Raw genomic sequence first — 56,842 nt, 5'->3', positions numbered from 1 at the left:
TGCAGACGCTGGACCAGAACCTTCAGGACCTGGTACAGAAGGGACTGGTCAGCCGCGTCGACGCCCGCTCCAAGGCTGCCAACAAGGAACTGTTCCGCTAAGAGGTCCGCCGCGGCGCTGGTCGCGAGGGAGGGGTCGCAATCATGGATCTGCAAGAGCTGCTCAGGCTGGTGGTGGAGAAGAAGGCGTCCGACCTGTTCATCACCGCGGGGATGCCGCCCAGCATCAAGGTCAACGGCAAGATCAGGGCGGTATCGCAGGACCCCTTCTCGCCGGAGGATGCGCGGGAAATGGTCTACAGCGCCATGACGCCCACCCAGCGGGAGGCGTTCGACCAGACTCACGAATGCAACTTTGCCATCAGCGCCTCGGGGCTGGGGCGCTTCCGGGTATCGGCCTTCTATCAGCGCAACCATGCCGGCATGGTGCTGCGCCGCATCGAGACCCGCATTCCCACCATCGAGTCCCTGCACCTGCCGCCCATCATCAAGAACCTGGCCATGACCAAGCGTGGTCTGGTGATCTTTGTCGGTGCCACCGGCACCGGCAAGTCCACCTCGCTGGCCAGCATGATCGGCTATCGCAACCAGAACGGGGAGGGGCATATCGTCACGCTGGAGGATCCCATCGAGTTCATCCACCAGCATGGCAGTTGCATCATCACCCAGCGCGAGGTGGGGCTGGATACCGAGTCCTACGAGGTCGGTCTCAAGAACACCCTGCGCCAGGCGCCGGACGTCATCCTGATCGGCGAGATCCGTACCCGTGAGACCATGGACTATGCCATCGCCTTTGCCGAGACCGGCCACCTGTGCCTGTCCACCCTGCATGCCAACAATGCCAACCAGGCGCTGGACCGCATCATCAACTTCTTCCCGGAGGACCGGCGCAGTCAGTTGCTGATGGACCTGTCGCTGAACCTCAAGGCCATCGTCGCCCAGCAGCTGATACCGACGAGGGATGGCCGTGGCCGGCGTGCGGCGGTGGAGGTACTGATCAACACCCCGCTGGCCGCCGAGTACATCCGCAACGGCGAGATTCACAAGCTCAAGGATCTGATGCGGCGTTCCAACCAGCAGGGCATGAAGACCTTCGACCAGGCCCTGTACGAGCTGTACAAGGCCGGCGAGATCAGCCACGAGGATGCGCTGCATCACGCCGATTCGCCCAACGAGGTGCGATTGATGATCAAGCTCGACGAGGAAGACCCCTCTCAGCTCGCCGACGCCATCGAGGGCCTGGCCCTGCAGGACCCGAGCGATCAATACAAGGTCGCTTCGCGCAAGGCTCCGAAATAGGCGTTCAGCCGAACACGGCGCGGGCGTCGAACACGGGACCGTCCACGCACACCCGCTTCATCGCCGGTCCTTCCGGCGTGTTCACCGGCACGGTGCAGCCGGCGCAGCCACCCACCGCGCAGGCCATGAACGCCTCCAGCGACACCTGGCAGGGCAGTTTGTATTCGGCGGCCAGCCGGGCGGTGGCCTCCAGCATCGGGTGCGGGCCGCAGGCGAAGATCTCCACTTCCGCGCGATGGCGGTCGTCCAGTGCGGCCAGCCAGGCGCGGGCCAGCTCGGTCATGTAGCCCTCGAAACAGCCCGGATAGCCCTTGAGGCTGGCCAGCCGGCTGGGGATGCCCCAGTCCTCCATCAGCGGCATGGCCGCGATGACCCCATCGGGCATGCCCGGCACGCGCAGGGTGGAGGGGCGGGCATGGAAGGGGAAGGGGACTTCCGAGCCCATGATCACGAAGGGACGGAATCCGGTCGCGCGCCGCAGGCGGTCGGCCAGAAAGACCATGGGCGGGATGCCCACGCCACCGCCGAGCAACAGCGTCCGCGGCCGCTCCGGGTCGGGGCGGAAGGGGTTGCCGATCGGGCCCAGCAGGCTGATCGACTCGCCCGGCCGGCACTCGGACAGCAGCCGGGTACCCTCGCCGACCACCTTGTAGAGGAATTCCACCCAGCCGGCCTCGGGGTCTGTACGCATGATCGACAGCGGCCGGCGCATCGGACGCTCCGGGCTCACCCGCAGATGGGCGAAGCTGCCGGGTTCCGCTCGTGCCGCACAGCGCGGCGCCGCCACCCGCAGGATCCACTGCCCCGCCGGATGCGGCTGGTGATCGAGAATGGGCGCATCCTCGACATGGATGGTGCCGCGATGGTCGGGGTGGCTGAAGGTCATGCGGGGTATCCGGTTGGCGAGCGGGCATTATAACGCAGGGAAAGCGCGCGGCGCGGTCGCCCCCGCAAGGGCGGCGAGTCAGCGCCCGGGGTCGCCCGTGGCCGAGTGCACCAGCCGGCCCTCGACCAGGGTGTAGCGTGCCCGTCCACGCAGTTCCCAGCCGATCAGCGGGGTGTTCTTGCCCGCACTGAGCAGGGTCTTCTCGTCGACTTGCCACGGGATATCGGGTTCCAGCACCGCCACGTCCGCGACGCCGCCCTCCACCAGCCGGCCGATTCCCAGGCCCTCAAGGCCGAGTACGCGCGCCGGGCCGGCGGTGAGGCGCTCGATCAGGTCGGCGAGATCGAGCAGGCCTTCGTCGACCAGCTTCAGGCCCAGCCCCGGCAGGGTGTCGATGCCGGAGATGCCCGGCTCGGTGGCAGGGAAGGGATCGATCTTGGCGTCGGCCTCGTGCGGCTGGTGATCGGAACACAGGGCGTCAATGGCGCCGCGGGCCAGCCCGGCGCGCAGGCCCTCGCGGTCGCGCTGGGTGCGGAAGGGTGGATGCACGTGGTAGCGGCTGTCGAAGTCGGCCAGGTCCAGTTCGGTGAAGAACAGGTAGGGCGCGGCGACGTCGGCGGTGACGGGCAGGCCGTCGTAGCGGGCGCGGGCGATCATCTGTACCGCGCGGGCCGTGGACAGGCGGCAGAAGTGGGCACGCACGCCGGTCTGTTCGATCAGGGCCAGATCACGCGCGACCGCTGCGGTTTCGGCGGCTGCCGGTATGCCGGGCAGGCCCAGCCGGGTGGCCACCGCGCCCTCGTGGGCGCAGCCGCCGGTCGCCAGCCAGTGATCCTCGGGATGCAGGAACACGGTGAGGTCGAAGGTGGCCGCATACTCCAGCGCGCGGCGCTGGACCAGCGTGTTGGACAGGGGGTGGAACAGGTTGGTCACGCCGCAGCAGCCGGCGTCGCGCAGCGCGGCCATTTCGCTCAGCTGTTCGCCGCCCAGCCCCTGGGTGAGGGCGCCGATGCAGACCACGCGGGCCTGGGCCGCGGCATCCGCGCGGCGGCGAATCAGCTCGGCGACCGCCGGTGTGTCCAGTACCGGCTGGGTGTCGGGCGGCACGCACAGGGTGGTGATGCCGGCGGCGGCGGCTGCGCGGGTCTCGCTCTCGATGGTCGCCTTGTGCTCCAGTCCGGGCTCGCGCAGGCGCGCGGCCATGTCCACCAGCCCGGGGGTGACCAGGCAGCCGCCGGCGTCCAGTACCCGGTCGGCGCGGAAGCCGTCCGGCGTCCGGCCGATGCCGACGATGCGGCCGTCGGCGATGTGGAGCGCTGCTTCCTGGTCCAGCCGGCCGGCAGGATCGAACAGCCGGCCGCCGTGGATGGAGATGCGGTCGCTGCTCACTGTGGTACCTCCCGTGCCGGTTCGGCAGGTTGCCGGCCCATGGCCAGCGACATCACCGCCATGCGCACGGCGATGCCATGAGTGACCTGATCCAGGATCACCGAATGCACCCCGTCGGCGACCCGCGATTCCATTTCCACGCCGCGATTGATGGGGCCGGGGTGCATCACGGTGACATCGGGCCGTGCCAGTGCCAGGCGCTGCTCGGTGAGGCCGAACAGCCGGAAATATTCATGCTCGCTGGGCAGCAGCGCGCCCTGCATGCGTTCGCGCTGCAGCCGCAGCATGATGATCACGTCGGCATCGCGGATGCCGTCCTCCAGCCGGTGATGTACCTGCACACCGAGGCTCTCGGCCTCGGCCGGGATCAGGGTGCGCGGCGCGACGATGCGCACCTCGCCGGTGTTGAGCAGGTTCAGGGCGTGGATCTGCGAGCGGGCCACGCGCGAATGCAGGATGTCGCCGACGATGGCCACCCGCAGGCGGCCGAAGTCCGGGCCCTTGGCGCGGCGGATGGTGAACATGTCCAGCATGGCCTGGGTGGGGTGGGCATGGCGGCCGTCGCCGGCATTGAGCACGCTCACGTGCGGGGCCACGTGGCGGGCGATGAAATGGGCGGCGCCGGAGTCGGCATGGCGCACCACGAACATGTCCACGTGCATGGCCTCCAGGTTGCGCAGGGTATCGAGCAGGGTCTCGCCCTTGACCGCCGAGGAGGCATTGACGTTGATGTTGAGCACGTCGGCGGACAGGCGCTTGGCGGCCAGTTCAAAGGTGGTGCGGGTGCGGGTGCTGGCCTCGAAAAAGAGATTGACAATGGTCTTGCCGCGCAGCAGCGGCACTTTCTTCACCTGTTGTTCCGCGACCCCGGAAAAGGACTCGGCGGTATCCAGGATCTCGGTCAGGATCTGGCGGTTCAGGCCCTCGATGGTGAGGAAGTGGCGCAGTCGGCCCTGGTCGTCGAGCTGCAGGTTGCGACTCATGGCTGTGTCTGGACCTCCAGCAGCAGCGGCTCGGGCCCGGTGAGCTTGACGTGCTCCTGCGCCCGCAGCTCCATGTGGCGGCCGACCACGTTGGCCTCGATGGGCAGCTCGCGGCCGCTGCGCTCGACCAGTACCGCGAGCAGGATGGAGGCCGGGCGGCCGTAGTCGAAGATCTCGTTCATGGCGGCGCGTATGGTGCGCCCGGTGTGCAGCACGTCATCGACCAGGACGATGTGGCGGTCGTCCACCGAGAACGGCAGTTCCGAGGGGCGGACCTGCGGATTCATGCCGATGCGGGTGAAGTCGTCGCGGTAGAAGGAGATGTCCAGGCTGCCGAGCGGCTGTGGGACACCCAGGATGCGGTGCAGGCGCTCGGCGACCCAGACGCCGCCGGTGTGGATGCCGACCATGGCGTAGTCGTCCAGCCCGCGTTCGGCGAGCAGCGCGCGCAGGTCGGCGGCCATCTTGTCGATGAGGATGGTGACCTCGTTGCTGTCAGTCATGCGGCGGGTTTCCTTCGTCGGGTCGGGCCAGCCAGTCGCCCAGAATGAGTGCAGCCGCCTCGGCATCGATATCGCGGCCGCGCGCCCCGCCCGCCTCGGCGGCGGCGGAGCTGAGTCGTTCGTCCTGAAGATGCACGGGCAGATGATACCTGCCGGCGAGGCGTCTGGCGAAACGCCGCGCGGCCTCGCAGGTCTCGCCCTCGGAACCGTCGGCCAGCAGCGGCAGGCCGACGACCAGGGCGTCCGGCTGCCACTGCTCGAGCAGGGCGCCGATGGCAGCCCAGTCGGGGGCCCCGTCGCGACAATCGAGGGTGACCAGCGGGCGCGCGGTGCCGGTGACCGCCTGGCCCACCGCCACCCCGATGCGACGGGTACCGAAATCGAAGCCGAGCAGGGTGCGGGGCGGGTGCGCCGCCGGGTCAGGCATGCCCGGTGTCGCCCGAGATGAGGTTCACATCAACCCCGATCAGCCGGGCCGCGGCCTCCCAGCGGTCCTTGACCGGCGTCTCGAACAGGATGGTGGGGTCGGCCGGACCGGACAGCCAGGCGTTGTCGGCCATCTCCTGCTCCAGCTGGCCGGCGCCCCAGCCGGCGTAGCCGAGCGCGATCAGGGCGCGATAGGGGCCGTGACCGGCGGCCATGGCCTCGAGGATGTCCTGGGACGCGGTGAGTCCGATGTCCTCGGTCACCCTGAGCGTGGCCTCCCAGTCGCCCAGCGGCTGGTGCAGCACGAAGCCGCGCTCGGGCTGCACCGGGCCACCCTGGAACACCGGCAGGTCGGGGACGTCGGGCGTGCGGGCCTCGATGTGCATGTGGGCGAAGATATCGCCCAGGCTCATGTCGGTGAGCCGGTTGACCACGATGCCCATGGCACCTTCCTCGTCGTGTTCACAGATGTAGGTGACGGTGTGAAAGAAGTTCGGGTCCGCCAGCGTGGGCATGGCGATGAGGAAGTGGTTGCGCAGCGACTGGCCCGGGTCCATGGCGCCTAGCCCGAAAGTTGCACGAAGCTGCCGGATGGATGTGCGTCTGGCGTGTTCGAGCGTGCCGCTTTGGAGCGAGAAGCGTAGCTTTCGCTACGGTTCGAGTGACAAAATCGCCGGGAGCGATTTTGAACAAGGGCGCCTCGCGCCCTTGGCCCCGGAGGGGTGGAGGGCAGGATGCCCAGAATAAAAGCGGTGCGATCGGGCGCGCCAGACGTGCAGACGCCGGCAGAGCGGTCTGGCAACAAGCTGCTGCCTGCTGATATACGAAAGACGTTCTTTGTACCCATGAGCCTGTTTCCAGTTCCCAGCGGCTTCGTGCAACTTTCGGGCTAGTATCCGGCAAGCGGGCGGACGGCCGCAAGCCCGGGCATTGCGGGTTCAGCGGCGGGTGGACAGGCCGCTGCTGAGGAATTCCCAGGTGCGGGTGATGTGCAGGATGTCGGTATCCCGGCGAATGTCGTCGGGCAGCGGCGGGAAAGGTGCGGCCAGGCGCACGATGTTGATGGCGGCATCGTCCAGCACCTTGTGTCCGGAGGGACGCAGGACGGTGATGCTGTGGATGCTGCCGTCTGGATTGAGCGCCACGTCAAGCAGCAGGCTGCCGCTGAGGCCGCGGCGGCGGGCCTCGTCGGGGTAGTTGAGGTTGCCGACCCGTTCCACCTTGTTCACCCAGTCGTTCATATAGTTGGCGTACTTGAACTCGCGGGTGGCCGCGGAGATGAAGGTCTGGCGCGGACGCTCGGCATAGGCCTGCATGGACTGGCGGATCTGTTCGTCGAGGGTGACCAGCTCCATGCTGCGTTCGATCAGTTCCGCCGCGGTCGGCGTGGGCCTGGCGGGCGCGGTGTTCAGGTCGGCAACCTCGATCCGGGTGTCCGATCGGGTCCGGGTGAGCACTTCCGGCTCGGGCGGTGCCGGTTCCGGCGGCGGTGCGTTGCGGACGCGGGCCTCCTGGGCCATCTGCGCCTCGACCCGCTCGCGGGTGTTGCCCGCACCGCTCTGGCTGTGGGCGGCCAGGTATTCGGCCTGGTCGGGCGTCTCGGTATTGGTGCGGGGCACGAGTGCGATGTCGAGCGTCGGCACCGGCGGATTGCGCTTGCCATCCTCCGGTTCGAAGGCCACGCCGAGGATGATGAGGGCGTGCAGCGCCAGCGCCAGCAACAGGCTGACGACGAGGGCCTCGTTGTTCTCCTGGTAGAGGGTCATCCGGGTTCGGCTTCCTGGCGTTCGTACCTCATGATAGCCCCGACGGCTTCATTGCGCGCGCGGCGTCTCATCGAGGGCTTCGACGATGCTCGGCGGCGGAGGTTCCGCGAACCGCACCCGGGCCGCCATGGCCGGGGTCAGGTGGGCGCGGCCCTCGGCGTCGATCAGCAGCACGGCCTCGATGCCCATGCGGCGGGCGATGCGCCGCCAGTCGCGGGGGCCGGCCACGAACAGGGCCGTGGCGGCGGCGTCGGCGACGGCCGCCGAGCGGTGCAGCACGGTGACGGACTGGCTGCCGGTGGCCGGCCAGCCGGTGCGTGGGTCGATGATGTGGTGATAGCGCCGGCCGTCGATCTCGAAACCACGCTCGTAGTCGCCGGAGGTGAACACGCTCTCGTCGCCGCTGACCTCGATCATGCCCAGCACCCGGTCGGCGCGCGGGTGGCGGATGCCGATGCGCCAGGGACGGTCGCCGTGACGGCCGATGGCGCGCAGGTCGCCGCCGGCATTGACCACCGCATGCGCGGCACCCTCGCGGCGCAGCGCCTCGATGACCTCGTCCAGGGTATAGCCCTTGGCGAAGCCGCCGAAGTCGAGCTGGACCGCGGGGTTGCGGCTGCGCACCCGCTCGCCGTCGAGTTCCAGGTCGGTCATGCGGGGATCGGCGGCCACCAGCTCGCGGATGGCGTCGGGGTCCGGCAGCTTCGGCTCGAACGCCTCGTTGTGAAATCCCCAGAGGGCGATCAGCCGGCCGATGGCGGGATTGAACAGGTGTTCGCTCTGTACCGACAGGCGGATGGCGGGCGCCATCAGTGGGGTCAGCACGGGGTCCAGCGGCACCCAGTCGCCGGAGGGCAGGGCGCGGTTCAGCCGCACCAGCGGGCTTTCCTCCCAGGCATGCCACTGCCGGTGGCGTTCGGCGAAATCGGCCTCGACGGCATCGAACAGGGCCTCGGCCCGTTCCGCCGGCAGCCCGGCCAGGCTGACCGAGACCAGGGTGCCCATGGCGAAGAAGTCGCGTCGCGCCACCTGTGGCTCGGGTGCTGTGCAGGCACCCAGCAGCAGGGCGAGGATGAGCAGGGCGCCGGTGGCGGTCTCAGCGCGCATCGAGTCCCGCCGCGATGCGGTCCATCAGGTCACCGGCGATGTCCAGGCCATAGATGCGGTCGAGTTCGCGGATGCAGGTGGGGCTGGTGACGTTGATCTCGGTCAGCCAGTCGCCGATCACGTCCAGACCCGCGAACAGCACCCCGCGCCGGCGCAGCTCGGGGCCGACCTGCTCGGCGATCCAGCGGTCTCGCGCCGAGAGCGGCACGCCCTCGCCGCGGCCGCCGGCGGCCAGATTGCCGCGGGTCTCGCCCGGCGCCGGGATGCGGGCCAGGGCATAGGGCACGGGTTCGCCATCGACCAGCAGAATGCGCTTGTCGCCGGCAGTGATCTCGGGGATGAAGGCCTGGGCCATGGTATAGCGGCGGCCGTGGTCGGTGAGGGTCTCGATGATGACACTGACGTTCGGGTCCTCGCGCCCGACGCGGAAGATCGAGGCGCCGCCCATGCCATACAGCGGCTTGAGGATGATGTCGCCCTGTTCGTCGAGAAAGGCACGCAGGTCGGTGGCGTTGCGGCTGACGAGGGTCGGCGGGCAGCAGTGCTCGAACCAGGCGGTGAACAGCTTTTCGTTGATGTCGCGCAGGCTGGCCGGCCGGTTGACCACCCGCACGCCCTCGGCCTCGGCGCGTTCGAGGATGTAGGTGGTGGCCATGTACTCCATGTCCACCGGCGGGTCCTTGCGCATCAGGATCACGTCCAGGTGGTCCAGCGGGGTCAGCGCGGGTTCGCCCAGTTCATGCCAGTGGTGCGGGTCGTCGCGAACCGTCAGCGGGCACAGGTGGGCGTAGGCGCGGCCGCCGCGCAGGAACAGGTCGCCCTGTTCCATGTAGCCCAGCCGCCAGCCGCGTCGCTGCGCCGCCAGCAGCATGGCGAAGCTGCTGTCCTTGTGGATCTTGATGTGCCCGATGGGGTCCATCAGGATGCCGAGTCGCAGGGTCATGGGCAGGGTCCGGTGGGTTGGGGTTCGGGGGTCAGGAGTCAGAAATCAGAATCCGGGGATTGGACCTGGCAGGAAAATACTGCATTACACTTTTCGCCTCACGCCTCAATGCTCCGCCAACTCGCGGGCCGCGGCCAGCAGTGCGAGGCGGGCGATGACGCCGTAGGCGTAGAAGCGGTTGGGCTCCGCATCGGGTTCGCGGCTGCGGTCGGGGGTGTTGCAGGGTTCGACGAAGGCCAGCGGCTCGAAGTGCATGCCCGGCGCGTTGAGGTTCTCGTTCGGGCCGCGGTCGGTGTGCACCCGGTAGAAGCCGCCGACCACGAAGTGATCGATCATGTACACCACCGGCTCCGCCACGGCCTCGTCCTCGCCGATAGTCTCGAAAGTGTACACGCCTTCCTGCAGCAGCACGCGGGATACGGTGGTGCCACCCTTCATCGAGGCCATCTTGGTACGTTGCTTGCGATTGAGGGTCAGCACGTCCTCGGCGCTGGTGAGCGTGAGAATGCCCATGCCGTAGGTGCCGGCGTCCGCCTTCATGACCACGAAGGGCGGTTTGTCGATGCCGTACTCGTCATACTTTTTCTGGATGTCCTCGAGCAGGCTGCGGACGTTTTTCTCCAGGCAGGCCTCGCCCTCGCGCTTCTTGAAATCCAGCTTGCCGCAGTTGCGAAACAGCGGATTGATGCACCAGGGATCGATGTCGATCAGGCGCGCGAATTCGGTCGCGACCTCGTGATAGTGACCGAAATGAGCCGATTTCAGGCGATTCGACCAGCCAAGTCCCGGTGGCGGCGTAATCGGCTGCTCGATGTCCTTGAGGATGGCGGGTGTGCCGCCCATCAGGTCGTTGTTCAGCAGGACGACGCAGGGATCGAAACCGTCCAGGCGCACCCGCCGGCCCTCGCGGATGACGGGTTCCAGGCGCACCTGCCTCCCGGAAGGCAGGTCGATGACCTCGAGCCCGTCAAGATCGGGGCGCAGCGACCCGATTCGCACCCGGTACCCGGCCCTGTCGACGATATCGCGCAGGGTCGCCAGGCTCTCCATATAAAAGAGGTTGCGGGTGTGGTCCTCGGGGATGATCAGAACGTTGGCCGCAGTCTTGCATGTCTGCTCCAGCTTGGTCTGCATGGCCTGGATGCACAGAGGCAGAAAGCCGGGACTGAGATTGTTGAAACCCGCCGGGAACAGGTTGGTATCAACCGGGGCGAGCTTGAAGCCGCTGTTGCGCAGATCCACCGAGCAGTACACCGGGGCCGGCGTCTTCAGCCACTCCTGGCGCAGCCAGCTCTCGATCCGGCTCTGGTTTTCGAGCAGCAGGGTCTCGAGGGTCTGCAGCGGACCGGTGAGGGCCGTGGTGAGATGGGGAACGGCGGCGAGCGCTTGGGTCGGCATAAAGTTTGGACTGCGGTGACCGTTAACAGGGGTACGACAGGAGCGGTAATAGTAAAGGAATTCCGCTGCTTGGGGTATCGATCCGACTGCACGACGGGCGTAGCGCGGGCCGGTTGCACGGCACATGCGCCTGGGGCAGGGAAACCGCAGGTAATGGATTTACAAGAAGTTTTGTGCTAACTGTTAGCCGCTGAGCCCGGAACAACGGGGTCAAGGGAACAAACAGGGAACGAATCCATTGGGGGACACCGTGGAAACCGCCGTAAAACAGGACACACTCGAGGGACTCCGCGTGATGGTCATCGATGACAGCAAGACCATCCGCCGCACCGCAGAAACGCTTCTGAAAAAGGCCGGCTGCGACGTGGTTACCGCTACCGATGGCTTCGAGGCACTCGCCAAGATCGCCGATCACAAGCCGGATATCATCTTCGTCGACATCATGATGCCGCGTCTCGACGGCTATCAGACCTGCGCCCTGATCAAGCACAACCAGGTTTTCCGCAACACGCCGGTGATCATGCTTTCGAGCAAGGACGGCCTGTTCGACCGCGCACGCGGGCGCATCGTCGGCTCTGAACAATATCTCACCAAGCCGTTTTCCAAGGAGGAACTGCTCGGTGCCATTCGCGAACACGTGCATCGCGATTAAAGGCACCGGGCCGGCGGGCGTCCGCCCGTCTCGGCGTCTGTTGGTCGATACGCTTAAATTTTCCGCAGTTGCGGGCGATACATGGTGGCAGGGCATGTCCGGATGTGGCGGCCCGGGCTGGATGACTCAAGGAGGCTACACATGGCTCGAATTCTGATTGTCGATGATTCTCCAACGGAAATGCATGTGCTGAAGAGCATGCTGGAGAAGAACGGGCATGAAATCATTACCGCCAGCAGCGGCGAGGAAGGCGTGGAAACCGCCAAGGCCGAGAAGCCCGACCTGGTCCTGATGGATGTGGTCATGCCCGGCCTGAACGGATTCCAGGCCACTCGCCAACTCACCAAGAACGCCGACACGGCCGATATCCCGGTGATCATCTGCACCACCAAGGATCAGGAAACCGACCGCGTCTGGGGCATGCGCCAGGGCGCGAAGGACTACATCACCAAGCCGGTCCAGGAAGCCGATCTGCTCGGCAAGATCCAGGCGGCACTGGGCGCCTGAGAAGGCATCGCGGGCAACAGGGACTGCATGACATGAATCAGGCAAGCAACCCGGTCGAGATCCTGCGCGAGCTGGAAGCCTTGTGTCGTCGCAATGCGCATCCACTGCCCAGCCAGGTCGAGATCAAGGAGGACTGGGTCGGCATCGGTTTCCGGCTCGGCGAACACCGGCTGGTGGCGCCGCTGGGCGAGGTGGTGGAAATCCTCACCTATCCCGGCCTGTCTAAGGTGCCGGGTGCACGCGACTGGGTGCGGGGGATCGCCAACGTCCGTGGCAACCTGTTGCCCATCATGGATCTGGGTGGCTACCTGCATGGGCGCAACACGGTATCCGGGCGCCGTTCCCGGGTGCTGGTCATCAATCACAAGGGCGTCTTCTCGGGGCTGATCGTGGACGAGGTGCTGGGTTTGAAGCACTTTCTGCCCGAGGAAGCCACCGATGAGCTGCCCACAGAGGATCCGGCGCTGAGGCCGTATCTGGAAAGCAGTTTTCGTTCGGGGGATGAGCTCTGGGGTGTGTTCAGCATGCATCGGCTTGCCGAGACACCGCAGTTCCTGCAGGCAGCCGTGTAGGCCACGGTCTGCACGCACTGTCGCATTTGGGGAAGTGAAAGGGTCAGGAGACTAGTAATGAGCACAGCAAACGCATCGTCCAAACAGGGCGCCGGCAAGCGACTGGGTTACCTCATCGGTGGCCTGGTGATCTCGCTGATCGCGACCTTCGGCATCCTGTGGTACGTCAATCAGGAGGCGGCCTACGACAAGGAGCGGATCGGCTATACCAGCGAGCAGCAGGTGCTCTCGCAGCGGATCGCCAAGTACGCGCTCAATGCCGCCGACGGCAGCGAAGATGCCTTTGACCAGGTGGTCCGGTATCGCGATCGTTTCAGCGAGACACTTGGCTATCTGAGAAACGGCAACGTGGCCACCGGCCTTCCGCCCATCGAAGAGGAGGACCTTGGCCATGAGGAGCTGGTCAAGGTCGAGCAGACCTGGGCGAAATTCGCCGGCCAGGTCGATGCTGTGCTCGCCGGCAAGGAAGTGGTGATGTTCTCCAAGGAGGCCGTCGCGGCCATCCAGGATCACATGGCACGCTTGCAGGAGAATGACGAGGCGGTCGTGGATATCCTGGTCAAGACCGGAGCCAGCCGTGACGTGATTCGGCGTGCCAGCCGCCAGCTCATGCTGGCCCAGCGTATCGCCGCCAACGTCGGCAACGTGCTCACCGGTCGTGCATCCGAGGCGGATGCCGAGGCCTTCGCCGACGACGTCGAAGAGTACGGCACGGTGATGGAAGGCATGGTCCGTGGCAACAGCGTCATGCCGATGATCGAGAACGAGGAGGTTCAGGCCAAGCTGTTCGATGGCTCCATGCTGTTCAAGGTCGTGAGCGACTATGTGGAAGAGATGCTGGACAGCAGCGAGGAGCTGCTGGCGGTGCAGCATGCGGCCAGCGAGGCGGCCGGCCTGTCGGATGAACTGTTCGCGGCCAGCCTGCAGCTGCAGAATGCCCTGGCGCTGGCGCCCCAGCAGCGGCTGGTGCAGGAAGCCCACGCCTATGGCTTCGGCGCCATTGCCCTGATCTTCCTGATCATGCTGGGCTGGACCCTGAAGTCCGACGCCGATCGCCGCAGCCGGCTCGCGGAAGAGGCCAACAAGAAGAACCAGGAGGCCATCCTGCGACTGCTCGACGAAATGGGTAATCTGGCCGATGGCGACCTGACCCGGTACGCGACGGTAACCGAGGACTTTACCGGTGCCATTGCGGACTCCATCAACTTCACCATCGACGCCCTGCGTGACGTGGTCACCACCATCAACACCACGTCTGAGCAGGTGAGTGGCGCTGCCGAGCAGACCCGGAAGACCGCCATGAACCTCGCTGACGCGAGTGAGCACCAGGCGCAGGAGATCACCTCGGCGGTAACCGCCATCAACGAGATGGCCATTTCCATCAACGAGGTGTCCGAGAACTCCAAGGAAACGGCGGATCTGGCACAGAAATCGGTGGAAATCGCCAACAAGGGCGGCAAGACGGTGCGCCGCACCATCGAGGGCATGGATGCCATCCGCGAACACATCCAGGAGACTTCCAAGCGCATCAAGCGCCTCGGCGAAAGCTCGCAGGAGATCGGCGACATCGTGGAACTCATCAACGATATCGCCGAGCAGACCAACATTCTGGCCCTGAACGCCGCCATCCAGGCGGCCATGGCCGGCGAGGCCGGCCGCGGCTTCGCGGTGGTGGCGGACGAAGTGCAGCGACTGGCCGAGCGTTCCTCGAACGCGACCAAGCAGATCGAGGCCCTGGTGAAGACCATCCAGACCGATACCAACGAGGCGGTGATCTCCATGGAGCAGAGCACCGCCGGTGTGGTCAATGGTGCGCGTCTGGCCGAGGATGCGGGCGAGGCGCTGGAAGAGATCGTGAGTGTGTCCACGCACCTTGCGGAACTGATCGAGAATATCTCCAGTTCCGCGGCACAGCAGTCCAAGGCGGCAGCCAACATCACCCAGACCATGAACGTCATTCAGGAAATCACCACGCAGACCAATGCCGGCACCAACGAGACGGCGGCCTCCATCGGCAACCTGACGGAACTGGCCAACGATCTGCGCAAGTCGGTGGCCGGCTTCAAGCTGCCTGAGTGAGTGACACGGACGACAGGATGATGACGGCCATGCCGGCCACTGCAGCCATACCCGCCCCCCCGGAAAACCGGTTGCCGGAGCTGGACCAGGACCAGCTCCGGCGCTGGAACCGGCTGCTGGAATCCCGCATCGGCATCCGCGTCCCGGAAGAGAGGCAGTCCTTTCTCGCTTCCGGGCTGCGCAGGCGCATGCAGGAGATCGGCTGCCACGATCCGCAGGGCTATTACGACCTGCTCGCGCGCGGCAAGGGCGGTCTGGCCGAGTGGTCCATCCTGGTCGACCGGCTGACGGTACACGAGACCAGCTTCTTCCGGCACGAGCCATCCTTCGCGCTGATCGGCGAGCAGCTGTTGCCCGCATTTCTTGCGGAAGCCGGTGAAGGCGACTGCTTCCAGGCATGGAGCGTTGGCTGTGCGACGGGCGAGGAACCCTATTCGCTGGCCATGCTCTGCGATGCGGCCTTTGCCCGGGCGGCCTCGCCGGCCCGCTTCGCCATCTGGGCGACCGATGTCAGCCTGCCGGCGCTGGCGCAGGCCCGCTGCGGTCGCTACCCGCTGCGTCGCCTGGGAGGCATTCCGCAGGGCTACCGGCATTATCTTCGCTGCGATGCGCAGGGCTTCGAGGTGCTTTCGGAGGTGCGCAGCCGAGTGTGCTTCACGCCGCAGAACCTGGCTGACCTTGCGGAGTGCCCCTGGCAGGGTCTGGATCTCGTCTACTGTCAGAATGTCCTGATCTATTTCGATCGTCCGCGGCGCGCGGAGATTCTTGCACAGCTCGCAGAGCGGCTGCGCCCGGGGGGTGTGCTGCTGCTGGGACCCGGGGACATGCCGCTGTGGCGCCATCCGCAGATGGAACGAATCCGCTACGAGGGCACGCTGGCCTACCGGCGCCTGCCGGCGGTCGGTGATGCAAAGGGACTAGGATGAACTCAGTGATCGATCACAGCACCCTGAACTGGGTCAAGCAGGAACTGGATGAGACGCTCAAGCAGGCGCGCCAGGCGCTGGAGGCCTACGTCGAGAATCCCGACGACGCCGCGCAGCTGCAGTTCTGCAGCGTACACCTGCATCAGGTCTACGGCACCCTGCAGATGGTCGAGCTTTATGGCGCCAGCATGCTGGCCGAGGAAATGGAAAAGCTCGCCCTGGCACTGCTCGACGGCAAGGTGTCTCAGAAGCAGGAAGCCTATGAGCTGATCATGCGCGGTGTGCTCCAGCTGCCGGACTATCTGGACCGGCTGTCGGCGGGCCACCGGGACGTGCCGCTGGTGCTGTTGCCGCTGCTCAACGACCTGCGGGCCATCCGCGGCGAGAGCCTGCTGTCCGAGAACGCGCTTTTTACACCTGACATCGCCCGGCCACTGCCCGAGTCCGTGGCCGGACCTGCGGTGGGCGAGGATGTGCAGGCAGTGGCGCGCGCACGTCGTCACCAGTATCAGGTCGGCCTGCTGGGCTGGTTCCGCGAGCAGGACGTGTCCGGCAGCCTGTCCGCCATGGCCGAGGTGCTGGCTGTGCTGCGCGATGCGTCCAGTCGTCACGAGCTGCGTCGCCTGTGGTGGGTGGCCGGGGCCGTGGTCGAGGCCCTGCGCGAGGACCTGCTGGATGCGAGCATGGCCAGCAAGCTGTTGCTGGGCCAGGTGGACCGCCAGATCAAGGCGCTGATCGACCAGGGCGAGGCTGCGCTGGCCGATGCCGTGCCTGCCGATCTGCTCAAGAACCTGCTGTTCTATGTTGCCCGCGCCAGCCGCGGCGCGCCCGAAGTCGACCGGGTCAAGGATACGTTCGGTCTCGACGCCCTGTTGCCCGATCAGGACGAGATCAGTGCCGCAGAACAGAGCCTGTCCGGCCACAACCAGGAACTCATGGCCACGGTCTCCGCCGCCATCAAGGAGGACATGGCCCACGTCAAGGACACCCTGGATCTGTTCATGCGCGGTGGCCGGAAGGCGGTTGCCGACCTGGGTCCGGCTGCGGAGATGCTCGAGCGCATCGGCGACACCCTGGGCATGCTGGGGCTGGGCGCGCTGCGCAAGAAGGTGCAGGAACAGGCCGCCCTGGCCGCGGACATGGTCGCGGGGCGCTGCGAGCCCGAGGAAGACCGGTTGATGGGCATCGCCGGTGCGCTGCTGGCCGTGGAATCCGCCCTGGATGGCATTCAGAGCGGTGCCCTGGAGGAGTCAGAGCTCGCGGAAGAGTCCTCTGTCGCTGCGGATCAGGTGCCGGACGCCGAATTCAATCAGGTGCGCGCCGTGGTCGCCGACGAGGCCATCCGTGACATCGCCCGTGCCAAGGAGGCCATCGTCAGCTTCATCGGCAATCCGCAGGATCTGTCGCCGCTGGAGATGGTTCCGCAGTGGTTCCACCAGATCAAGGGCGGCTTGTTGCTGCTGAACGAGACCCGCGCCGCCGGTCAGCTGGATGCAGTCACGGATTTCGTTGCCAACAGGGTCATCGAGCCGCGGGCCGTGCCCGAACAGGAAGCCCTGGATCATCTGGCAGATGCCATTTCGGGTATCGAGTACTACCTGGAGAACCTGCGCGAAAGCAAGGTGCTGGGTGGCGACATCCTTGACGTGGTCCAGAACAGTCTCGATGCCCTTGGGGTAGCCGCGGCTGGCCCGGCCGACGAGGCCGATGCCGCCTCTGCGGAGGTTGCCGGGCATGCGTCCGTCGAGGGCGAAGAGACCGGCGGCGAGGCAATGCCGGCCATCGAGATGGAGACTCTGGAACTGCCCGAGGAGGACGGCGGGCCGGAGCTGGAGGCCATCGACCCGGGCGAGTTCGAAATCCCCGCCGAGGCCGAGGACACGGGCGAAGTCGAACCACGGGGCGAGCTGGTGGTCGAGGACCTCGGCGAGTTCGAGGCAGAACTGCCCGAACCCGGGGAGGCCGCCATCGAGGATCTCGGCGAGTTCGAGGTCGAGGAGGTCGAGATCCAGGCCGTCGACGAGACGGAAGCGCCAATCGAACTCCCCGAGACCGAGGCTGTTGCCGAAACGCCGGAGGAAGACTATCCGTTCCCGGTGCTGGACGGCGGCGAGGTCGACGAGGAAATCCTGGAGATTTTCCTCGAGGAGGCTCAGGAAGAGGTCGCCAACATCGGCGAGACCCTGCCGGCCTGGGTGGCCAATGCCGAGGACCAGGAGGCGCTCACCAGCATGCGCCGTTCCTTCCATACCCTCAAGGGCAGTGGACGGCTGGTTGGCGCCATGCTCATTGGTGAATTTGCCTGGGCCTTCGAGAACATGCTCAACCGGGTCATCGATGGCACGGTCGAGCGCAACGACAGCCTGTGCCGTCTGCTCGAGCTGGCCAACGAGGCGCTGCCGCAACTGGTCGAGCAGTTGCAGAGCCGGCGTCGTCCCACCAGCGACATCATGGGCCTGATGGCCAGGGCCGAGGCCTATGCGCGGGGCGAGACCATCAGCTTCGACGATCTCAGGACTGCCGAACCGGTACCCGCCGAGGTCATCCCGCTGCGTGCCGAGGAGGCCGGCACTGCTGCCGAAGCCGCCGAGCCGGCCATCGACCCGGTGCTCTATGACATCTTCAGCCGTGAGTCCGCGGAACACCTGGCGGCGATTCGTGACTGGCTGGCCCGCAACGATGCCGGACGCGGCGAGGTCGACGAGGCCCTGATCCGTGCCCTGCACACCCTGCATGGCAGTGCCCACATGGCGGGCGCGACGGCCATCGCCGACATCGCCGCCGAGTTCGAACGCTATGCCAAGGCGCTGAACGCCGAGCGCCTGTACATGCCGGCCGATGGTCACCGGGCGCTGGCCCAGCTCGTTGAACAGGTCGAGGCCATCCTGCCGCTGTATGCCGGGGTCGCACCCGAGCTGCCGGATGTGCAGCCGCTGATCACCCGCATCGCCGGACTGGTGCGCACGCCGGACCTGCTCGAGTCCCTGCCGGCCGGGGAGATCGAGCTGTCCGAAGCCGTTGTCGAGGAGACGCCGCCCGGTGAACCGCTCGTCGAGGTGGAAGCGGGGCCTGTCGATGCCGGGGCAGACCTGCCGGAGACGGGGGCGATGCCGGAGCTGTCCGAGCCGGTGGAAATCGAACCCGAGGCCGTCACCCGCGACGAGGACGGGATGACGGTAGAGACCGTCGAACTGGACGATGTGCCGGTCGAGATGGAGATGGCCGGAGCCGAGACCGAGGTCGTCGAGATCCAGGCCGAGCCCGTCGAGCCGGGGGGCGAGGACGCCGGCGCCGAGGCCATCGAACCGGAGGCCGAGCCGGTCGAGCTCGAGGCAGAATCCGAAGCCGAAGCGGATGCCGGCGACGAGGGCCCCGACGAGGAACTCATCGAGGTCTTTCTCGAGGAAGGCGACGAGATCCTCGAGTCCAGCGAGGCGACCTTGCAGGCCTGGATGGATGCGCCGGACGACCGTGACCTCATGGCGGCCCTGCAGCGCGATCTGCATACCCTCAAGGGTGGCGCGCGCATGAGCGATCTCACCGAGATCGGTGACCTCTCCCATCATCTGGAATCCCTGCTGATCGCGGCCGACGAGGGCCAGGTCCAGCCGAGCCAGGGCCTGTTCGATCTGTTGCATGCCGCCCACGACCGACTGGTTCACCAGGTGGAGGCGGTCAAGGCGCGACAGCCCGTGCCCCCGGCACAGGACCTGATCGAGCAGATCGAGGCGCTGCGTCGCGGCGAGACGCCGCGGGTTCCGGCAAGCACCACGGAACCGGCGGCGGAGGAAGTCTCGGAGCTGGAGGCCGCGGTCGCCGCCGCTGCCGTACCCGAGGTGCCGCGCGAGGAGCGTGCCGCGCCGGCCGAAAAGGAAAAGCAGGAGCTGGTGCGCGTGCGTGCCGACCTGCTCGACGACATGGTCAACTATGCGGGCGAGATCAGCATCTATCGCGCCCGGCTGGAGCAGCAGGTCGGTTCCTACCGCTTCAACCTGTCCGAGCTAGGACAGACGGTCGATCGTCTGCGTGAACAGCTGCGCAAGATGGAGATCGAGACCGAGGCACAGGTCCTGTACCGCTACGAGCGCGAAGGCATCGACGGCTCGGACCAGGAGGACTTCGATCCGCTGGAGATGGACCGCTACTCCACCCTGCAGACCCTCTCGCGGGCCATGATGGAGAGTATCGGCGACCTGGTCTCCATCCAGAATCTGCTGGAGAACATCACCCGCGAGTCCGAGACCCTGCTGGTGCAGCAGGCACGGGTCAATACCGAGCTGCAGGAAGGCCTGATGCGGACCCGCATGGTGCCCTTCTCCGGACTCGCGCCGCGCATGCGACGTATCGTGCGCCAGGCCTGCCAGGAACTGGGCAAGCGCGCCGAGCTGGTGATCGAGGGCGCCGAGGGCGAGATGGACCGCACGGTCATCGACCGCATCATCGCGCCCATCGAGCACATGCTGCGCAATGCCGTCGCCCATGGCATCGAGTCGCCCGAGGAACGGAAGGCCAGGGGCAAGCGACCCACCGGTACCATCACGGTGGCGCTCAAGCGCGAAGGCTCGGATGTGGTCATCACCCTGTCCGATGACGGCGCCGGACTCAACCTGGAGGCCATCCGCCGCAAGGCGCGCGAGCGTGGCCTGCTCGAGGATGATGCCGCGTTCACCGACAACGAGATCATGCAGTTCGTGCTGGAGACCGGTTTCAGTACCGCCGAGGAGGTCAGCCAGATCGCTGGCCGCGGCGTGGGCATGGACGTGGTCAACAGCGAGGTCAAGCAGCTCGGTGGCTCGTTGCACATCGATTCCACGGCGGGTCAGGGTACGCGCTTCACTGTCCGTCTACCCTTCACCCTCGCCATCAACCAGGCGCTTCTGGTGCAGGTGCACGAGGACATCTACGCGATTCCGCTCACCGGCATCGAGGGCGTGGTACGCATGAGCCAGGAGGAGCTGGAAGGTTTCTACGCCGATCCCGAGCGGCGCTTCGAGTACGCTGGCCATGAATACGAGGTTCGCCATCTCGGCGAGATGCTGGGCCAGGGCCGCGCTGTCCTGGGCAGCGGCGCACCCAAGCGGCTGCCGGTGCTGCTGGTGCGTGCCGGTGATCACCACATGGCGTTGCAGGTCGAAGCCCTGCTGGGCAGCCGTGAAACCGTGGTGAAGTCGGTAGGCCCGCAGATATCGACCGTACGTGGCATTTCCGGGGCGACCATCCTCGGCGACGGCCGCGTGGTACTGATCCTCGATCTGGCCGGGCTGGTTCGCGGCGGCGTGGTGCTGAATGTCGCCCGCGCCGAGGCGCCGCCCGCGGCCGAGCCGGAGCGCACCCAGCCTCTGGTCATGGTGGTCGACGACTCCATCACCGTGCGCAAGGTGACCACGCGCCTGCTGGAACGCAATGACATGCAGGTCATCACCGCCAAGGATGGTGTCGATGCCGTGGCCCAGCTGCAGGAGCATATCCCCGATGTCATGCTGCTGGATATCGAGATGCCGCGCATGGATGGTTTCGAGCTGGCGACCCACATACGCAACGAGCCTCGACTGCGCGACATCCCCATCATCATGATCACCTCGCGCACCGGCGAGAAGCATCGCAACCGTGCCATGGAGATCGGCGTCGACCGCTACCTGGGCAAGCCCTACCAGGAATCCGATCTGCTCGACAACATTGCCGAGCTGATCGCAGCCCGCAAGCAGCATGGCTGATGCCGGCCTGCCGGCCCTGCGTGTCGCCCTGATTGCCGAGAGCGGCCGCCGCAGCCGGCAACTCCGCCGGCTGCTGGAGGACAGCGGCCTGGCCGTGGTGTTGGAGACCTCCATCGGCGAGCTTGCCGATCCCGCGGCCCGGCTGACTGCTGCCGACGTTGCACTGGTGAACCTCGACGAGGACGCCGTGGGGCTGATCGATCGCTTCGAACAGCTCATCGAATCCAGCCCGGTGCCCATCCTGTTCAACGAGGGCGGCGGACCGGGCGGAGAGGGCTGGGGTTCAACCCTGGTCGCCAAGCTGCGCGAGCTGGCCGGGCGGCCGGCCTCCGCCGTGGCCGATCCGGAACCCGTGGCGCGGCCGGCGCTGCGTGTGGTGGAGGGCGAGGCCGGCGGCGCACCGCCGCGTCGGCTGTGGGTACTCGGCGCCTCGCTGGGCGGGCCCCAGGCGGTGAAGGCCTTTCTCGGTGCCCTGCCGGCGGACATACCGGCGGCCTTCGTGCTTGCCCAGCACATCGGCAAGAGCTTCGTGCCCCTGCTGGCTGAACAGCTCGGGCGGGTGTGCGCCCTGCGCGTCGCGCCGGCGCAGCAGGGGCAGCGGCCGCTGGCCGGCGAGGTGCTGGTCACCCCCAGCGACCGGCGCCTGACCTTTACCGATGCCGGGGTCATCGAGCTGCGCGACGAGGACATCCCGGGGGCCTACCGGCCCTGCATCGATGACGTGCTGGAGCAGGCGGCGGGGGCCTACGGCCCAAGGGTCGGGGCCGTCATCTTCAGCGGCATGGGCGAGGACGGGGCGCTGGGCTGCGAGGAGGTGGTCCGCCGGGGGGGTACAGTTCTGGTTCAGAATGCCGATAGCTGTGTTATCAGCAGCATGCCGGATGCCGCACGCGCCAGGGTGGACGTCGCGGGCAGTGGAGACCCCATGGATCTCGCCAGGCAAGTTGTTGAATTGACTTCGGAAGCGGGCGTATTATCCGGATAGGCCGGTGCAAGGAGAGGGGGCATGAACGTGATCCAGGACAAGGTGCGCAGCCTGATGGTTCCGCTGGCCGGCAGTACGCTGCTGGTCCCGAACGTGGCGGTAGCCGAGGTGGTGGGCTATTCCGAACCCGCCCCGGTGAGCGACGCACCGGACTGGGTGCTGGGCGTCATGGACTGGCGCGGCCATCGTATCCCCCTGATTTCATTTGAAGCGCTCCGCGGAGAGCCGGTGCCGGCCCTGTCGGCCCAGGCCCGTATCGCGGTGCTGAACACCGTTACCGGCGATCGGCGGGTCCCCTTCTATGCCCTGGTCACCGCCGGCATTCCGCGCCTGCTCCGGGTCGGCGCGGACGATGTGCAGTCGGCCGGTGCGCTGGAACCCGCCACCGGCGAACTGGCCCGGGTTCAGGTCAACGGGATGCCTGCCGTCATTCCCGACCTCAAGCGCCTCGAAGGGCTGGTGACCGGCTACTGGAAACAGGCCGCCTGAGCGACCTGGCACGGATTCAGCCCAGATCGCCCCAGGTCAACTGCAGCGCCGTGAGCGCTGCCACCGCCGCCGTTTCCGTGCGCAGGATGCGCGGCCCCAGCACCATCCCACGATAGCCGGCCGCCCCCGCCGCCTCCCGCTCGTTCTCGCTCAGGCCGCCCTCCGGTCCGATCAGTACGCCGACCCGCGCCGAGTCCGGCGCTTCCAGTTGCGCCAGGCGCGTCCGGGCGCGCGGATCCAGAATCAGCGACAGGCCATCGAATGGTTCGGCCAGCAGTTCCGGCAAGGGCAGCGGTGGACGGAGTTCGGGGATGCGGGTGCGCCCCGACTGCTCGGCGGCATGGATCAGGATGCCCTGCCAGTGGCGCATGCGCCGTTCGCGGCGTTCGGTATCGAGCCGTACCTGGGTCCGTTCGCAGATCACCGGCACCACCCGGGCCACGCCGAGTTCCGTTGCCTTCTGCAGTACCCAGTCCATGCGCTCGCCGCGGGCGATGCCCTGGCACAGGGTGATCGCCAGTGGCGACTCCAGGTCACGATCGACAAATTCGAGCAGCCGGGCGCGCGCTGTCCTGCGGCTGGCTGCGATCAGCTCCGCACGGTATTCGCCGCCCTGGCCGTCGAACAACAGCAGTGGGTCGCCGGCGCGCAGGCGCAGCACCTGCACGGCATGCTGGCGGCAGCGCTCGTCGAGTTCCACCTCGTCCTGGCCGGCGAGCGGGAAGGGTACGAACAGCCGGGTCAGGCGCACGGGTTCAGGCGAGGTTGCGCCAGATGGCCAGCGTCGGCTCGGCCCGGTTCATGGTGTAGAAGTGCAGGCCGGGCGCGCCGGCCTCGAGCAGGTCACGACAGAGATCGCTGACCACCGCCTCGCCAAATGCCTGGATGGCGGCGCGGTCGTCGCCGTAGGCCTCGAGCCGCTTGCGGATCCAGCGCGGAATCTCTGCGCCGCAGGCATCGGAGAAGCGTGCGAGCTGGGTGTGGTTGGTGATGGGCATGATGCCGGGCACGATGGGCAGGTCCAGCCCCATGCCCTCGCAGTCGTCCACGAAATGCAGGTAGGCCTCCAGCGAATAGAAGTACTGGGTGATGGCGCTGTCGGCGCCGGCCTGCACCTTGCGGCGGAAGTTTTCCAGGTCGCGGAAGGCATTTGGCGCCTGGGGATGGAACTCCGGATAGGCGGCGACCTCGATATGGAAGTGGTCGCCGGTGACTTCGCGGATGAAGGCCACCAGTTCGTTGGCGTGACGGAACTCGCCGGCCTCGCGCATGCCCGAGGGCATGTCGCCGCGCAGGGCGACGATGCGCCGGACCCCGGCGGCGCGATAGCGTTCCAGCAGCGCGCGGACGCTGTCGCGGGTCGAGCCGATGCAGGACAGGTGGGGAGCTGCCTCCTGGCCGGCGGCCTGGATGGCGAGCACCGTGTCCAGCGTGCCCTGCTGGGTGCTGCCGCCGGCGCCGAAGGTCACCGAAAAGAACGCGGGCTGCATGCCCGCGGTGAGCGCTTCGCGCACACGCGCCAGCTTTTCCGCGCCCTCCGGTGTCTTGGGCGGGAAGAACTCGCAGCTGAAGGTGCGCGGGAATTTTTTCTGTGATTCCATGATCCGGAATGATGGCCACGGAATCCACTGAAACCACGGAAAATGTCAGGTTCTACAGCGCCGCGTGGAGCACGTGCGCCGCAGTGAACATGGGCATGTTTCCGTGGTTTCCGTGGTTTCCGCGGCTATCTCTCAGTAACGATAATGATCGGGTTTGTAGGGGCCTTCCACGGGCACGCCGATGTAGTCGGCCTGTTCCTGGGTGAGCTGCGTCAGATGGACGCCGATCTTCTCCAGGTGCAGCCGCGCCACTTCCTCGTCCAGCTTCTTGGGCAGCACATAGACCTTCTTCTCGTACTGGTCCGGGTGGTTGAACAGCTCCATCTGGGCCAGCACCTGGTTGGTGAAGGAGTTGGACATGACGAAGCTCGGGTGCCCGGTGGCGCAACCCAGGTTCACCAGCCGTCCCTTGGCCAGCAGGATGATCTTCTTGCCGTCGGGGAAGATGACGTGATCGACCTGGGGCTTGATCTCCTCCCACTCGTACTTCTCCAGGCTGGCCACGTCGATTTCGTTGTCGAAGTGGCCGATGTTGCAGACGATGGCCTCGTCCTTCATCGCGGCCATGTGGTCATGGGTGATGACATGGAAGTTGCCGGTGGCAGTGACGAAGATGTCGGCCACGGGCGCGGCCTCCTCCATGGTCACCACGCGGTAGCCTTCCATCGCTGCCTGCAGGGCGCAGATGGGGTCGATCTCGGTGACCCAGACGGTGGCGCCCAGGCCGCGCAGCGACTGGGCACAGCCCTTGCCGACGTCGCCATAGCCGAGCACCACGCAGATCTTGCCCGCGATCATGACATCGGTGGCGCGCTTGATGCCGTCCACCAGAGACTCGCGGCAGCCGTAGAGGTTGTCGAACTTGGACTTGGTGACCGAGTCGTTGACATTGATGGCCGGGAAGGCCAGCTCGCCACGTTCCTCCATCTGGTACAGACGATGCACGCCGGTGGTGGTTTCCTCGGTGACGCCCTTGATGTTCTTGATGATGCTGGAGTACCAGTTCGGGCTTTCGGCCAGGCGCGCCTTGATGGCGGCGTAAAGGACTTCTTCTTCCTCGCTGGTCGGGTTGTCCAGCACCGAAGGGTCGGATTCGGCCCGGGTGCCGAGGTGCAGCAGCAGGGTGGCGTCGCCACCGTCGTCCAGGATCATGTTCGGCGTGCCGCCGTCGCTCCATTCCATGATGCGGTGGGTGAACTGCCAGTATTCCTCCAGGCTTTCGCCCTTGTAGGCGAACACCGGGATGCCGTCGGCGGCGATGGCCGAGGCCGCGTGGTCCTGGGTGGAGAAGATGTTGCAGGAGGCCCAGCGCACCTCGGCGCCGAGTTCCACCAGGGTCTCGATCAGCACGGCGGTCTGGATGGTCATGTGCAGGGAACCGGCGATGCGGGCGCCCTTGAGCGGCTTGCTTTCGCCGTATTTCTCGCGCAGCGCCATCAGGCCGGGCATCTCGGTCTCGGCAATGGCGATCTCCTTGCGGCCCCAGTCAGCCAGGGAGAGGTCGGCGACGCGGAAGTCGGTGAAGTTCTCGGGAACGGCATTCATGTTCATCTCCTGAATGAGCAAGATGAGCGCCGTTGTTCATCTGATGCGCACGTTCCGAGCCTGACGAGTCATCCCGCTGCAGCGCTCCTCGGAAGTACGGTGGGAAACCGGGGTACAAGATACAAGATACAAGAGGCAAGGCACAAGGAACATCCTGGTTGCTGGCGCTGCCTGGCCGCAGAAGGGTGAATGACCGGCTCCGGGTCACTTGTATCTTGCTGTCCTGTCTCTTGTATCTGCCCCGCAGGGCGCATCGCGCGAGCCCTGGGCGGCCCCTTGCGGTGGATGCCGTCGTGGGTTCAGTGGCGATGCCCGTTCAAAGTCCTGCGGCTTCCTTCAGGACCTCGGCCTTGTCGGTGCGCTCCCAGGGCAGGTCCAGGTCGTCGCGGCCGAAGTGGCCGTAGGCGGCGGTCTGCCGGTAATGGGGCTCGAGCAGGTCGAGCATGGTGATGATGCCCCAGGGGCGCAGGTCGAAGTGCTCGCGTACCAGCTCGACGATGCGATCGTCGCCGATGTGCCCGGTACCGAAGGTATTGATGCTGATCGAGGTCGGGTGGGCCACACCGATGGCATAGGACACCTGGATCTCGCAGCGGTCGGCGAGCCCGGCGGCGACGATGTTCTTGGCCACGTAGCGACCGGCGTAGGCCGCCGAACGGTCTACCTTCGACGGATCCTTGCCGGAGAAGGCGCCGCCGCCGTGGCGGGCCATGCCGCCATAGGTGTCCACGATGATCTTGCGGCCGGTCAGGCCGCAGTCGCCCATGGGCCCGCCGATAACGAAGCGGCCGGTGGGATTGATGTGAATGTTCTCTGCCGCGCACTGCGCCAGCCACTGCTCGGGCAGGACCGGCTTGATGATCTCGTCCATCACCGCCTCGCGCAGGGTGTTGGTATCGATGTCCTCGCTGTGCTGGGTGGACAGCACCACGGCATCGATGCCGACCGGCTTGCCGTTCTCGTAGCGGAAGGTCACCTGACTCTTGGCATCCGGGCGCAGCCAGGGCAGGGTGCCGTTCTTGCGGACCTCGGCCTGGCGTCGTACCAGCCGGTGGGCATAGGTGATGGGGGCGGGCATCAGCACATCGGTCTCGTTGGAGGCATAGCCGAACATCAGGCCCTGGTCGCCGGCGCCCTGTTCCTCGCGGCTCTTGCGATCCACGCCCTGGTTGATGTCGCGCGACTGCTCGCCGATGGCGTTGAGCACGGCACAGGTGTGGCCGTCGAAACCGATGTCCGAATGGGTGTAGCCGATGTCATTGACCGTGTCGCGCACCAGTCTCTCGTAGTTGATCTCCTTGGCATTGGTGGTGATCTCGCCGGCGAGAACCACCATCCCGGTCTTGACCAGGGTCTCGCAGGCCACGCGGGCATGCGGGTCCTGGGCGATGATGGCATCCAGAATGGCATCCGAGATCTGGTCGGCCATCTTGTCGGGATGGCCCTCGGACACGGATTCGGAGGTAAACAGGTGATTTTCAGTCATGATTGTCGTCTTCGACAGTCGGTTCGGGTCGGTTCCCCGCGTCCCGGCGGGCCGTGCCGCGGGCAGTTTAGCGCCATGTGCACGCCAATGCGAGCCGGGACAGGCGGGTGCGCGATGACTATCATGATGGCCCCGTTTCACCCAAGGAGGCCTGCCATGGTCAGTCTGGAAACCCCCGTATGCGACTTCGGGCGTCCCGCCCCCGACTTTTCGCTGCCCGGCGTCGACGGCCGGGTCTGGACCCGCGACCAGTGTCGCGGCGAGCGCGGGCTGCTGGTCATGTTCATCTGCAACCACTGTCCCTACGTCAAGGCGGTGCGTGATCGCATCGTGCGCGATGCGCGCGATCTGCAGGCGCTGGGCATCGGCTGCGTGGCCATCATGTCCAATGATCCCGCCGACTATCCGGAGGATTCCTTCGACAACATGCAGCGCGTGGCCGCCGAGTACGACTTCCCCTTCCCCTATCTGCTCGACGAGACCCAGGACGTGGCGAAGGCCTATGGCGCGGTCTGTACGCCCGACTTCTTCGGCTACAACGCCGACCTGGAACTGCAGTATCGCGGCCGTCTCGACGCCTCGCGCAAGGAGGCCGCGCCACCCGATGTGCGCCGCGATCTCTACGAGGCCATGAAGCAGGTGGCCGAGACCGGGCGCGGACCGAGCGAACAGATTCCGAGCATCGGCTGTTCCATAAAATGGAAGTCGGAGGCGGCTGGCTGAGCCGGATTGCCATCCGGCAGTGCGCGCCAAGTCGTTGACGTACGGGGTATTGCCCGGGCGAACCTTGCTGTCTCTTTCTGGCCCTTGCAGGCTGATGGGGTCATAAAATCCGCTCGGGAGGGCGCTATTGCCCCTCATGGGCTTCTGGGGGAAAATACGCCGCTCGACCCGTCCCGGTGGCGGGTGGCCGTGCCCCGAGCGCGGCACAGATGGCGCATCTGAAACAATCGAATTGATTTCCCCGGGCCGGTTTCCGGGCCGGCGGCAGGGACCCACGCTATCGACAATGCAGCCTGGCCAGACACGAGCGAGAGTCCAGGCCGCGCGGCCGTCGACGCCGCGAGCCTGTCGGGCCAGCCGGATTCACAAGCGTTAAACAGGAGAGACTGATGCCTTCGCGCAGAGAACTTGCCAACGCCATCCGTGCGCTCAGCATGGATGCGGTCCAGAAGGCCAAATCGGGCCATCCCGGCGCCCCGATGGGCATGGCGGACATCGCCGAAGTGCTGTGGAACGACTTCCTCAAGCACAACCCGGCCAACCCTGACTGGTGGGATCGCGACCGCTTCGTGCTGTCCAACGGCCATGGCTCGATGCTGATCTACTCCCTCCTGCATCTCACCGGCTACGACCTGCCGATGGAAGAGATCAAGAACTTCCGTCAGCTGCACTCCAAGACCCCCGGACACCCCGAGTACGGTTACACCCCCGGCGTCGAGACCACCACCGGCCCGCTGGGCCAGGGCATCACCAATGCCGTGGGCATGGCGCTGGCCGAACGCACCCTGGCCGGCCAGTTCAACCGCGAAGGCCACCACATCGTCGATCACTACACCTATGTGTTCCTCGGCGACGGCTGCATGATGGAAGGCATCTCCCACGAGGCCTGCTCGCTGGCCGGGACTCTGGGCCTGGGCAAGCTGATCGCCTTCTGGGACGACAACGGCATCTCCATCGACGGCCATGTCGAGAACTGGTTTACCGACGATACCGCCAAGCGCTTCGAGGCCTACGGCTGGCACGTGGTACGCGATGTCGACGGCCATGATCCCGATGCCATCAGCAAGGCCATTCACGAGGCCAAGTCGGTCAACGACAAGCCTTCGCTGATCTGCTGCAGGACGGTGATCGGCTATGGCGCGCCCAACCTCTGCGGCAGCCACGACTGCCACGGTGCGCCGCTGGGCGAGGACGAGATCAAGGCCACCCGCGAGAACCTGGGCTGGAAGTACCCGCCGTTCGAGATTCCGGACGAGATCTACTCCGCCTGGGACGCCCGCGAGGTCGGCGCCAAGGCCGAAGCCGCCTGGAACGAGAAGTTTGCTGCCTACAAGGCCGCCTTCCCCGACCTGGCCGCCGAATTCGAGCGCCGCATGAAGGGCGAGCTGCCCGGCAACTGGGAGCAGATCACCAGCGACTTCATCAAGGCCTGTGACGAGAAGGCCGAGAGCCCCGCGACCCGCAAGGCCTCGCAGAACACCATCGAGGCCTATGCCAAGGCGCTGCCCGAGTTCCTGGGCGGGTCCGCCGACCTGACCCCCTCCAACCTCACCAGCTGGAGCGAGTCGAAGCAGATCACGCGCACCGTGACCGACGGCAACTACCTGTCCTATGGCGTGCGCGAGTTCGGCATGTCCGCGATGATGAACGGCATCTCGCTGCACGGCGGTTTCGTGCCCTTCGGCGGCACCTTCCTGATGTTCTCCGAGTACGCCCGCAATGCCCTGCGCATGGCGGCGCTGATGAAGATTCGCAACATCTTCGTCTACACTCACGATTCCATCGGCCTTGGCGAGGACGGTCCCACCCACCAGCCGGTGGAGCAGATCGCCACCCTGCGGCTGATGCCCAACATGTCGCTGTGGCGGCCCTGTGACACGGTGGAGACCGCCGTGGCCTGGAAGGCGGCCGTGGAGCGCAAGGAGGGCCCCACCAGCCTGGTGTTCTCGCGTCAGGGTCTGCCGCACATGACCCGGGATGCCGGGCAGATCGCCAACATCGCCCGGGGTGGCTATGTGTTGCGCGACTGCGAGGGCGAGCCCGAGGCCATCATCATCGCCACCGGCTCCGAAGTGGATCTGGCGGTGAAGGCCGCCGAGGCGCTGGCCGGCAAGGGCCGCAAGGTGCGCGTGGTATCCATGCCGTCGACCGATGTGTTCGATGCCCAGGATGCCGACTATCGCGAATCCGTCCTGCCCGCGGCCTGCACCCGTCGCGTCGCCGTCGAGGCCGGCGTCACCGACTACTGGCGCAAGTACACGGGCCTGAACGGCGCGGTGGTGGGTCTGGATCGCTTCGGCGAGTCCGCGCCCGCCGGCGAGCTGTTCAAGGAATTCGGCTTCACCGTGGACAATGTGGTGAACACGGTCGAATCCCTGTTCTGACCCTCGAATACACGGCCGGGGCCAGCGTTGCCCCGGCCGTCGTTTCTGAAGCGAACATTTCTATAAAGCATGGAGTGAGACAATGGCAATCAAAGTCGGTATCAATGGTTTTGGCCGCATCGGCCGCATGGCGTTCCGCGCAATCGCTCGCGATTTCAGCGACGACATCGAAGTGGTCGGCATCAACGACCTGCTGGACCCTGACTACCTGGCCTACATGCTCAAGTACGATTCGGTACACGGCCGCTTCCAGGGTGACATCGCCGTCGAGGGTACCAACCTGGTCGTCAATGGCAGGAAGATCCGCCTGACCGCCGAGCGCGACCCTTCCAACCTGAAGTGGAACGAGGTCGGCGCCGACGTCGTCATCGAGTCCACCGGCCTGTTCCTCACCGAGGAAACCTGCCAGAAGCACCTCGACGCCGGCGCCGGCAAGGTGGTTCAGAGTGCGCCCTCCAAGGACGCCACCCCCATGTTCGTCTACGGTGTCAACCACGACACCTACGCCGGTCAGAAGATCGTCTCGGCGGCTTCCTGCACCACCAACTGCCTGGCCCCGATCGCCAAGGTGCTGCACGACAAGTGGGGCATCAAGCGGGGCCTGATGTCCACCGTGCACGCCGCCACCGCCACCCAGAAGACGGTCGACGGCCCCTCGATGAAGGACTGGCGCGGCGGTCGTGGCATCCTGGAGAACATCATTCCGTCCTCCACCGGTGCCGCCAAGGCCGTGGGCAAGGTGCTGCCCGAGCTGAACGGCAAGCTGACCGGCATGGCCTTCCGCGTGCCCACCTCGGACGTCTCCGTGGTCGACCTCACCGTGGAGCTGGACAAGGGCGCCAGCTATGACGACATCTGTGCCGCCATGAAGGCCGCCTCCGAGTCCGGTCCGCTGAGCGAGACCCTGGGCTACACCGACGAGAAGGTGGTCTCCACCGACTTCCGCGGTGTGGGCTACTCCTCCATCTTCGATGCCGAGGCCGGCATCGCGCTGGACGACACCTTCGTCAAGCTGGTGAGCTGGTACGACAACGAGTACGGCTACACCTGCAACATGCTGCGCTTCGTGCGTCACGTGGCGAAGTAAGGCTGTGAGTGAGGGGTGAGGCGTTCGGTGCAGGAAGGGGTTTGATCCTGCTCCTTCGCCTCACGCCTCACTGCCTTTGAGCGAGAACCATCCGCCAAGGCCCGGGCCTTGGCAGATCGTTTTCAAGCCTGGAAATCCAAGGAGTCTGACAGATGTCCGTGATCAAGATGACCGACCTCGATCTGGCCGGCAAGCGCGTGCTGATCCGCGAGGATCTGAACGTCCCGGTCAAGGACGGCAAGGTGACCTCCGACAAGCGCATCCGCGCGTCCCTGCCGACCATCGAGCACGCCATGAAGGCCGGGGCGAAGGTGATGCTCATGTCCCACCTGGGCCGTCCCACCGAGGGCGAGTATGACGAGCAGTTCTCCATGGCGCCGGTGGCCGAGCACCTGTCCGGCCTGCTGGGCAAGGAAGTGCGCCTGATCAAGGACTATCTGGAAAAGGCCCCCGAGCTCGCCGACGGCGAAGTGGTGATGCTCGAGAACGTCCGCTTCAACAAGGGCGAGAAGAAGAACGACGAGGCACTGGCGAAAAAATACGCGGCGCTGTGCGACATCTATGTGATGGACGCCTTCGGCACCGCCCACCGTGCCCAGGCCTCGACCCACGGCGTGGGCCTGTTCGCCCCGGTTGCCTGTGCCGGTCCGCTGCTGGCCGCCGAGCTGGAGGCGCTGGGCAAGGCGCTGCACGAGCCGGCGCGTCCCATGGTCGCCATCGTCGGCGGCTCCAAGGTGTCCACCAAGCTCACCGTGCTGGATTCGCTGTCCAAGGTGGTCGATCAGCTCATCCCGGGTGGCGGCATCGCCAACACCTTCATCGCCGCGGCCGGTCATCCGGTCGGCAAGTCGCTCTATGAGGCCGATCTCATTCCGGAGGCCAAGCGCCTGATGGAGGCCGCCGCAGCCAAGGGCGGCGAGATACCGGTGCCGACAGACGTGGTCGTCGGCAAGGAATTCTCGGAGACGGCCGAGGCGACCGTGAAGAAGGTCGAGGACGTGGCCGAGGACGACATGATTTTCGATATCGGTCCGGAGACTGCGGCCCGCTTTGCCGACATGATGAAGAAGGCCGGAACCATCGTCTGGAACGGCCCTGTCGGCGTGTTCGAGTTCGACCAGTTCGGCGAGGGCACCAAGACCCTGGGGCTGGCCATTGCCGAGTCCTCCGCCTTTTCCATTGCCGGTGGCGGCGATACCCTGGCGGCGGTGGACAAGTACGGGCTGGCCGACCGGATCTCCTACATTTCCACCGGCGGTGGCGCCTTCCTCGAGTTCCTGGAGGGCAAGAAGCTGCCGGCCGTGGCCATGCTCGAAGAACGCGCCGAGCAGACGAAACAGTAGACAACGAAGTCGCCGGCGGGCGCGATTCCCGTCCGCCGGCCTTCCCGCGGACCATACATGCTGAGAAGAACCAAGATCATCGCCACCCTGGGACCGGCAACCGACGATCCCAAGGCGCTGGACGAACTCATCCAGGCGGGCGTCGATGTCGTGCGCCTCAACTTTTCCCACGGCAGCCACGACGAGCACCGCAAGCGTTGCGAGACGGTGCGCAACCGGGCCCGGGCCCATGGCCGCCAGGTCGGCGTGCTGTTCGACCTGCAGGGTCCCAAGATCCGTATCGAGCGTTTTCGCGAGGGCAAGGTCGTCCTCGAGGAGGGCGCGCGCTTCGTGCTCGACGTCACCCTCAGTCCCGACGAGGGTACTGCGGAACGTGTCGGCATCACCTACAAGCAGTTGCCCGAGGACGTCAGCCGGGGCGACACCCTGCTGCTCGACGACGGTCAGGTGGTGCTCTGGGTCGAGGACGTGACCGCGACCGAGGTCGACTGCCGCGTGGTGGTCGGTGGCGAGCTGTCCAACAGCAAGGGCATCAATCGCCAGGGGGGCGGCCTGTCGGCCAAGGCCCTGACCGACAAGGACCGTGCCGACATCAGGGTCGCGGCCGAGATGCAGGCCGACTATCTGGCGGTGTCCTTCCCGCGTAGCGCGGAGGACGTGGAGGAGGCCCGCACCCTGTTGCGCCAGGCCGGCGGTCACGGTGGCGTGGTCGCCAAGATCGAGCGCGCCGAGGCCATGCAGAACCTCGAGGGCATCATAGAGGCTTCCGACGCGGTGATGATTGCCCGCGGTGATCTGGGCGTGGAGATCGGTGACGCCGAGCTGCCGGCGGTGCAGAAGCGCATCATCCAGATCGCGCGCACCATGGACCGGGTGGTGATCACCGCCACCCAGATGATGCAATCCATGATCGAGAGCCCCATCCCCACCCGGGCCGAGGTTTTCGACGTGGCCAATGCCGTCATCGACGGTACCGATGCGGTGATGCTGTCGGCCGAGACCGCTGCCGGCAAGTACCCCGCCAAGTCGGTATCCGCCATGGACCGCATCTGCAAGGGCGCGGAGCGCCAGCGCATCGCCATGGCCACCGAGCGGCGCCAGCGGGTCCGCTTCGAGCGCATCGACGAGGCCATCGCCAAGGCGGCCATGTACACGGCCAACCATCTGGGCGTAAAGGCGATTGCTGCCCTGACCGAGTCCGGCGCGACGCCCTTGTGGATGTCCCGCGTGAGTTCCGGCATACCCATCTATGCCTTGACCCGCCACGTCGAGACGCGTAGAAAAGTAACCCTTTACCGCGGCGTCTACCCGGTCAGCTTCGATGTCACCTCCACCGACCATGCCGAGGTCAACAAGGAGGCGATCGACGAATTGGTGCGGCGCGGCGCCGTGCGCGATGGCGACCTGGTGATCATCACCAAGGGGGACCTGGCAGGCGTGCTGGGCGGCACCAACGCCATGAAGATTCTGCGCGTCGGCGAGCACGAACTGCGCGAAGGTGGCTGAACGGTCGCCGACACGGCTTGGATACTGGACGGCCGGCCCGGGCACTGTTCCGGATGCCGGACCCTGAAACCCATTCGCAACGACAACATTTCAAGGAGAGCATCATGGCCCTGATTTCCCTGCGTCAGCTGCTGGATCACGCCGCCGAACACGGCTACGGCGTGCCCGCATTCAACGTGAACAACATGGAACAGATGCATGCCATCATGGAGGCCGCTGCCGAGACCGACAGCCCGGTCATCGTCCAGGCCTCTGCCGGTGCCCGCAAGTACGCCGGCGCGCCCTTCCTGCGTCACCTGATGCAGGCCGCCGCCGAGCAGCATCCGGATATCCCGATCGTGGTGCACCAGGACCATGGCGCTTCCCCGGCCGTATGCCTGCGTTCCATCCAGCTCGGCTTCACCTCGGTAATGATGGACGGCTCGCTGATGGAAGACATGAAGACGCCTTCCACCTATGAATACAACGTCGAGGTCACACGCCGCGTGGTCGAGATGGCACACGCCGGCGGCGTCTCCGTCGAAGGCGAGCTGGGCTGCCTGGGTTCCCTGGAAACCGGCATGATGGGCGAAGAGGACGGTCACGGTTCCGACGAGCAGCTCGATCACTCGCAGCTGCTGACCGATCCCGAAGAAGCCGCCCAGTTCGTCAAGGAAACAGGCGTGGATGCCCTGGCCATTGCCATTGGTACCTCCCACGGTGCCTACAAGTTCACCCGCCCGCCGACCGGCGACATCCTGGCCATCGAGCGCGTGAAGGAGATCCATGCCCGCATCCCCGATACCCATCTGGTGATGCATGGCTCTTCTTCCGTGCCGCAGGAGTGGCTGGAGATCATCAACAACTACGGCGGCGACATGGGCCAGACCTATGGTGTGCCGGTCGAGGAGATCGTCGAGGGCATCAAGCACGGCGTGCGCAAGGTCAACATCGACACCGACCTGCGCATGGCGTCCACCGGCGCGGTGCGCAAGTTCCTGGCCGAGAACCCCAAGGAGTTCGATCCGCGAAAGTGGCTGACGGCTTCCACCAAGGCCATGAAGGACATCTGCAAGGCACGCTACGAGGCCTTCGGCACGGCCGGCAATGCGTCCAAGATCAAGCCCATCGATCTGGAGAAGATGACCGCCCGCTACGCCTCCGGCGAGCTGGATCCGCGCGTCAACTGAATCGGGTTGTGTGCTTCAGGAAAGGCGGCTTCGGCCGCCTTTCTTCGTCTGGGGGTGGCCGGCATGAAAAGAATACCCGCCTTCGACCCATTGCCCGAATGGGCGGCCTGGGTCGCCCAGGATGCCGATGGCAGCTGGTGGGCCTACGAGGCCGAGCCCAATCGCCACGACAGCGGCTGGTACGAGAACGAGGTCGGCCGCAGCCGTTGGCTGCGGCGCGATGCGCCCAACCCGGACTGGGAGCGCAGCCTGCATCGCGTAGCCGGTTGACGGTTGCCTATAACGAGCAAGAGCGCCACGGAATCCGCTGAAAGCACGGAAGGGTCTTGGTAAGACCCGATCTGCGAACTCGGCGACTCGGCATCCTCGGCGCTCCTCCCGCTCGGCGCAGGCAGTTGAGTTCAGATCCCCGCCTGGTTCCAGTTGTCGTAGGCCGCGATCCAGAATTCGATGTCAGGGTAGCTGTCGCCGCGGCTGCGCTGGATTTCGGCCAGCTCCAGCATCAGCTCGCGGAACTCGCGAATCTGCATCTGCCACAGTAGCGGGTCCAGCCCCGGGTTGTCGGCCAGGGCCTCGTTGGCGATCGAGTGGGCGCCGCCCCAGAAGGCTGCAGAGTTCAGGCGTGCCCAGAAGGCCTCGGGGTCGCGGTCGAGCAGTGCGGCCGTCTCGCGCAGCCAGTCGAGGCGTGGACTCCGGTGGGCCTCCAGTAGTTCGATCAGACGGTCGAGTAGTTGGGCAAGCGGCATCTCAGATGACCAGCGGCGGTTCGTCCAGGGCTGCGGCCTGTTCGCGCAGCTGCAGGATGTGCTCTTCCCAGTAGCGGTCGGTGTGGAACCAGGGAAAGGCAAGGCGGAAGGCAGGGTCGTCCCGGCGTCGCCCCAGCCAGGCCGCGTAGTGGATCATGCGCAGGGTGCGCAGGGCCTCGATCAGCAGCAGTTCCCGCCGGTCGAAGGCGCGGAACAGCTCGTAGCCCTCGACCACTTCCGACAGGGCGCGGCTGGCCTCGGCGCGGTCGCCGGTGGCGAGCATCCACAGGTCCTGGATGGCGGGTCCCATGCGACAGTCGTCGAGGTCGACGAAGTGCGGGCCGCCGTCGGTCCAGAGGATGTTGCCGGGATGGCAGTCGCCGTGCAGGCGCAGGGTGGCGACCGTGCCGGCCCGCTGCCAGGCCGCGTCGATGCGCTGCAGCAGATCCTCGGCGAGGGTGGCGTAGGCCGTCTCCACATGGGCCGGTATCAGGCCGCTGGCCAGCAGCCAGTCGACCGACTCGCGGCCGAGGTTCCGGGGGGTCAGCGCCGGCCGGTAGCGAAAGGGCCGGGCCTTGCCCACGGCGTGGATGCGTCCCAGGAAGCGCCCCAGCCACTGCAGCTTGTCCGGGTCGTCCAGATCGGGCCAGCGCCCGCCCTGGCGCGGGTACAGGGCGTAGCGAAAGCCCGCGTGTTCGAGCAGGGTCCGGCCATCATGGGCCAGCGGCGCGACCACCGGGATTTCCTGTTCGGCCAGTTCCGTGGCAAATGCGTGTTCCTCGAGAATCTGGTCATCGCTCCAGCGTTCGGGCCGGTAGAACTTGGCCACCAGGAAGCCGCCGTCCTCGAGCCCGATCTGGTAGACCCGGTTTTCGTAGCTGTTGAGTGCCAGCAGATGGCCGCTGCTGCGGTGCCCGGCCTGCTCCACGGCGTCGAGGATCAGGTCCGGTTGCAGGCGGGCGTAGGGGTGGGTTTCGGCGTCCATGTGCCCATTGTCGCATGGACGCGTTGCATGGCGGGGGCAAACGCGCCATGATCGGGGCTCGTCGCGCCCCGGAGAGCGTATCGTGAGTCTGCAGGGATTCGTGCCGCCGGATCCGGAAACCGAGGTTTCCGGCGTTCGCTTTGCCGTCATCCAGACGCCGCGTCGCAATCGCAAGCGTTACCCGGCCGGTTGTGTCACCCTGTTCGATTCTGCCTCCGAGGCCATCGCGGCCGCCGACCCGGATCGCAACCGCCATGCGGCGCAGGTGGTCGGCCCCTCCAAGTCCTCCGAGGGGCAGTACATCTTCTATCTCATGGAATGGCTGGCCTGAGCCCGGCCGCTCACTCGGGTGCCGCCTTCTCCCTGTGCGTCTGCGCCTCCGCGAGCGCCCTGAGCGTGGCCTCGTTGTCGCAGAAGTCGAGATCGTCCGGGGATACCTGCCCGCGTGCCAACCGTTGGTCGCAGCTGTCGGTGCGGGCGCAGTGCTCACAGCGGTTCATGTGGTGATGGATGTCCAGCACCCGTTGTTCGTGCAGGTAGGCGTTGGCATCGATGCCAAGCAGACCCAGCATGCGGCCCAGGCGCAGGTTGTCCAGGCGTTGCGCCAGCCGCTGGCGGTAGCGTTCGCCGGCGCGGGCATTGAAGATGATGGCAACGAACAGCAGCACCGCGAACGCGGTCAGCAGTAGTGCGAGCAGTGCCAGGGCGGCCAGGTTGAGCAGTTCGGTCATGGCGGGGCCTCCGTCGATTTCTGCCATTGAACCCGTTCTTGGGCAGGACCACCTTGATCCCGGACAAGAAACACGCATTTCTAGATCGCGTACCTCCGTCCGCCGCGCAGATCCGGGAAGTCGCACGAATACCTGCCATCTGTCAGAAATACTTGAAGAATCCAGGGTGCCGTCTACACTTCTTGTGACCTTGCCCGCGGGCAGCAGGGTGGGCTGCGGCCAGATTTCGGATCCAGGTTCTAATAGGGCGAGGGGGGCTTTTGCTGCAGAGGGTTGGCGCCATGGACGACACCGCCAGTGACGAGGTGCGCGCGACCTCGCCCGAAGTCCTCGCAGACAGCCTTCCGTGTCGGGCTGTCTGATTCCATGGGCGCAAGAGGCAGCTCGACCCATTGGGCGGCATGGCTGGCCGGTATCGGGCTGTCGCTGGCCACGGTGGCGAGTGCCGCCGAACCGCCTCGGTTCTCCCTGTGCTTCGACTACGGATGCGCCCGGCGCGCCGACTTCCGCCCCGGGCCGGCCCAGTGGGCCGTGCTCGCCGATCTGTTCCGCCCGCCGACGGCCAGCGCGGCGGCCGAGCGCGAGCGTATCCGCGTCGCCATCGCCTACATGGAAATGATTGCCGGCCGGCGCACCCCGCTGGGCCGGGACCGGGGCGGCAATCCCTTCGATGCCGAGCGCCCCGGGCGGCTGGACTGCATCGACGAATCGACCAACACCACGGCCTTCCTGCGTGCCTTCGAGGCCGCCGGATGGCTGACCTGGCATCGTGTCGTGGCGCCTGCCTATCGGGCGCCACTGCTGTTCGACCAGCACTGGGCGGCCCAGATACAGGAGCGTGGGAGTGGCCGGCAGTTCGTGGTCGATTCATGGGTCTACGACAACGGCCAGCCGCCGCTGGTGCAGCCGCTGGCCGTGTGGCGAGCGCGGTAGCCCGCATGATGATCACCGAGGCTGGAAGCACCAAGGAGGATGTATGCAGCACTACAGCGATTGTTTCAACAAGAAGTCGAGATACATTGGCGCCCATGAGGTCGGGGCGGAGAGCGGAGGGCTGTTGCGCGCCGACCTGGAGACGCTGAAGGAGCGCCTCACCCCCCTGCTCAGGATCCAGAACGATTTCTTCCCCTGCTTCGACTGGAGCTTTCCGCCGCCGCTGCTGGGCAAGTCGGCGGCACCGGAAACAGCCGCCGAGCTGTTCAGCGGCACCTCCATCATTCCCGACCGCTACGCCATCTACCTGCACAGCCCCTTCTGCAAGACTCTGTGCAAGTTCTGCTACTACGCCGTGTTGCCCGGCAAGGGCATCGACCGGGCCGCGGAATATGTCGGCTATCTGCTGCGCGAGATGGAGATGTACCGCGAGGTGATGGCAGGCCAGACCTGCGAGTCCATCTACTTCGGTGGTGGCACCCCGACCTTTCTCGACGATGCCCTGCTGGAACGTATCTTCACTGCCCTGCACGAGCGCTTCGATCTGGCGCCCGACGCCGAGATCACCATCGAGGCCGCGCCCGGCACGCTTGGGCGCGAGAAGCTGGAGCGCCTGCGCGGCTGGGGCGTGAATCGCCTGAGCTACGGCATCCAGACCCTGGACGAGCGGCTGCTGGCCGGACTCAACCGGCACTACTCCGTGGCCGAGGCCGAACGCGAGCTGGCCGATGCCGTGGAGATCATCGGCAACGTCAACGTCGATACCATGTACGGCTTCGATGGCGAGGACGAGGCCGCGCTCACCGATACCCTGGAGCGGTTCGTGGCGCTGGGTGTGCCCAGCGTGTCCATCTATGCCCTGGACAAGCAGCGCAGCCAGACCAAGCAGAACTTCGAACCGCCGAAGGATGAACTCTACGAGTACAAGATCCGCCAGTTCGCGCGGGCCGAGCGGCTGCTGGCCGGGCACGGCTTCGAGCCGGTGCTGCAGAACGTGTTCATCGACCCCGAACGCGCGGCCTATACCCATCAGGTCCGGCGCTGGGACAACCTGCCGCTGCTGGGTCTGGGGCTCAACGCCCAGGGTTACGCGCCCGCCACGCCCTATCAGAATATCGGCAGCCTCAAGTCCTACTACGAGGCGATCGATGCCGGCCGCATCCCGGTGGCGACCATCGACCGACTGGACCCGGAGCTGGACTTCTGCCGCGAACTGACGAGCAAGCTGCGCTTTACCTGCGTCAGCCGCAACGAGCTGGCCTTCAAGTATGGCGTGGACATCGCCGAGGTGTATGGCCACCTGATCCGGGCCTTGGCCGAGCTGGATTTCGTCGGCTGGGACGGCGACCTGTTGCGCATGACGCCGAAGGCCGCCTACTACAACAACATCATCCCCATGCTGTTCGCGCCCGATGCCTTCAAGGCGCGGCTGACCGCCTTGCCCGAGGAATACATCGAGGTGTTTCCGGTGCCCTTCATCATGACCCGGCTGGGTGCGGCCCAGTCGGTGCCGTTCCGCTTCCATGAGGCACCGCAGGAACGGCGCCGGCGCAGCGATCGCCGCCGTTGCGGCGACCGGCGGCAGCTGGCGGCGATGGTGCCGCAGGGCGACGAGCGGCGCACAGCCGCCGAACGTCGCGGTGGTCCCGGCCGGCGGGCCACCGACGGCGTCAGGGCCTGGACGGCGGCCGGGGCCTGAACCCGCATACTGCACCAGGGACGGCCAATGAAAAAGGGCGGACCCCTTGCAGGGCCCGCCCTTTCTTTTGCTGTGCCAGTGAATCAGGCGGCGGCGTACTTCTCCTTGGCCTCGCGCGCGGCCTTTGCGGCCTCGGGGTCATAGGCCTTGCCCGACCACAGCATTTCGTAGGCAATTTCCTCGTTGCCGTTCTCGCACAGCTCCAGCACCTTCCGGAACAGCGGCTGGAAGGTTTCGCTGCGGTGAGACGCCTCGTGATCCTCGAAGCTGTTCCAGAAGGTCACGATCAGCGCTTCCTTGCCCTTCAGCGGGCTTTCCACGGCCTGGCCCACGGTCGAGCCCTCGTTGGATACAGCACCGCTGTTCAGGCACACGAAGCCGCCCACGAAACCCGTGTCGGAATGGTAGGTCTTGACGTTTTCACACAACAGGGCCACGCGCTCCTGAAGATCATCCACCGTGTACTCCGGCTTCAGAATCACGCGATTGACGGTTACCACGCCGTCAGCGGGGAAATTGGCGATCAGTCCACTCATGTCGACCTCCTGAATCCTGTATAAGGTTATAAGTGGATTCTAATATATAGATCCTGAGTGAAAAGATCAAGTATTTGGGGTTGCATCAATTCGCGTTATCCGACGCGGGCCGGGCCAGTCGGCCGAAGAGGGCGCTGGATGCTTGGCGCCCCGGAACGTCCGAGCCACGAGACGGCTCAGACGCTCACATAGACCCACCCTTCCTGGAGGCGGGTGAGAATCTCCTCGAGGGCGTTGGGCGTGATCAGCGCCTCCGGCAGCAGTGGCGGCAGGTTGTCCATGTGCTCGCGCTGGAGCAGACGGTTCATGGCCGTCTGGCAGGCGAGGAAGGTGATGTTCTCGAATTCCTCCTGCAGGGTACGCACCCGGTCGGCGAAGGGCGAGACGTCGGCACGCAGCAGGTTCAGGCCGCCGGCGTTGGCCACCAGCTCCACCTCGACCGGCAGGTGCTTGGCGCGGTAGGTGCGCAGCAGGCCCTCGGCGGTGTTGAGGGCCTCCTCGATCTTCTGCGGATCGCCGCTGCTGAGATGCAGCAGGATCTTGCGACCGTTCCGGGCCACCGGCGCCTCGGCGATGCTGGCGGTCTGGAAGGCCTTTTCCTCGTCCAGGTACATGGCCTGGGTCTGCAGTGCCGCCTCGGGTGTCCGCTGGCCATGGCCCACCCACCCGATCAGGGCACCCAGCGCCAGCAGCAGCATGGCGGCGACGCCCTGGATCCAGGGGTTCGCCCGCCGGGTCGCCAGGTGCTCGCGGGCCGGTCGGGGGGGGTAATCGTAGGCATGCTGGACCAGCTCGCGCAGGCGCCGCACCTCGCAGGCCCGGCGGCTGAGGTCCTCGTCGCTGTTGATGGCGCCGAGAATACGGCTCTTTTCGTCTGCGTCGAGCTGGTTGTCGACGAAGGCGTTGAGATGCTCTTCCGAGATGCTTCGATCGAGCGTCATCACTTGATCCTCCGGATCCGATGGTTCTGCGGCTCGGTTACGCTTGTCCCGGGCGCCAGTTCGGAGTCGATGAGTCGCGCCTTGAGGGCGCGGCGGGCCCGGCACAGGCGGCTCATGACAGTGCCGACCGGGACGCCGAGAATGTTGGCGACCTCGATGTAGGAGCAGCCCTCCAGATCGACCAGGGTCAGGACCTGGCGCTGACCGTTGGGCAGGGTGGCGATCGCCTCACGGACGGCCGTGACCACCTGGTGCTTGTGGCCTTCCTCTTCCGGCGTGGAATCACTGGTGAAGGGGATCTCGTCGATATCGACAGTATCCTTCGAGCGCCGGAAGTGATCCCGCCAGCAGTTGTTGAGGATGCTGAACAGCCAGGTGTCCAGGGCCCCGGGATCGCGCAGCTGGCCGCTCTTCTTCAAGGCCTTTTCAATGGCTTCCTGGGTAAGGTCATCCGCCAGGGCAGCATCGTGGCACCAGGAGTACGCGATCCGGTACAGGCGGTCCCGGTTGCCCTCGAGGCGCTTCCGGAACTCCTGGCTCCGGCAGAAGAAATTCACCAGTTTCATCATCGTTACCCGTATGGCCCAGGGTTCGGCGTCTCGCTGCGAAATAGACGGGCGCCGTGGGGACATTATTCCACAGGGTGCCGTGGCGGTGGGGTGGTGCGGCAGGCGAGGGAATAAATCGTGAAAAGGCCTCGTCCATGGAAGTACAGCGGAAGCACAGGGAGTCGGGCTTCCTGGCAGGCGTCCCGATCCCGCGTGACTGACAGGGTATGTACTCCTCCACCCCTGTGAGGCTTGCCCCGGCCACTCCGGCCGGGGTTTTTTTATGGGCGGGGCGCCGGCCGCTACTCTGCCAGAGACAGCGTCCCCGTGGCCGCGATCTGCGGGCCGTTGTCCTCGTCCTCGGCCAGGGAGAGGCCGGCGGCCGTGGCGGCGAGTTTTGCTTCGGCGTCCTCCTCGGACAGATTGATGCGCAGGCGCAGGTTGTTCGGCGAGTCGGCGTTGCGCAGGGCCTCCTCCAGGCTGATGCGGCCGTCCATGTACAGCCGGTACAGGGCGCTGTCGAAGGTCTGCATGCCGAGATTCTCGGACTTCTCCATGACCTCCTTGATCTGGTGGATCTCGCCGCGATGGATGAGATCCTGCACCAGCGGCGTGCCCAGCAGCACCTCGACCGCAGCGGTGCGCTTGCCGTCGGTGGTGGGTACCAGACGCTGGGAGACGAAGGCGCGCAGGTTCAGCGACAGGTCCAGCAGCAACTGCTGGCGCCGGTCCTCCGGGAAGAAATTGATGATGCGGTCCAGCGCCTGGTTGGCGTTGTTGGCATGCAGGGTGGAAATGGCGAGGTGGCCGGTTTCGGCGAAGGTGATGGCGTGCTCCATGGTCTCGCGGTCGCGGATCTCGCCGATCAGGATCACGTCCGGGGCCTGGCGCAGGGTGTTCTTGAGGGCATCGGCATAGCAGTCGGTGTCCAGTCCGACCTCGCGCTGGTTGATGATGGATTTCTTGTGCGAGTGCACGAACTCGATCGGATCCTCGATGGTGATGATGTGGCCGGCCGAGTTCTGGTTGCGGTAGTCGATCAGCGCCGCCAGCGAGGTGGACTTGCCCGATCCGGTGGCGCCGACGAACAGCACCAGGCCGCGCTTGGCCATGATGACCTCGGTCAGCACCGGCGGCAGGCCCAGATCCTGCCACTTCGGAATCCGGGTCTTGATGTTGCGCACCACCATGCCGATGGAATTGCGCTGCTTGAAGATGTTGACGCGGAAACGGCCGACATTGTGTTCGGAGATGGCCAGGTTCATTTCCGGTTTCTGCTCGAACTGGCGGATCTGTTCCTCGTCCATGAGCGAATAGGCGATCTCCTTGATGCGCTCGGGCGTCATGGTGGCCTTTTCGATGACCTTCAGCTGGCCATGGAACTTGCACGCCGGCGGTGCCCCGGTGCTCAGATAGAGGTCCGAGGCATCCTTCATGACCATGATCTTCAGATAGTCTTTGAATTCCATCTCCGTCCCCGATTGCTGTTGTTGAGGCCCGCCGCGCGCGGGCATGCGGCAGCGCGCGGCGGGCCCGAGCGGTCTTCCAGCATGTCGGCGAACGGGCGGGCGACTTGAACGGGCCGGCGCCTGTTCCGGGCGTCGCAAACGCGGTAAGCTCCTGAGACGAAAGGAGTCAGGCGCAAATTGTGAACAGCCTCACAGAATTCGATCCTGCCTCGGCGGTGCCCGAGGCGCTGCGCGCCGGGACCGCATTCCGCTGGCAGGCCTTTCGCGAGGCCGCGGCGGAGGCGGGTGCACGCGTGCCCGACCATCGCGAATTCCTGGGAGTGCTGGGCCGGGTGTTCGCCGCCAGCGAGTTCGTGGCCACCAGCCTGCGCCGCGAACCCGACCTGCTCCAGCGCCTGCTCGATTCCGGTGACCTGCTCGGCGACTACGCCGCCGATGAGTACCCCGGGCGCGTCGCCGGGGCGCTCGCCGAGGTGGGCGATCCGCGCGAGCTGGGGGCGGCGCTGCGCCGGCTGCGCCGCTACGAGATGGTGCGCATCGCCTGGCGCGACCTGGCGGGCTGGGCGCCCGTCGACGAGGTGCTGCGCGACCTGTCCGATCTGGCCGACGCCTGCATCTCGGTCACCCTGGAACGGCTGTTCGAGTGGCAGTGTCGCGATCTGGGCACGCCGCGCGACGGCGAGGGCCGGGTGCAGCGGCTGTCGGTGCTCGGCATGGGCAAGCTGGGTGCCCGAGAACTCAATTTTTCCTCGGACATCGATCTCATCTTCGCCTACCCCGAGCCCGGCATCCTGGGGCGTCGGGGGCTGACCCACGAGGAATTCTTCACCCGCCTGGGACAGCAGCTGATCCATGCCCTCGGCGACAGCACCGCCGAGGGCTTCGTCTACCGGGTGGACATGCGCCTGCGCCCCTTCGGCGACAGCGGCCCGCTGGTGATGGACTTCGCCATGCTCGAGGACTACTACCAGTCCCAGGGCCGCGAGTGGGAGCGCTATGCCATGATCAAGGCGCGCCCGGTGGCGGGTGACCCGGAGGCCAATGCCGAGCTGATGGCGCTGCTCGCGCCCTTCGTCTATCGCCGCTATCTGGATTTCGGCGTGTTCGAGCAGTTGCGCGAGATGAAGGCCATGATCAGCCGCGAGGTGCGCCGGCGCGGCATGGACGCCAACGTCAAGCTGGGTCCCGGCGGCATCCGCGAAATCGAGTTCATCGCCCAGGCCTTCCAGCTGGTGCGCGGGGGGCGCGAGCCCCGGCTGCGGGTGCGTCAGTTGTTGACGGTGCTCGAACGCCTCGCCGAACTGGAGCTGCTGCCGGCCTATGCGGCGCGCCGGCTGGCCAGCGCCTACCGCTTCCTGCGCCAGACGGAGAACCACCTCCAGGAATGGGCCGACGAGCAGCGCCACAGCCTGCCCGAGGACGAAGAGGGGCGGCTGCGGCTGGCCTGGAGTATGGGCTTCGCCGACTGGCCAAGCTTCCAGGCGGAACTCGACCGCCACCGCCGATTCGTACAGGGCCAGTTCGAGCAGGTGTTCAGCGCGCCCCAGTCCGAGGAAACGGCGCCCGAATCGGTCGGCCCGCTCGCCGGCGTCTGGGAGGGTACCCTGGAACGTACCGAGGCGGCGTCCGTTCTGGGCCGCGAAGGCTTCGCCCGGCCCGACGAGGCGCTGCGGCTGCTGGAGCAGTCGCGACTGGCGATGGCGCCGAAACTGGGGGCACGCGGGCGGGGACGGCTGGAGCGGCTGATGCCGCTGCTGATCGCGGCGGTCGGCGACGCCCCGCACCCCGACGAGACCCTGCCGCGGGTGCTGCGCCTGGTCGAGGCCATCAGCGGGCGCAGCGCCTATCTCGCCCTGCTGGTCGAGCATCCCATGGCGCTGTCGCAACTGGTGCGCCTGTGCTCGGCCAGTCCCTGGATCGCCGCCGAGCTGGCCCGCCATCCCATCTTGCTCGACGAACTGCTGGACCCGCGCACCCTGTATCGCCCGCCCTCACGCGAGGAACTGGAGCGCGAGCTGGACGAGCGGCTGGCGGGCATCGGGGCCGAGGATCTGGAACAGCAGATGGACGTGCTGCGGACCTTCAGGCAGGCCGCGGTGCTGCGGGTGGCCGCAGCCGACGTGGTGGGCGCCACGCCGCTGATGGTGGTCAGCGACCATCTGACCGACATCGCCGAGGTGGTGCTGATCCGGGTGCTGGCGCTGGCGCGGACCCACCTCGCCGCCCGCCATGGCGAGCCCATGCTCGGTGCGGGCGCCAGGGCGCGGCCGGCGGGCTTCGTGATCGTCGGTTACGGCAAGCTGGGGGGCATAGAGCTGGGCTACGGCTCGGACCTGGATCTGGTGTTTCTGCACGAGCCGGTACCGGACACGGCGCGTACCCGCGGGCCGAGGCCGCTGGATGCGCCGGTGTTTTTCGCCCGGCTGGGCCAGCGCATCATTCACATGCTGAGCACGGCCACGCCGGCCGGCGACCTCTACGAGGTCGACATGCGGCTGCGCCCGCGCGGGGCCTCGGGGCTGCTGGTGACGGCGCTGGACGCCTTCGCCGACTACCAGCGCGAGGAGGCCTGGACCTGGGAGCACCAGGCCCTGGTCCGTGCCCGCCCGGTGGCCGGCGACGCATCGGCGGTGGCGGCCTTTGCACAGATCCGCCGCGAGGTCCTGTGCCAGCCGCGCGATCCGGTCCGGCTGGCGGCCGAGGTGCGGGACATGCGGGCCCGCATGCGTGCCGAGCTGGATCGCGCCGGCCCCGGTCGGTTCGATCTCAAGCAGGGGGCCGGAGGTATCGCGGATATCGAATTTGTGGTGCAATACAGTATCCTGCGCTGGGCCCACGATCACCCCGATCTGGTGCGATTCAGCGACAACATCCGCCTGCTCGAGGGGCTTGCCGCCCACGGGCTGATTGCGCCCGCGGATGCCGGGGCCCTGGCCGACGCCTATCGTGCCTACCGCCGCCGCCTGCACCAGCTGACCCTGCAGGAACAGCCGGCCCGGGTGCCCGACAGCGAGTTCCGTGCCGAGCGCAAGCGGGTGCGGGCGGTGTGGGAACGGCTGATCGGAAGCGGAAGTGCGTAGCCGGCAGCCCGGGATGCGGGATTCAGAATTCAGAAGACAGGATTCAGGACTCGGAATCCGGAATCCGGGACAACAGACATCGAGGATTGCTGATCATGTCCATGGCCGATCGAGACGGCGTCATCTGGTATGACGGGGAACTGGTTCCCTGGCGCGAGGCCACCACCCATGTGCTGACCCACACCCTGCACTACGGCATGGGCGTGTTCGAGGGCGTGCGCGCCTACCAGGGCGAGCGCGGTACGGCCATCTTCCGGCTGGAGGATCATACCCGGCGGTTGTTCAATTCGGCGCGCATTCTCAACATGCCCATGCCGTACGATGCCGGGACGCTGAACGAGGCGCAGCTTGCCGTCGTGCGCGAGAACGGCCTGGCCTCCGCCTACATCCGTCCCATGGCCTTCTACGGCTCCGAGGGCATGGGCCTGCGCGCGGACAATCTGAAGGTGCACGTCATCGTCGCCGCCTGGGAGTGGGGTGCGTACCTGGGCGAGGAGAACATGCGCAACGGCATCCGCATCAAGACCTCCTCGTTCGCCCGCCACCATGTAAACATCACCATGTGCCGCGCCAAGGCCAACGGCAACTACATGAACTCCATGCTGGCGCTTAACGAGGCCCTGCGCGATGGCTATGACGAGGCCCTGCTGCTGGATGTCGACGGCTTCGTGGCCGAGGGCAGTGGCGAGAACATCTTCATCGTGCGCGACGGCATTCTCTATACCCCGGACCTGACCTCCGCGCTGGAAGGCATCACCCGCGACACCATCCTGCGCCTGGCCGCCGAGCAGGGGCTGGAAGTGCGCGAGAAGCGCATCACCCGCGACGAGGTCTACATCGCCGACGAGGCCTTCTTCACCGGCACCGCCGCCGAGGTCACGCCCATCCGCGAGGTGGACAACCGGCCCATCGGCAGCGGCACCCGCGGGCCCGTGACCGAAATGCTGCAGAAGCTCTATTTCGACGTGGTCCACGGCCGGCACCAGGTGCATCCCGAGTGGCTGACGCCGGTGAGGCAGGGGGAGGCGTCAGAAGTCAGGAGTCAGAAATAAGGTAGGATGGGCAAAGCGAAGCGTGCCCATCAGGGAAGTGCGCAAACGGATTCCGGCTTTCCCACTCTCGGAGACAATCATGCCTAATCCCGACACAGCGAACCCTTCGGCCGGTGCCACCCGCACCCCCAACGCCGACAATGTCTACGAGGTGACCGCGGCCGATCTGCCACTGCACTGTCCGCTGTCCGACACCGAGCTGTGGAACATGCACCCGCGCGTCTTCCTGCCCATCGAGGAGACGGGCCATGCCAAGTGTCCCTATTGCGGCGCCGAGTATGTTCTGAAGAGGTAGAAACAAGATGCGGGATACAAGATACAGGTCGCAAGGGACCGGGCGCGCCCCTGCTTGCATCTTGTCTCTTGCATCTTCCCTCTGCCCTTGATCGTCTGGCGCATCATCGACGGCAAGCCGGGGCACGAGAACCAGAGCGCCGGACTGGTCGAGGCCCTTGGCCGCCGCGCGCCGGTCTCGGCGCACGACACCCGGCCGCTGTCCCTTTCCGAACTGATTCCTGCATTGTGGGGTCGTCTGCCTGCGCGACTGGCCGCCCTGCCGCGGCCCGACCTGCTGGTCGGCGCCGGTCACGCCACCCATCTCGGCCTGCTGGCTCTGCGCCGCGCCGTCGGCGGCCGGGCACTGGTGCTGATGCGCCCCTCCCTGCCCGGTCGCTGGTTTGACCTGTGCGTGGTACCGGGCCACGATCCGCTGCCGTCGGGCGAGGTGCTGGTGACGCGCGGGGTGCTCAACCGGGTGCGGCCGGCACCGGTCAAGGACCCGCGCCAGGGCCTGATCCTGGTCGGCGGACCCTCGGCGCATCACGGCTGGGATGGTGCGGCACTGGCGGAGCAGATTGCCGCCGTCACCGCGGCCACGCCGGCACGGGACTGGACGGTTGCCGATTCCCGGCGCACGCCCGCGGGGTATCTGGATGAACTGCCGCTGCCGGACGCCGTGCGTCGCGTGCACTGGCAGGATACGGCGCCCGGTTGGCTGCCGGAGCAGCTGGCGGCGGCGACGGAGGTGTGGGTGACCGAGGACAGCGTCTCCATGATCCACGAGGCGCTCAGCGCCGGCGCCGCCGTCGGCCTGCTGTCCCTGCCGCGGCGCCGCCAGGGGCGGCTGGTGCGCGGCCTGGACCGGCTGGTCGCCGACGGCCTGGTTACCCCCTTCGCAGCCTGGCAGGCCGGCGCGCCCCTGCGGTTGCCCGCCGAGCCGCTGGACGAGGCGGGCCGGGTGGCGGATGCGGTGTTGGCGCGCTGGCCGGAGCTGCGGGCATGAGCCGCCCCTTCAGGGTACTGCAGATGCTGCCGGCGCTGGAGTCGGGCGGTGTGGAGCGAGGGACCCTGGAGATGGCCCATGCCCTGGTGCAGGCCGGCCACCGTTCGCTGGTGATGTCGGGGGGCGGGCGGCTGGTCAAGCGGCTGGTCGAGGAGGGCAGCGAGCATTACCCGTGGTCGGTCGGCCGCAAGTCGCCGTGGAGCCTGCGCCTGGTGCCGAGGTTGCGGCGATTTCTGGCGGAGCAGCGGGTGGATATCCTGCATGTACGGTCGCGGATGCCGGCCTGGATCGCCTGGCTCGCCTGGCGGGGCATGGATCCCCGCGTCCGCCCACGTTTCATCACCACGGTGCACGGCCTGTATTCGGTCAATCGCTACAGTGGGGTGATGACGCGGGGGGAGCGCGTGATCTGTGTGTCCGAGACGGCGCGCGACTATGTGCTGAACAACTACCCCGGGGTCGATTCCGCGCGACTGCGCGTCATACCCCGGGGTGTCGACCCTCGAGCATTTCCCTACGGTTACAGACCGCCCGAGGCATGGTACCGGGATGCGCCTCACCTGCTCGAACGCCATGTCCTGAGCATGGTGGGGCGTCTGAGCCGCCTGAAGGGGCATGAGGATTTCATCGAGCTGATTTCCCGGCTGCGCGCGACAGGGCTGAATGTGCATGGCTTGATCGTGGGTGGCGAGGAACCCGGTCGTGCGGCCTATGCCAGGGCATTGCGCCAGCGGGTCGTTGATCTTGGCCTCGAGGATCGCGTCAGCTTTCTCGGGCAGCGCGGTGACGTGCGCGAAATCTACGCCGCTTCCGATCTGGTGCTGTCCCTCTCCCGGCGGCCGGAGTCCTTCGGGCGGACAGTGCTTGAGGCACTGAGTCTGGGCGTTCCCGTCGTAGGCTATGCAGAGGGAGGCGTCGGAGAGGTGCTCGAGAAACTCTATCCGGTCGGCAAGGTGGCAGCGGGAGATCTGGCGGCAGCAGAGAAGCGGGTCTCCGAGCTGTTGCTGAGGCCGGAACCCGTACCCCGGGACCATCCCTTCACCCTTGCGCGCATGGTCGCGGATACCCTCAAACTGTATGCTGAACTTGTCGGGCACGGCGAGGATGACACGGGGGGGCGGCATGAGCGCAGGGGGTGACGGCCCGGCCTTGCCCCGGGTGTTGTTGATCCAGCCGCTGCCGGGGATCGGAGACATGGTCTGGCATTTGCCGGCCATTCACGCGGTGGCGGGCCGGGCCCGGGGTGGTCAGGTGTCCCTGCTGACCAAGCGGCGCAGCCTGGCAGACCGGCTCCTGGCGGCGGACCCGGCCATCGGAGAAGTGCTGTGGCTCGATCGGCAAGGGCGTCACGGAGGACTCGGCGGCCTGTGGCGGCTGGCCGGGGATCTTCGCCGGCGCAGTTTCGACGAAGTCTGGCTGTTTCACCAAAGCGCGCGTTATGCGCTTGCCTGCTGGCTGGCCGGCATCCCCAGGCGCGTCGGTTTCGGCTTCGGCATGCAGCGGTTGTGGCTGAGCGAACCCGGACTCGGCGCGGGTGACCGCCGGCGACATCCGATCGAAAAGGCGCGTCTGTTGCTCGCGGCGAAGGGGTTGCCGCAGTCGGAAAGCGAACCCGTATTGCCGGTGGCGGATGCCTTGGAGGCAAGAATGCAGGCGGCGCTTTCCGGACTGGCGAGGCCCTGGATCGCCCTGGGTATCGGCAGCAGCGAGCCGGACAAGCAGTGGGGTGCCGCGCGGTTTGCCCGCCTCGCCGGGCATCTGCCCGGTACCCTGTTCCTGGTGGGAGGGACGAACGAATCGGGTCTTGCCGGCGAGATCGTCGCCGCCTCCGGTAACCCACGGGAACGTCTCGTCCGGGTTACCGACAGGTCCATAGACGAAGTCGCGGCCTTGCTCGCCGCGTGTGACGTCTATGTGGGCAACGATACCGGTGTGCTCAACCTGGCGGCCGCGGTCGGGACCCCGGCGATCGGGCTTTTCGGTGCTTCACCGCCTCTGACGCACTCCGCCAGGATCCAGTGCGTGCTGCCGGAGCAGGGCGACGGAGAAGCGGGCATGGCGGGCATCGGGGTGGCGCGGGTCGCGGCGGCCGTGGTGAAGACGTTGGGGAAAACGGAATGTTGATGAACGCACTGGACAGGCAGTTTCTGAAACACGGCTGGCTGATGCCTGCCCTGTTCCCGCTGGCCCAGGTCGGCGGGCGCGGGTTGTTCAACAGTCTGGCGGGGATCTATGTGCTCTGGGGGCTGCTTGTGCTGCTGCGCCACCCCCCGCGATGGAGCCGGGTGTCCGCGGCTGCCTATGGCCTTCTGCTGGTTGCATTCCTGGCAAGCGTTCTCCAGGCGCCGGACAGAGCGGACAGTTTCAAGAACTGGCTGGTCTATGCGCTGCACACCCTGGCCTTCCCGCTGACCCTGATGGCGTTGCAGCGTGTCCCCGAGGCGGGCTCTCGCCTGTTGGCGGTCTGGGGTGCCTCGGGACTCGCCCTTGTGCTGTTGCTTTATCTCCTGTTGCCATTGCAGATGGCGGAGCCCGGTTTCCAGCCCACCCAGCACATGAAGGAGGACAATCTGCCCTTCCTGACGCCCCTGGTGCTGCTGTGGCTCGCGTCCCTGCCCCGGGCGGGGTTGCGCCGGGTGGCACAGGTCACCCTGTTCTTGCTGGTGCTTGGCTATATCGTGTTTTCGCAGGGGCGTGCGGCGCTGGCGGCGCTCGGGGTGATGAGCGTGGTGTACCTGATGCTCGGCATGCGCTGGCGGTCGGGACGGGCGGTGATGGTTGCGGGTGCCGTGGTGCTAGCGGGCGTCGTCCTGTCCGGGCAGGGCTTTTTCCGTGCGTTGCACCTGGGCGACGGGGGCGACGGGTGGGTGACCCTGGACCGGTTCACCAGTGGCCGGACGCAAATCTGGCGCCAGGCGGTTGCACACCCGCCCGAGTCGCTTGCCTTCGGGGTGGGGATGGGGCAGATCGGCTATTCTCGCGAGGCGCTGGAGGTTGAGCCCGGCCATGCGGTGGGCCATCTGCACAATTTTCTCATGGACGCATGGTATGAGACAGGCTGGTTCGGGCTGTTGTCATTGCTCGGCTTTGTCGGTGTCGGCATCGTCCATGGCTTGCGCGCCGTGCGTTTCGGTAACGAGCGCCAACGCAGGCTGGCGGCGGCCCTGCTTGCGGCGGTGGCCGCGCTGCTGGTGGCCGCCTTGTTCAGCTTTTCCTATGCCTCCAGACAACTGAGCCTTTACATGTTTGTCCTGCTGGGTGCGCTGGAATATCTCTGCCTGGAGACACGGCTCGGGGTGGCGCGGGGCCGCGGCGTCGCGACGGCGGGTGGCGAATGAGACATCCGCCGGGAGATGATTGCATGGCGCGAGGCGATCCGTGAGCCGCCGGGGCCACCGGGGGATACTGATCATCAAGCTTGGTGCGCTGGGAGATGTCATTGTCAGTACCCCCTTCATCGAGGCGATTGTTCGGCACCACCTTGAGGAGGAAATATTCCTGCTCACCGCACCCGCGTTCGCGCCGCTTTTTGCCGGCCATCCGCGGTTGCGGGTGGTGGCCTTTCCGCGCAAGGGTGTTCGTGCCATGAGCGCGTCGCTGGCATGGATTCGCCGCCACCGATTCCACAGCATCTATGATCTCCAGAACTCGGATCGCAGTGCCTTGATGGTGGCGCTGAGCGGTGCGGCGCGGCGTGTAGGGCGGTCGCCCGGCGGCATCTACAATGTGCGTCCCCGCGAGGACGATCGTTCCGCGCACATCTTCGTGCGCCTCGCGGCGCTGCTTGCCAGCGCCGGCATCCCGCAGGTGGATCCCCGCCCACGCCTGTGGCTGGATGCGGCCGCCGAGGCAGCCGGTCGGCAGTGGCTGGCGGCGCGGGGCCTGGGTGGACGCCCGCTGGCCCTGTTGCATGCCGGCTCCAGCGCCAATTGGGTTTCCAAGCGCTGGCCCGAAGAAAACTTTGCCGCGCTGGGTCGACGCCTCGATGCGGCGGGCATCGACGTGGTCTGGGTAGGTGGCGGACCGGAGCGGGCGCTGAATGCGCGGCTGGCCTCCGTGGTGGGCACCGATGCAAGCGATGCGCTCAGCGTCATCGAACTTGCGGCCCTGTCCCGCCTGGCGGCCTTTGCGGTCACCGGCGATTCGGGACCGATGCATGTGATGTCCACCGCGGGGATTCCCGTGTTCAGCCTGTTCGGGCCGACCGACTGGCGGCGTCACCATGCCCTGGGGCAGGAGGCCCGGGTGCTGGTTCATAAGGTCGACTGCAGTCCCTGTTACCTGGGAACCTGTCCTGCCCGGCGGGGCCACCTTTGCCTGAATGATATTTCGGTCGATGAGGTGTTCGACCGGATCAGGAAGGATCCGGACTGCTGCTCAATTTTCGATACAGATCCAGATAGGCATTGACGATGGCCTCCTCGGAATGCGCCTCGATGATGCGCCTGCGGCCGGCGGCGATCATGGCATCGCGTTCGCCTTCGGTCATGGCCAGCGCTTCTCCGAGTTTGCCTGCCAGATCGCTCGGCGCGCCGATGTCGCAGAGCAGGCCCGAGACGCCCGGTTCGATCAGCTCCGTCGCACCGGCAGTGCGGGTGGCGACGGCCGGTACCCGGTTCGCCCAGGCCTCCAGGATGACGTTCCCCAGCGCCTCCTCCCGCGAGGGGCAGACGAAGAGATCGGCGGCCTGCAGCGCCAGGTTGGGTTGATCGATCCAGCCGAGCCAGTGGATTCTGGAGGCCGCGGGTGACGCTGCGGCATGGGCGTGCAGCGCCTCGCGCAAGGGGCCGTCTCCGGCGATGGCCAGATGCAGCGGGCGGCCCTGGTGCTGCGTGGGCAACGCCGAGAGGGCGTCGATCAGATCGGCAAAGCCCTTGCAGGGATGCAGGCGTCCGATGGAAAGCAGCAGCCATGCATCGCACGGTATGTCGTGCCGGGCGCGGAAGGCCATGCATTCGGAGACGGGCAGGGCCGGCGGAAGCTCGATGAAGTTGCCGATGTGGAAAATGCGTGTTTCCGGCAGTCCGGCCTGCAACAGGTAGTCTCGGATCCCCCGCGTGTTGCCGACCCAGGCATGCGCATGCCGGTAACCATTGAGCTTGTAGTAGCCGCCCAGCCGGGTGACGTGGACCGGGCTGCCGTTGGCCGGCAGCCGGGTGAGGCGCGTGGCGCGACCAAGCCAGGTCTGCACGATCGGCGGGCGCTCGCGGCGGACGATTTTCCTGATACCGAGTCGGGCGGCGACGTCCCAGATGCTCCGCATCCGTAGATGCTGTTTCGGCACTTCGTCCGGCAGTTTTCGCGCCGCCCAGCTCTCGGGCGGTACGACCGCCAGGGCGCGATGTCCCCGTGCATTGAGCGCGGTGACCAGCCGGACGAAGAACCGTTCGGCGCCACCGCCGTGCCGGCTGCCGAGTATCTGGATGCTGTCTGTCATGAGCTCAGAGCGGCCTCGGCCTCCACCAATACCTGTTCCACCGTCAGCGACTCCAGTCGTCGGTCCGGTGCGGCTATCCAGCGGCTCCGTTGTCCCCATGGGTGATACCGCGTCGGCTGCCCGGGGCCGAACAGGGTCAGGGTCGGGGTGCCGGCCGCGGCGGCAAGATGTCCAGGGCCCGAGTCGTTACCCACCAGTAACACGCAGCGGCTCGCGACGGCTGCGGCTGTCGGCAGGTCGGTTTTGCCGCAGAGATTCCGGGTGGGGCCCTCGATGGCCTTGGCCACCGCCTGACAGCGCGCCTGGTCCCCGTCGCCTCCCAGCAGGATGCAGTCATCCCAGTGCCGACGCAGGGCATTGGCAAGTTGCGCGAACCGGTCCGCAGGCCAGATCTTGGGTTCCCAGTTGGCGCCGGGGGCCAGTGCCAGCCAGCGTGAGCCCCGGCTTCCCTCGAGCAGCCGCGATGCGCGGGCCTCGCCCTCGGGGCCCGGCCATACCCGCGCGGGGGGAATGCGCCCCTCGGGGTCGATCGGACGGAGTATCGAAATCAGGTCTTCCACGGCATGCGGGCCGAGGGGCTTTCTTCCCCACTTGAGCAACCGCTTTCGGGAACGCAACAGCAGGGCGAGGCCGTCGGTGCGGAGATCCACCACCAGGTCATAGCGTCTCTTGCGCAATCTCCGAACCAGCGCCAGCGTGCCGCGCCAGCCGAGCCTTTTCTCCTTCAGGAAGATGTGCCCCCGGTAGGGGCAGTGCTCGAACAGCGCACTGGAGCGGGGATCGGCAACCAGATCGACAGAGGCCTCGGGATAAAGCTGGTGGAGGCGCTCAAGGACCGGCGTAGTCATGATGGCGTCGCCGATGTTGCTGAGCGTGACAACGAGGATGCTTCGGCTCATGTCTTGTACGGACTGGGCAGTTTCCCGGGCCGGGTCTTGAATCGCCGGTGTACCCAAAGGTACTGCTCCGGAATGCGTCGCACCTCGGTCTCGATCAGGTCGTTGATGCGCTGGGTGTCGGTGGCTTCGTTGTCGCCGGGGAAGCTCTCCAGCGCCGGCAGGATGCGCAGCCGGTAGCCGGCATCGTCCGGCAGGCGTTCGGGAAAGAAGGGTACCACGGGCGCGCCGCTGATCCGTGCCAGCCGATGGGTGGCAGTGATGGTGCTGGCGGGCACGCCGAAGAAGGTGACGAAGATGCTGTGTTCGCGGCCATAGTTCTGGTCGGGTGCGTACCAGACCGGCATGTTGCCCTTGAGGCTGCGCAGGAAACCGCGCATGTCGTCGCGGCGGATGGCTTTTTCGAAGTGCAGCTCTCTTGCCTTGCGCATGACGGCCTCGAAGGCGGGGTTCTTGTGCGGGCGATAGAGCACATGGAAGGGCGCCTGCAGGGCCAGCAGACGACCGGCGATTTCCAGGGTGGTGAAATGGGCGCTGAGCAGGATGACGCCCTTCCCGCGTTCGAGCGCGTGCTGCAGGTGTTCCAGGCCCTCGACCCGTGCCAGTCGCGACAGCCTCGCGGCCGGTGTCCACCAGCTCATGGCCGTCTCCACCACCCCCATGCCCAGTGATTCGAAGTGGGCGCGCAGCAGGCGTTCGCGTTCGGCCGCATCGCGGTCGGGAAAGCACAGCGCCAGGTTAGTCGTGGCGATGTGCCTGCGCTCGCGGGCCAGGTGGAAGGCCATTCTGCCGAGCGCGCGCCCGATCCCCATCTGCAAGGGGTAGGGCAGGCCGGCAACGATCCGGCCCAGCCCCAGCCCAGCCCAGGTAGGCCAGTAGCGGGGGGCGAAGCGGCTGCGATCGGAGGGGAGAGCGACGGCGGACATGGGCGGGGATTGTAGCAGTGGGGGGTGAGGCGTGGGGCGTGAGCCCGGTTCCGGTGCCTGAATTCCGGATACCGGATTCTGGCGCCCAGCCTCCCCCACGCCCCCTGCCAACTG

The 56,842-nt window shown here is 66.5% G+C and carries 52 protein-coding genes and 1 riboswitch (1 of these 53 cut by a window edge); of the genes, 28 read left to right on the top strand and 24 right to left on the bottom strand.

All coding sequences use genetic code 11. The features are described 5' to 3' along the window. Both MVF76_RS02965 and MVF76_RS02960 read left to right on the top strand, forming a co-directional pair. Positions 1–101: the 3' portion of a type IV pilus twitching motility protein PilT gene (locus tag MVF76_RS02965; protein ID WP_297527298.1), read on the top strand. 937 nt of this gene lie to the left of the window's left edge; 101 of the gene's 1,038 nt are visible here — the last part of the coding sequence; its start codon lies beyond the left edge, outside the window; the stop codon is at positions 99–101. A 42-nt stretch (positions 102–143) separates the two neighbouring features. Further along, positions 144–1,298: a PilT/PilU family type 4a pilus ATPase gene (locus MVF76_RS02960; RefSeq protein ID WP_297527297.1), complete on the top strand. Its 1,155-nt coding sequence runs from the start codon at positions 144–146 to the stop codon at positions 1,296–1,298. 4 nt (positions 1,299–1,302) lie between these two features. Here the strand turns inward: MVF76_RS02960 and MVF76_RS02955 are convergent, their stop codons facing one another. From MVF76_RS02955 to gshA, 10 genes are all read right to left on the bottom strand, one after another. Next, positions 1,303–2,184 carry a dihydroorotate dehydrogenase electron transfer subunit gene (locus MVF76_RS02955; protein WP_297527296.1) on the bottom strand — a complete coding sequence of 294 codons (882 nt, stop codon included), beginning with the start codon at positions 2,182–2,184 and terminating at the stop codon, positions 1,303–1,305. Between the two features lie 78 nt (positions 2,185–2,262). After that, complete coding sequence (locus tag MVF76_RS02950) at positions 2,263–3,573, bottom strand: dihydroorotase (RefSeq protein ID WP_297527295.1); 1,311 nt, start codon at positions 3,571–3,573, stop codon at positions 2,263–2,265. Continuing rightward, complete coding sequence (locus MVF76_RS02945) at positions 3,570–4,556, bottom strand: aspartate carbamoyltransferase catalytic subunit (RefSeq protein ID WP_297527294.1); 987 nt, start codon at positions 4,554–4,556, stop codon at positions 3,570–3,572. The genes MVF76_RS02950 and MVF76_RS02945 overlap by 4 nt, the downstream gene beginning before the upstream one ends. Then, positions 4,553–5,059, bottom strand: coding sequence for a bifunctional pyr operon transcriptional regulator/uracil phosphoribosyltransferase PyrR (pyrR, locus tag MVF76_RS02940; RefSeq protein ID WP_297527293.1), 507 nt, complete (start codon positions 5,057–5,059; stop codon positions 4,553–4,555). Before pyrR ends, MVF76_RS02945 begins: the two co-directional genes overlap by 4 nt. Continuing rightward, entirely contained in the window at positions 5,052–5,486 is a 435-nt protein-coding gene (ruvX, locus tag MVF76_RS02935; RefSeq protein WP_297527292.1) for a Holliday junction resolvase RuvX, read from the bottom strand. The genes pyrR and ruvX overlap by 8 nt, the downstream gene beginning before the upstream one ends. Beyond that, a complete protein-coding gene (locus tag MVF76_RS02930) occupies positions 5,479–6,042 on the bottom strand; it encodes a YqgE/AlgH family protein (RefSeq protein ID WP_297527291.1) in 564 nt (187 codons plus the stop codon). Before MVF76_RS02930 ends, ruvX begins: the two co-directional genes overlap by 8 nt. A 381-nt stretch (positions 6,043–6,423) precedes the next feature. Continuing rightward, a complete protein-coding gene (locus MVF76_RS02925; RefSeq protein ID WP_297527290.1) occupies positions 6,424–7,251 on the bottom strand; it encodes an energy transducer TonB in 828 nt (275 codons plus the stop codon). Positions 7,252–7,299: 48 nt separating this feature from the next. After that, complete coding sequence (locus MVF76_RS02920) at positions 7,300–8,358, bottom strand: FAD:protein FMN transferase (RefSeq protein ID WP_297527289.1); 1,059 nt, start codon at positions 8,356–8,358, stop codon at positions 7,300–7,302. Beyond that, positions 8,348–9,301, bottom strand: coding sequence for a glutathione synthase (gene gshB / locus MVF76_RS02915; protein ID WP_297527288.1), 954 nt, complete (start codon positions 9,299–9,301; stop codon positions 8,348–8,350). Before gshB ends, MVF76_RS02920 begins: the two co-directional genes overlap by 11 nt. Before the next feature lie 105 nt (positions 9,302–9,406). After that, positions 9,407–10,699 carry a glutamate--cysteine ligase gene (gene gshA, locus MVF76_RS02910; RefSeq protein ID WP_297527287.1) on the bottom strand — a complete coding sequence of 431 codons (1,293 nt, stop codon included), beginning with the start codon at positions 10,697–10,699 and terminating at the stop codon, positions 9,407–9,409. A 295-nt stretch (positions 10,700–10,994) separates the two neighbouring features. On the opposite strand from gshA, the gene MVF76_RS02905 reads away from it, so the two are divergent. The 8 genes from MVF76_RS02905 (at position 10,995) to MVF76_RS02870 (ending at position 22,623) form a co-directional block, all read left to right on the top strand. Further along, a complete protein-coding gene (locus MVF76_RS02905; protein ID WP_297527307.1) occupies positions 10,995–11,351 on the top strand; it encodes a response regulator in 357 nt (118 codons plus the stop codon). Between the two features lie 141 nt (positions 11,352–11,492). Then, positions 11,493–11,858 (top strand): twitching motility response regulator PilH, encoded by a 366-nt coding sequence (gene pilH, locus MVF76_RS02900; RefSeq protein WP_297527286.1) that lies wholly within the window; start codon positions 11,493–11,495, stop codon positions 11,856–11,858. 32 nt (positions 11,859–11,890) lie between these two features. Continuing rightward, the gene (locus MVF76_RS02895; protein WP_297527285.1) at positions 11,891–12,430 is read left to right on the top strand and encodes a chemotaxis protein CheW; all 540 of its coding nucleotides are present in this window, start codon (positions 11,891–11,893) and stop codon (positions 12,428–12,430) included. Between the two features lie 57 nt (positions 12,431–12,487). Then, positions 12,488–14,509, top strand: a complete 2,022-nt coding sequence (locus MVF76_RS02890) for a methyl-accepting chemotaxis protein (protein ID WP_297527284.1) — start codon at positions 12,488–12,490, stop codon at positions 14,507–14,509. Between the two features lie 29 nt (positions 14,510–14,538). Further along, a complete protein-coding gene (locus MVF76_RS02885) occupies positions 14,539–15,435 on the top strand; it encodes a CheR family methyltransferase (protein WP_297527283.1) in 897 nt (298 codons plus the stop codon). A 5-nt stretch (positions 15,436–15,440) separates the two neighbouring features. Further along, positions 15,441–21,149 (top strand): Hpt domain-containing protein, encoded by a 5,709-nt coding sequence (locus MVF76_RS02880; RefSeq protein ID WP_297527282.1) that lies wholly within the window; start codon positions 15,441–15,443, stop codon positions 21,147–21,149. After that, positions 21,142–22,134: a chemotaxis protein CheB gene (locus MVF76_RS02875; RefSeq protein ID WP_297527281.1), complete on the top strand. Its 993-nt coding sequence runs from the start codon at positions 21,142–21,144 to the stop codon at positions 22,132–22,134. The genes MVF76_RS02880 and MVF76_RS02875 overlap by 8 nt, the downstream gene beginning before the upstream one ends. 21 nt (positions 22,135–22,155) lie before the next feature. Beyond that, entirely contained in the window at positions 22,156–22,623 is a 468-nt protein-coding gene (locus tag MVF76_RS02870; protein WP_297527280.1) for a chemotaxis protein CheW, read from the top strand. Between the two features lie 16 nt (positions 22,624–22,639). On the opposite strand, the gene MVF76_RS02865 is transcribed toward MVF76_RS02870, so the two are convergent. From MVF76_RS02865 to metK, 4 genes are all read right to left on the bottom strand, one after another. After that, entirely contained in the window at positions 22,640–23,374 is a 735-nt protein-coding gene (locus tag MVF76_RS02865; RefSeq protein WP_297527279.1) for a 16S rRNA (uracil(1498)-N(3))-methyltransferase, read from the bottom strand. 4 nt (positions 23,375–23,378) lie between these two features. Beyond that, on the bottom strand, positions 23,379–24,224 hold the full coding sequence (gene metF, locus MVF76_RS02860) for a methylenetetrahydrofolate reductase [NAD(P)H] (protein WP_297527278.1): 846 nt from the start codon (positions 24,222–24,224) through the stop codon (positions 23,379–23,381). 132 nt (positions 24,225–24,356) lie between these two features. Continuing rightward, positions 24,357–25,769: an adenosylhomocysteinase gene (ahcY, locus tag MVF76_RS02855; protein WP_297527277.1), complete on the bottom strand. Its 1,413-nt coding sequence runs from the start codon at positions 25,767–25,769 to the stop codon at positions 24,357–24,359. Positions 25,770–25,786: 17 nt separating this feature from the next. Further along, a riboswitch (S-adenosyl-L-homocysteine riboswitch) is annotated at positions 25,787–25,865 on the bottom strand. A 220-nt stretch (positions 25,866–26,085) separates the two neighbouring features. After that, the gene (gene metK / locus MVF76_RS02850; RefSeq protein ID WP_297527276.1) at positions 26,086–27,255 is read right to left on the bottom strand and encodes a methionine adenosyltransferase; all 1,170 of its coding nucleotides are present in this window, start codon (positions 27,253–27,255) and stop codon (positions 26,086–26,088) included. 156 nt (positions 27,256–27,411) lie between these two features. Between metK and MVF76_RS02845 the strand changes: the two genes are divergently transcribed. From MVF76_RS02845 to MVF76_RS02815, 7 genes are all read left to right on the top strand, one after another. Beyond that, positions 27,412–27,978, top strand: a complete 567-nt coding sequence (locus tag MVF76_RS02845) for a thioredoxin family protein (RefSeq protein ID WP_297527275.1) — start codon at positions 27,412–27,414, stop codon at positions 27,976–27,978. Positions 27,979–28,367: 389 nt separating this feature from the next. Further along, positions 28,368–30,362, top strand: a complete 1,995-nt coding sequence (gene tkt, locus MVF76_RS02840; protein WP_297527274.1) for a transketolase — start codon at positions 28,368–28,370, stop codon at positions 30,360–30,362. Positions 30,363–30,444: 82 nt separating this feature from the next. Beyond that, positions 30,445–31,449, top strand: a complete 1,005-nt coding sequence (gene gap / locus MVF76_RS02835; RefSeq protein WP_297527273.1) for a type I glyceraldehyde-3-phosphate dehydrogenase — start codon at positions 30,445–30,447, stop codon at positions 31,447–31,449. A gap of 152 nt (positions 31,450–31,601) precedes the next feature. Next, positions 31,602–32,792, top strand: coding sequence for a phosphoglycerate kinase (locus MVF76_RS02830; protein ID WP_297527272.1), 1,191 nt, complete (start codon positions 31,602–31,604; stop codon positions 32,790–32,792). A gap of 57 nt (positions 32,793–32,849) precedes the next feature. Next, entirely contained in the window at positions 32,850–34,298 is a 1,449-nt protein-coding gene (gene pyk / locus MVF76_RS02825; protein WP_297527271.1) for a pyruvate kinase, read from the top strand. A 104-nt stretch (positions 34,299–34,402) separates the two neighbouring features. Then, positions 34,403–35,467 (top strand): class II fructose-bisphosphate aldolase, encoded by a 1,065-nt coding sequence (gene fba, locus MVF76_RS02820; protein ID WP_297527270.1) that lies wholly within the window; start codon positions 34,403–34,405, stop codon positions 35,465–35,467. A gap of 63 nt (positions 35,468–35,530) precedes the next feature. Continuing rightward, entirely contained in the window at positions 35,531–35,737 is a 207-nt protein-coding gene (locus MVF76_RS02815) for a hypothetical protein (RefSeq protein WP_297527269.1), read from the top strand. Positions 35,738–35,868: 131 nt separating this feature from the next. Here MVF76_RS02815 and MVF76_RS02810 read toward each other — a convergent pair whose 3' ends face one another. Continuing rightward, positions 35,869–36,213, bottom strand: a complete 345-nt coding sequence (locus MVF76_RS02810) for a hypothetical protein (protein WP_297527268.1) — start codon at positions 36,211–36,213, stop codon at positions 35,869–35,871. A 1-nt stretch (position 36,214) separates the two neighbouring features. Next, positions 36,215–37,198, bottom strand: a complete 984-nt coding sequence (locus MVF76_RS02805; protein WP_297527267.1) for a serine/threonine protein kinase — start codon at positions 37,196–37,198, stop codon at positions 36,215–36,217. 82 nt (positions 37,199–37,280) lie between these two features. On the opposite strand from MVF76_RS02805, the gene MVF76_RS02800 reads away from it, so the two are divergent. Continuing rightward, positions 37,281–37,529: a hypothetical protein gene (locus MVF76_RS02800; protein ID WP_317622922.1), complete on the top strand. Its 249-nt coding sequence runs from the start codon at positions 37,281–37,283 to the stop codon at positions 37,527–37,529. Between the two features lie 10 nt (positions 37,530–37,539). On the opposite strand, the gene MVF76_RS02795 is transcribed toward MVF76_RS02800, so the two are convergent. Next, complete coding sequence (locus MVF76_RS02795; protein ID WP_297527266.1) at positions 37,540–37,929, bottom strand: DUF6455 family protein; 390 nt, start codon at positions 37,927–37,929, stop codon at positions 37,540–37,542. Between the two features lie 366 nt (positions 37,930–38,295). On the opposite strand from MVF76_RS02795, the gene MVF76_RS02790 reads away from it, so the two are divergent. Continuing rightward, positions 38,296–38,862 (top strand): hypothetical protein, encoded by a 567-nt coding sequence (locus MVF76_RS02790; protein WP_297527265.1) that lies wholly within the window; start codon positions 38,296–38,298, stop codon positions 38,860–38,862. Between the two features lie 43 nt (positions 38,863–38,905). Then, positions 38,906–40,561 carry a coproporphyrinogen-III oxidase family protein gene (locus MVF76_RS02785; RefSeq protein ID WP_297527264.1) on the top strand — a complete coding sequence of 552 codons (1,656 nt, stop codon included), beginning with the start codon at positions 38,906–38,908 and terminating at the stop codon, positions 40,559–40,561. Positions 40,562–40,644: 83 nt separating this feature from the next. Here the strand turns inward: MVF76_RS02785 and MVF76_RS02780 are convergent, their stop codons facing one another. From MVF76_RS02780 to MVF76_RS02765, 4 genes are all read right to left on the bottom strand, one after another. After that, the gene (locus MVF76_RS02780; RefSeq protein WP_297527263.1) at positions 40,645–41,097 is read right to left on the bottom strand and encodes a ligand-binding protein SH3; all 453 of its coding nucleotides are present in this window, start codon (positions 41,095–41,097) and stop codon (positions 40,645–40,647) included. 176 nt (positions 41,098–41,273) lie between these two features. Next, complete coding sequence (locus MVF76_RS02775) at positions 41,274–42,038, bottom strand: hypothetical protein (protein WP_297527262.1); 765 nt, start codon at positions 42,036–42,038, stop codon at positions 41,274–41,276. After that, positions 42,038–42,607, bottom strand: coding sequence for an RNA polymerase sigma factor (locus MVF76_RS02770; RefSeq protein ID WP_297527261.1), 570 nt, complete (start codon positions 42,605–42,607; stop codon positions 42,038–42,040). Before MVF76_RS02770 ends, MVF76_RS02775 begins: the two co-directional genes overlap by 1 nt. Before the next feature lie 281 nt (positions 42,608–42,888). Then, positions 42,889–44,055 (bottom strand): PilT/PilU family type 4a pilus ATPase, encoded by a 1,167-nt coding sequence (locus tag MVF76_RS02765; RefSeq protein ID WP_297527260.1) that lies wholly within the window; start codon positions 44,053–44,055, stop codon positions 42,889–42,891. Positions 44,056–44,234: 179 nt separating this feature from the next. Here MVF76_RS02765 and glnE point away from each other — a divergent pair, with 179 nt between their 5' ends. From glnE to MVF76_RS02725, 8 genes are all read left to right on the top strand, one after another. Next, the gene (glnE, locus tag MVF76_RS02760) at positions 44,235–47,135 is read left to right on the top strand and encodes a bifunctional [glutamate--ammonia ligase]-adenylyl-L-tyrosine phosphorylase/[glutamate--ammonia-ligase] adenylyltransferase (RefSeq protein WP_297527259.1); all 2,901 of its coding nucleotides are present in this window, start codon (positions 44,235–44,237) and stop codon (positions 47,133–47,135) included. Positions 47,136–47,230: 95 nt separating this feature from the next. Continuing rightward, complete coding sequence (locus MVF76_RS02755) at positions 47,231–48,187, top strand: branched-chain amino acid transaminase (RefSeq protein WP_297527258.1); 957 nt, start codon at positions 47,231–47,233, stop codon at positions 48,185–48,187. 79 nt (positions 48,188–48,266) lie between these two features. After that, entirely contained in the window at positions 48,267–48,482 is a 216-nt protein-coding gene (locus MVF76_RS02750) for a zinc-finger domain-containing protein (protein WP_297527257.1), read from the top strand. 87 nt (positions 48,483–48,569) lie between these two features. Beyond that, a complete protein-coding gene (locus MVF76_RS02745; RefSeq protein WP_297527256.1) occupies positions 48,570–49,469 on the top strand; it encodes a mitochondrial fission ELM1 family protein in 900 nt (299 codons plus the stop codon). Then, positions 49,466–50,608, top strand: coding sequence for a glycosyltransferase family 4 protein (locus tag MVF76_RS02740; RefSeq protein ID WP_297527255.1), 1,143 nt, complete (start codon positions 49,466–49,468; stop codon positions 50,606–50,608). Before MVF76_RS02745 ends, MVF76_RS02740 begins: the two co-directional genes overlap by 4 nt. 19 nt (positions 50,609–50,627) lie before the next feature. Beyond that, complete coding sequence (locus MVF76_RS02735; protein ID WP_411293541.1) at positions 50,628–51,593, top strand: glycosyltransferase family 9 protein; 966 nt, start codon at positions 50,628–50,630, stop codon at positions 51,591–51,593. Then, positions 51,587–52,807, top strand: coding sequence for an O-antigen ligase family protein (locus MVF76_RS02730; RefSeq protein ID WP_297527253.1), 1,221 nt, complete (start codon positions 51,587–51,589; stop codon positions 52,805–52,807). Before MVF76_RS02735 ends, MVF76_RS02730 begins: the two co-directional genes overlap by 7 nt. A gap of 40 nt (positions 52,808–52,847) precedes the next feature. After that, positions 52,848–53,879: a glycosyltransferase family 9 protein gene (locus tag MVF76_RS02725; RefSeq protein WP_297527252.1), complete on the top strand. Its 1,032-nt coding sequence runs from the start codon at positions 52,848–52,850 to the stop codon at positions 53,877–53,879. On the opposite strand, the gene MVF76_RS02720 is transcribed toward MVF76_RS02725, so the two are convergent. Genes MVF76_RS02720 through lpxL form a run of 3 tightly spaced genes read right to left on the bottom strand, consistent with a single transcriptional unit; the run spans position 53,824 to position 56,728 of the window. Next, the gene (locus tag MVF76_RS02720) at positions 53,824–54,906 is read right to left on the bottom strand and encodes a glycosyltransferase (RefSeq protein ID WP_297527251.1); all 1,083 of its coding nucleotides are present in this window, start codon (positions 54,904–54,906) and stop codon (positions 53,824–53,826) included. The genes MVF76_RS02725 and MVF76_RS02720 overlap by 56 nt on opposite strands. Beyond that, positions 54,903–55,805 (bottom strand): glycosyltransferase family 9 protein, encoded by a 903-nt coding sequence (locus MVF76_RS02715; RefSeq protein WP_297527250.1) that lies wholly within the window; start codon positions 55,803–55,805, stop codon positions 54,903–54,905. The genes MVF76_RS02720 and MVF76_RS02715 overlap by 4 nt, the downstream gene beginning before the upstream one ends. Beyond that, a complete protein-coding gene (gene lpxL, locus MVF76_RS02710) occupies positions 55,802–56,728 on the bottom strand; it encodes an LpxL/LpxP family Kdo(2)-lipid IV(A) lauroyl/palmitoleoyl acyltransferase (protein WP_297527249.1) in 927 nt (308 codons plus the stop codon). The genes MVF76_RS02715 and lpxL overlap by 4 nt, the downstream gene beginning before the upstream one ends. Positions 56,729–56,842: the final 114 nt, after the last annotated feature.

It is taken from the genome of Thiohalobacter sp., from assembly GCF_027000115.1.
In the GTDB taxonomy this organism is placed as follows: domain Bacteria; phylum Pseudomonadota; class Gammaproteobacteria; order Thiohalobacterales; family Thiohalobacteraceae; genus JALTON01.
This window is presented reverse-complemented; position numbering and strand designations above follow the sequence as displayed.

Coding starts and splice junctions, on each gene's coding strand:
- gshA (WP_297527287.1), bottom strand. CDS start 10,699: ATGCCGACCCAAGCGCTCGCCGCCGTTCCCCATCTCACCACGGCCCTC.
- MVF76_RS02740 (WP_297527255.1), top strand. CDS start 49,466: ATGAGCCGCCCCTTCAGGGTACTGCAGATGCTGCCGGCGCTGGAGTCG.
- MVF76_RS02905 (WP_297527307.1), top strand. CDS start 10,995: ATGGTCATCGATGACAGCAAGACCATCCGCCGCACCGCAGAAACGCTT.
- MVF76_RS02830 (WP_297527272.1), top strand. CDS start 31,602: ATGTCCGTGATCAAGATGACCGACCTCGATCTGGCCGGCAAGCGCGTG.
- MVF76_RS02845 (WP_297527275.1), top strand. CDS start 27,412: ATGGTCAGTCTGGAAACCCCCGTATGCGACTTCGGGCGTCCCGCCCCC.
- MVF76_RS02930 (WP_297527291.1), bottom strand. CDS start 6,042: ATGGACCCGGGCCAGTCGCTGCGCAACCACTTCCTCATCGCCATGCCC.
- MVF76_RS02960 (WP_297527297.1), top strand. CDS start 144: ATGGATCTGCAAGAGCTGCTCAGGCTGGTGGTGGAGAAGAAGGCGTCC.
- MVF76_RS02890 (WP_297527284.1), top strand. CDS start 12,488: ATGAGCACAGCAAACGCATCGTCCAAACAGGGCGCCGGCAAGCGACTG.
- ahcY (WP_297527277.1), bottom strand. CDS start 25,769: ATGAATGCCGTTCCCGAGAACTTCACCGACTTCCGCGTCGCCGACCTC.
- tkt (WP_297527274.1), top strand. CDS start 28,368: ATGCCTTCGCGCAGAGAACTTGCCAACGCCATCCGTGCGCTCAGCATG.
- fba (WP_297527270.1), top strand. CDS start 34,403: ATGGCCCTGATTTCCCTGCGTCAGCTGCTGGATCACGCCGCCGAACAC.
- MVF76_RS02885 (WP_297527283.1), top strand. CDS start 14,539: ATGCCGGCCACTGCAGCCATACCCGCCCCCCCGGAAAACCGGTTGCCG.
- MVF76_RS02805 (WP_297527267.1), bottom strand. CDS start 37,198: ATGGACGCCGAAACCCACCCCTACGCCCGCCTGCAACCGGACCTGATC.
- MVF76_RS02895 (WP_297527285.1), top strand. CDS start 11,891: ATGAATCAGGCAAGCAACCCGGTCGAGATCCTGCGCGAGCTGGAAGCC.
- MVF76_RS02810 (WP_297527268.1), bottom strand. CDS start 36,213: ATGCCGCTTGCCCAACTACTCGACCGTCTGATCGAACTACTGGAGGCC.
- MVF76_RS02750 (WP_297527257.1), top strand. CDS start 48,267: ATGCCTAATCCCGACACAGCGAACCCTTCGGCCGGTGCCACCCGCACC.
- gap (WP_297527273.1), top strand. CDS start 30,445: ATGGCAATCAAAGTCGGTATCAATGGTTTTGGCCGCATCGGCCGCATG.
- MVF76_RS02720 (WP_297527251.1), bottom strand. CDS start 54,906: ATGACAGACAGCATCCAGATACTCGGCAGCCGGCACGGCGGTGGCGCC.
- pilH (WP_297527286.1), top strand. CDS start 11,493: ATGGCTCGAATTCTGATTGTCGATGATTCTCCAACGGAAATGCATGTG.
- MVF76_RS02925 (WP_297527290.1), bottom strand. CDS start 7,251: ATGACCCTCTACCAGGAGAACAACGAGGCCCTCGTCGTCAGCCTGTTG.
- MVF76_RS02775 (WP_297527262.1), bottom strand. CDS start 42,038: ATGACGCTCGATCGAAGCATCTCGGAAGAGCATCTCAACGCCTTCGTC.
- pyk (WP_297527271.1), top strand. CDS start 32,850: ATGCTGAGAAGAACCAAGATCATCGCCACCCTGGGACCGGCAACCGAC.
- MVF76_RS02755 (WP_297527258.1), top strand. CDS start 47,231: ATGTCCATGGCCGATCGAGACGGCGTCATCTGGTATGACGGGGAACTG.
- pyrR (WP_297527293.1), bottom strand. CDS start 5,059: ATGACTGACAGCAACGAGGTCACCATCCTCATCGACAAGATGGCCGCC.
- lpxL (WP_297527249.1), bottom strand. CDS start 56,728: ATGTCCGCCGTCGCTCTCCCCTCCGATCGCAGCCGCTTCGCCCCCCGC.
- MVF76_RS02730 (WP_297527253.1), top strand. CDS start 51,587: ATGTTGATGAACGCACTGGACAGGCAGTTTCTGAAACACGGCTGGCTG.
- MVF76_RS02815 (WP_297527269.1), top strand. CDS start 35,531: ATGAAAAGAATACCCGCCTTCGACCCATTGCCCGAATGGGCGGCCTGG.
- MVF76_RS02790 (WP_297527265.1), top strand. CDS start 38,296: ATGGGCGCAAGAGGCAGCTCGACCCATTGGGCGGCATGGCTGGCCGGT.
- MVF76_RS02955 (WP_297527296.1), bottom strand. CDS start 2,184: ATGACCTTCAGCCACCCCGACCATCGCGGCACCATCCATGTCGAGGAT.
- MVF76_RS02765 (WP_297527260.1), bottom strand. CDS start 44,055: ATGGAATTCAAAGACTATCTGAAGATCATGGTCATGAAGGATGCCTCG.
- MVF76_RS02945 (WP_297527294.1), bottom strand. CDS start 4,556: ATGAGTCGCAACCTGCAGCTCGACGACCAGGGCCGACTGCGCCACTTC.
- MVF76_RS02795 (WP_297527266.1), bottom strand. CDS start 37,929: ATGACCGAACTGCTCAACCTGGCCGCCCTGGCACTGCTCGCACTACTG.
- MVF76_RS02920 (WP_297527289.1), bottom strand. CDS start 8,358: ATGCGCGCTGAGACCGCCACCGGCGCCCTGCTCATCCTCGCCCTGCTG.
- gshB (WP_297527288.1), bottom strand. CDS start 9,301: ATGACCCTGCGACTCGGCATCCTGATGGACCCCATCGGGCACATCAAG.
- MVF76_RS02715 (WP_297527250.1), bottom strand. CDS start 55,805: ATGAGCCGAAGCATCCTCGTTGTCACGCTCAGCAACATCGGCGACGCC.
- MVF76_RS02875 (WP_297527281.1), top strand. CDS start 21,142: ATGGCTGATGCCGGCCTGCCGGCCCTGCGTGTCGCCCTGATTGCCGAG.
- metK (WP_297527276.1), bottom strand. CDS start 27,255: ATGACTGAAAATCACCTGTTTACCTCCGAATCCGTGTCCGAGGGCCAT.
- ruvX (WP_297527292.1), bottom strand. CDS start 5,486: ATGCCTGACCCGGCGGCGCACCCGCCCCGCACCCTGCTCGGCTTCGAT.
- metF (WP_297527278.1), bottom strand. CDS start 24,224: ATGGAATCACAGAAAAAATTCCCGCGCACCTTCAGCTGCGAGTTCTTC.
- MVF76_RS02780 (WP_297527263.1), bottom strand. CDS start 41,097: ATGAGTGGACTGATCGCCAATTTCCCCGCTGACGGCGTGGTAACCGTC.
- MVF76_RS02770 (WP_297527261.1), bottom strand. CDS start 42,607: ATGATGAAACTGGTGAATTTCTTCTGCCGGAGCCAGGAGTTCCGGAAG.
- MVF76_RS02870 (WP_297527280.1), top strand. CDS start 22,156: ATGAACGTGATCCAGGACAAGGTGCGCAGCCTGATGGTTCCGCTGGCC.
- MVF76_RS02785 (WP_297527264.1), top strand. CDS start 38,906: ATGCAGCACTACAGCGATTGTTTCAACAAGAAGTCGAGATACATTGGC.